Below are 57,671 nucleotides of genomic sequence, written 5' to 3'. Positions count from 1 at the left end.
TTTTCTCTGCTTTGTCGCATTCTTTCTTTTCTTTTTTGCAACATTCTTTTTTCTCTTTCTTAGTACATTCTTTCTTTTCAGGGTCCTGATTCATAGCGTCTGACATGACAGGAGTTGAAAGAGCAAGTGTGAAAACAAAAAGAAATGATAAAGCTAGTTTACGTTTCATAGTACTATTGTTTTTTAATTAAAAAATCCATCTTTTGGTTTCTACAAGTTTAGATTGAATCTTAATAAATGTATGTTATTGCGATGTTATACCGTGTTAATACAATGTTAAAAAAATGATTTATTTGTTTTGTAAAATAGTAGAATAATGGCCATTTGTAGAGGATTTTACAGGGTTGGATGAAAAAAGTTCAGAAAGGTGTACAGATGGGTTTATTTTCCTCCTACAAGCAATATATGAATGATGGTAACAATGTATAAATTGAGAAAAACATCCATGCTGATCCTTTTTTCTGTGGCATGCTATTCCGGTCTCCTGGGACAGACCGGAGATTCAGAAAAGATGGAAGCCTGGACACTGGAAAGGTGTATTGAATATGCCCGCGAAAAAAATATCCCTGTAAAAAAGATCCGTTTACAGGAAGATGCAGGAAAAGTAAACTTAATGGAGGCAAAAAGTCGTCGCTTGCCTTCGGTTAGTGCCTCTGCTTCTTTATCAGGAAATAACAGCAGAGCCTATGATAATACCGGCGGTGTATTTTCCAAAGGTGCTCAGGTGGGCGTTAACTCTGATATGCCACTTTACCAGGGGGGGATAATTTCCAATGATATTAAGGCCTCTCGCATAGAACTTGAAAAAGCCGGACTAAATACCAGGGAGGCCGAAAATGACATTATTCTTTCTGTTACTCAGGCCTGGATGAACATCCTTTTTGCCAGAGAGAACTTTATTTATTTTAAGGAAATCGAGGCCACTTCTAAAGCAACACTTGAGCGCACCCAGGCACTGTTTGAAGCCGGCACGGTATCTCGTCAGGATCTTGCCGAAATGGAAGCACAATATGCATCAGAACAGTACTCAATGGTAACTGCTCAGAATGAACTTAACGTAAGAATTACCGATCTGAAAACCATTTTGGACTTGCCATATGACAAAGACTTTAGTCCAGCATGGCCTGCTTCTATTCAGGAGCCTGGCGGTGAGCTTCCCGCTTTTTCATTGATTGCGGTGGAAGTATTGGAAAAAAGGCCGGAAATAAAAAACAGCCTTTTGTCGGAAAAAATAGCCGAACTTGACCTGGCCAATGCCAGGGCCGGCTATCTGCCGCGCGTTAGCTTAAGTGCTTCGGCTTCCTCTTTATATTCTGATATTTACGAGAACTCTTTCAGCAACCAGATGAGTGACCGGTTTTCTCAAAATATAGGTTTTTCTGTAAGCATACCAATATTTAGCCGGAATGAGAATAAAGCCAATGTGGCGCGCTCCAAAATTGATTTACAACAAACCGGACTGGAAAGTAGAAATGTAAAAAATCAACTTTTACAAACGGTTGAGCAATTGTATGTGGATGCGCTTGCCCAGCAGGCTCGCTATGAAGCGGCTATTGAGCAGGCAGACGCAGCCCGGATAAGTCACGATTTAAGACAAGAGCAGTTTAATTTGGGAATGCTCAATGCCATAGATCTCAGGCAATCTAAAGGTGAGTTGTTAAATGCAAAAGCTGAATTGATTCAGTCTCGTTATTCAGCTTTGCTGTATCAGAAAATGCTGGATTTTTACAGGGGGATACCCATTACTCTCAACAACTAAGAAATACGTCAAAACATTACTGCTATGAAGCGAAAATCTTTAATAATCATTGCCGGTCTTGCTATACTTGGATTAGGGCTGGCTTTTATCTTCCGCCCCGGAACTTCTGAAGATTCTTTCATGCCACGCATAAAAGTGGTTGAAGAGGGTAACATTGTAAATACAGTAACAGCAACCGGAACCGTGGAACCTATTGACCAGGTTGAAGTGGGCACACAGGTATCCGGTGTTATTGAGGAAATTTTTACAGATTATAATGAAAGGGTGGAAAAGGGACAGCTTATCGCCAGAATTGATGAAAGTACTTTAAGCACGCGTCTTTTACAGGCACGTTCAAGTCTGGCCTCGGCTGAAAATGAACTGGACTACCAGCAAAAAAACTTCAACCGCACGCAAAAGTTGTATGAAAAACAAATGGTAAGTGAAACGGTGTATGATGAGGTGCTTTACAAATACAGGAATGCCCAAACTTCGGTTGAGTCTCTAAAGTCTGAAGTGGAACAGGCTGAAGTGAACCTTTCTTATGCTCGGATTTATTCTCCCATAGAGGGCGTGGTGTTAAGTAAAAGTGTGGAGGTTGGACAAACAGTTGCCGCCAGCTTTAACACTCCAACATTGTTCCTGATAGCTAAAGATTTGACTCGCATGCAGGTGGAGGCCGATGTGGATGAGGCCGATATTGGTCAGGTAGAAGTTGGGCAAGAGGTCGCTTTTACCGTTGATGCTTTCCCTGACACCGAATTTAAAGGTGAAGTTATTCAAATTCGGCTCGAACCGGCAGTAGAGAGCAATGTGGTTACCTATACCGTTATTATTGATGCCCCCAATTCAGAGTTGAAATTGAAACCGGGCTTAACAGCCAGTGTCACCATTGTTACACGTCAGGTAAAGAATGTTCCTGTGGTTCCTGTTGCAGCATTGCGTTTTGAACCGGATCAGGGCATGTTGGGAGAAATGCCTCCTTTCCCTGGAAAACCGGGGCGTTTTGCCGGGAGACCTGATGGCGAAGAGAATAAAAGAACCGACGGTGACAACGATAAAATATGGGTTATGGAAGACGGTAAAATACATCAGATACCAGTTCAGGCAGGTTTGGAAGATGGTGTGATGGCCGAAATTTCACGAGGGATTAATGTGGGAGATTCTATAGTTACGGGACTGCAGTCAAATCAGGAACCCTCAGCGATGTCTGCAAGAAGTCCTTTTATGCCAAGTCGTCCGGGTGGAGGCGAGGGTGGAAGAAAATAATACGGGAATGGATAACGATAGGCAAAGAATATGAAAAACGAGATAATAGAAATACTTGATCTAAAAAGAAACTTCTCAGTGGGGATTGAGACAGTACAGGCTTTAAAAGGGGTTTCCTTTACGGTGTCGGAGGGTGAATTTATCACCATAATGGGAGCCAGTGGTTCAGGAAAGTCTACGTTGCTCAATATTTTGGGAGCCCTGGATCGACCTACGGAAGGGAATTATGTGCTTGATGGCACAAATGTGGGTACACTGTCGAAGGATCAGCTGGCCGGAATCAGAAATCAAAAAATCGGATTTGTTTTTCAGTCCTTTAACCTCCTGGCACGTACTTCAGCTCTTGAAAATGTGGAACTACCCTTAATGTATAACTCTTCGGTATCACCCCGCAAGCGTAAGAATCTTGCTGAAAAAGCTCTTGAAACTGTTGGATTGGCCGATCGGATGGATCATGCCCCTAATCAGCTGTCGGGGGGACAACAACAGCGCGTTGCCATTGCCAGGGCACTGGTCAACGATCCGGTGATGGTATTGGCCGATGAGGCCACCGGGAACCTGGATAGTAAAACAACTATGGATATTATGGCCCTTTTTCAGGATCTTAACCGACAGGGAAAAACCATTGTTTTTGTAACACACGAACATGAAATCGCCGAATACAGCAACCGGACCATTGTCCTCAGGGACGGTGAAATTGTTAAAGACCATGCAAATCTTGGTCGACGGGCTGTATTGGACTGATTAAAACTGATGCAATCAAATTTGTATTTTCTGGTTTGACGCCCAATTATGCGCCTCTTTATTACATGAAACACGCAAGGTTAATGGTAAAGACGCGCGGCCTTGCGTCTCTACAAAAGAAAAATCCCACAACGCATAGACACATGACTGTATTAAATCTTTCAAAAATTGCCGTAAAGGCAATGGGCCGCAATAAGATGCGGACTTTTCTTACAATGCTGGGGATTATCATAGGGGTAACCTCGGTAATTACCATGCTCGCCATTGGCGAAGGCTCCAAAGAGAGTATCCAGGAGCAAATATCATCAATGGGAGCCAATATGCTCATGGTCCATCCCGGAAGCGATGAGCGTGGCGGTGTTCGAATGGATCGCTCTTCTATGCAATCGCTAACACTGGATGACATTGAGGCTATTTCGAGATATGCCACCCATGTTTCTGCTTTATCCCCCATGGTCAGTTCGGGAGGGCAGGTGATTGCAGGGGCTAACAACTGGCCAACAACCATTCAGGGTGTGGGGAAAGATTTTCTTGAAATACGTAAAATGGAGGTTTCAGAAGGAGTAATGTTTACCGATTATGAGGTTAAGAGAGCCGGAAAGGTTTGTCTTTTGGGGCAAACGGTTGTTGAAAACCTTTTTCCTGACATTGAGAGTGCAGTTGGTCAGACCGTCAGGTTTAAGAACATACCCTTTAAGGTAATCGGAGTATTAGCCTCTAAAGGCCAGAACACTTTTGGACAGGATCAGGATGATGTGATTCTGGCCCCTTATACGACCATTCAAAAAAGAATCATGGCCATCACTCATATTCAGTCTGTTTTTGCCAGTGCCGAAAATGAGATGGTTTCTGAACAGGCAGAAGAAGAAATTACTTTAGCTCTCAGGGCTTCGCATGATTTGGATGATGATGAAGAAGATGATTTTAATGTTCGTTCGCAGCAGGAACTCATAAAAACATTCAGTTCCACCAGTGAAATGCTGACCCTTTTGTTGGGGGCAATAGCCGGCATCTCATTATTGGTGGGGGGGATTGGAATCATGAACATCATGTTTGTATCCGTAACAGAGCGAACCCGGGAAATAGGCTTAAGAATGGCAGTTGGCGGTCGTGGACGGGACATCCTCTCGCAGTTTTTGATGGAAGCCGTAATTGTAAGTGTGGGTGGTGGTTTGATCGGTATTTCTCTTGGACTTATCCTTGCTTATGGAATGGGAAACTTGCTTGTCTGGCCTGTAGTTGTAACAAATCAATCAATCATGCTTTCCTTTTTGGTTTGTGCGGTCGTCGGAATATTTTTTGGATGGTATCCGGCCCGCAAGGCTGCAGGGCTTGATCCAATTGAAGCCCTTCGTTACGAATAAAACGGCCTAAAAATTGTAACAAATAAGGAAACAACTCCATAAAAGGAAATATTGATTTTTTATGGACGTCAAACCTTATTTGCTATGACTCGCTATACTCTTATATTGATTTTGGCCCTTATGGCTGGTTTACCGTTTTTGAGTTTTGCCTCTTCTTATAATGGAACAACCAAGTCGGGTGAGACTTATTTCCAGCAACGTGTATACGGTCCCGGAGAGGAATTACGTTATTCTCTGAATTATGGTTTTATAAAAGGTGGAGAAGCTAGTCTTATGGTGAAAGATACCACTCTCCATGGAGAAAAGCTGCATCACGTAATTGCCCGGGGTAAAACGGTGGGTCTTGCAGATGCCATCTATAAAGTGCGTGACCGCTACGAGAGTTTCATTGATCCACAAACAGATCTTCCGGTTAAATCGGTGCGCAGCATACGGGAAGGCAGTTACCGTTATTACAATGAAGTTTCGTATGAACATCAGCATTTGGATTCTGCAAAAATAGAAAGTAAGAAATCGGGAGAGAAATGGGTGCCTGAGAATATTCAGGATATTCTTTCCGCATTTTATTATGCCAGGAAGCATAAGTTTAATGAAGATCTGAAGGAAGGGGAATTGATTGAAATTATGACTTATTTTTCTGATGAACTCTTTCCCCTGAGGATTAGATATAAAGGCGTTGAAGTTATTGATACCCCGCTGGGCGATTTGGAATGCTACAAGTTTGTGCCGGTAACTGAAGTTGGTCGGGCCTTCAAAAACGAAGACGATATGCAGGTGTGGATTTCACGCGACAAAAACCGGGTGCCCGTTCGAATCAGGTTTCAACTCAGAGTGGGGGCATTTACCTGCAACCTGGAGCAATTTCGCGGGTTGCATAATCCCTTTTCCAGTTTTCATGTGGATTGAGTATTTCTGGTCGCTGGTTGACGGTTCAATAGTGGGATGAAATGTTTTTTCTTTTTCTTAGACCCGGCAACGGAAGTTAACCTGCTATTGTGCCGCCATCTTTTTCATCAAAACAGTCACAAAATATCATTCAACCATCAATTTCTGCCTTCTGTATCACTGCAGAGGGCTTTTCCCCGGGCACTAATATCTGTTGTCTTTCCACTATTGTCTGAAATCTTCAGGCGTTTTCATTGATTTACACTATTTTTGCACCGCAAAAAAAGTTATACACCTTTATTAATTACAGATAAAATGGCAACAACTGCAGATTTCAGAAACGGGATGTGCATTGAATTCAACGGACAGTTGTTTTTCATTATCCAGTTTCAGCATGTTAAACCCGGGAAAGGACCTGCCTTTGTACGTACAAAGTTGAAGAATGTATCTACCGGAAAGGTAATAGACAATACATTTTCTTCGGGCCACAAGGTAACCGAAGCCCGCGTTGAGAGAAGACCGCACCAGTATCTTTATAAGGACGATATGGGCTATCACTTTATGAATAGTGAAACTTTTGAGCAGGTAAATATAGGTGAAGAATTGGTGGAAAGTCCTCATCTTCTCAAAGAAGGGTTGGAAGTAGAAGTAGTATATCATGCCGATACAGAAACCCCTTTGATGGTTAATCTGCCTCAGTTTATTAATTATGAGGTGACATATACCGAGCCGGGTGTGCGTGGAGATACATCTTCAACCAACTCATTGAAACCTGCTACCGTTGATACCGGCGCAACCATTATGGTTCCTCTTTTTGTCAACACAGGAGATAAAATAAAAGTGGATACACGCGATCAGTCGTATGTAGAGCGTGTGAAAGAATAATTTTTTCGTTAAAATATTTTACCCGTACAGGAGTCTTAGAAAAGAATCTTGTGCGGGTTTTTTCATTTTTTTGATAATAAAACAACTAATACTGTGTCATTCTTAAGTAAAATATATTCCTGGAAGGGAGGTGTCTGTTTTGAACAACAGCTATGCTGACGCAAGGGAAATATTCCGGGCATGGCAGAGAATGAAAGAAGGTGAAATATAAAAACCGAAAAGGTTTGAATCCTCTGTTTTTTTAGGTTGTTTATAAAAAAGATAATAATTCGCGAAAAAAATTTTTATTTCGTACATTTAGCGAGAACGTAAGACTGTCGTAATCCATGATAACGCAAGTAAAAAAGAAAAGACTTCGTCTGTACAAAGACCGGCTTAATATTTTGCTGGATATAGCACAGACCATTAACCAGGACCATACGGTTGATGATTTGCTTGCTGAGTTTGAAATTTTACTTCGTGAAGAGTTGGAAGTTGGTAAAATATTGGTGTTTACAAATTCCGACGGAACCTGGAAGAATCTTTTGATATCAGGTGTTTCAGCTTCCGAAGTTGAGAAAATTGATGTCGAACGCGACCTTCTTCAATTCAAATCCATTGAAAATATTACTCTCGCACCCCCCGTTCCTCTTCAGGGATTTGATGCTGTAATTCCTCTTTTTCACCGTTACCGGGCCATAGGGTATGTGCTCATTGGCGACGTGGAGGAGGAGCAGCAGGGTATTAGTCCCACCATTAAGCATTTAAAACTGATACAGATAATCTCCAATCTGATAATTGTGTTTATTGAGAATAAGCGCATGCAGGAGACCATACTTGAGCAGGAGGCCCTGAAGAAAGAGATGGAGGTAGCATCCCGGATTCAGAATCAGCTAATTCCCAGTTCGGAGGATTTGCCGCGCCATAAAAAACTTTCTTTACAATCTTTTTATCATCCCCATTGGGGGGTTGGAGGAGATTATTACGACATTATACAGTTGTCAAGGTCTTCCATTGGTTTTTGTGTTGCTGATGTTTCCGGAAAAGGGATTGCTGCAGCTCTGCTGATGTCTAATTTTCAGGCTATTATCCGTACGCTTTTTACTTCCAATATTAATCTCAAGAACCTTATTCATCAATTGAATGTAAGGGTAAACAGCAGTGCCAATAATGAGAAGTTTATTACCATGTTTATCGGTAAGTATAATCTTCGTACACGGCGGCTTACTTATGTCAATGCCGGGCACCTGCCACCCCTGGTGTTCGATCCTAAGAAGTCAAATCTTTCATCACTTGATCAGGGGTGTATTGGTTTGGGGATGTTGGATGTGATCCCTTCTGTTGAAGTTGGGAAAGTGACCATTCCCAGAAATGCCAAGCTGATGGCTTTTACTGATGGGCTGATTGAGTTGGAACGCGGCAATGAAGTAGAGTCAGGATTGATGAATATTGAGAAAATCATTACCAACAAGCACTCCATCGAAAAGAACATGGAAGAGGCTAAGGATTTAGTTGCCAGGCATATTGAATCCGGGGCCGTTTTTGATGATATTTCGTTGATTGGAATGGAATTTAAATAATTCAACCGGTTATTGGTTGAGATTCTTCCATATCTCCTTGGTTTTTATACAGTAAACACGAGCCATCCTTAAATTAGTCTTCCCTACGAAATCACATAGCTGCTCTCTGGAGTGCCCCAGTTCTTTATTCAGCATACGGATGTTAATACGTTTCTGTTCGTCGGTGATATATGGATTTTCAGTGATCTGTTCTTCAGTAGTGGATAGAATTTTTTGACGCTGAGGATTCAGTTTTTCGTAGTTTAAGCAAAACCAGGTTTTGCAAAAAACTTCAAGGGCATTTAACCTGAGAGCATCGTATTCAAATTTATCCAGAATGATTTCACCTTTTTCATGTAAGGCAGCATCCCGTGGCCAGTTGTAATAGGCCTGCGATACATTAATGCCTGCTTCCCTGAGTTGCGGCACCATCCGGGGAAGGGTGTTCAGAATGTGACAAATGTTTTTATCGGTCAGATTGTTGGTAGAGTGCTGCGGGACAGACAATAAAGAGAAATAGAACAGCAATATGCCAATTAAAGAAAATTTACTAAACATGGTCTTGAAAAATTATGGGAAAACCCGATGTTCAAAACCAAGTTAGTAAATTATCTGATATTTAGAGTTAAGTGAGGCAGAAAACATTTGCTGTCTGACCAGATCTGTTTTCGCAACAGCATATTAATTTATTTCTTCTGCTTTGTCAACAAGCTCATCAATGTCTTCTATTTTGAAATCCCCGTAAAAGGACAGCAGGATCAGCCCTTCTCCTTTATCCCCTACAATATGGCATTCTTTAATTTTCCGGCCTTTGCGGATAATAAAAACACGTTCATCATTATCCTCATCTTCAACTTCGGCAAAAGGTCTTTTTTCAAAAGTATTGATCACGGCATTAATGGCCTCTTTTCCTTCGTCCTCATTGCAGATCATCATTTTTATCTTTTCGAGGGGGCCGGTAACTTGTTTGGATTCATTATCATCCACAACCATGTCAACCATATCAATTATGTCCTTGGACAGAGACATGATGGTGACTCCGTCAGCGCCTTCGAGTTGAAGGTATAGCTTGTCTGAAGCACTGGCCTGTCCCGATGCTGCAATTGCAGAGAACCAGGCAATGATGGAAACTAAAAATATTGTTCTCATCCTTCTTTGGTTTAATGTTTATTTATTAATCAATATCAATGAGGTATTTGAACTCATCCGCTATTTTTACCTCTTTGTCTTCAGGAACCTGGATAGTGACATCCACTTCCTGCTTTCTCATCATAGCAAGGTTCTGAACACTAAAATAGCGGTCAAGAAGCAGTACCGAATCGTTTTGCAGGAAGAAATATTCAATCATGTTGGCATTTTTCATGGCTCTTTCTCCATCTTTTCCTCTTGCTTCTTTCCGGATGGTAATCCTGAAATCACCCTCAGAACGAATAACGTCAATATCGGGGGTACCTACCAGAACTAATTCATTATTCCTTCTCTTTATTGAAACCCCGTCATTGCTGAATACATGGTGGCCGTCGCCTAACTTCAAAGACGCTTTGTTCGGTTCTATGTAGATGGTGTCAGAAGCAGGTATTTCCAGTGTTTTTCTTTCTTCTACATCCACTTTGTTGGCAAAACCACTTGCTACGCTAACGCCTGTATAGGCAATAAGACCGATTCCGGCAAGCCATAAAATTAGAGAGGTAATAAGGAATGCCGGACCGCCTTTCTTAAATTGAAAAACCAGGTGCATGCCAAGGTAAAAGATAACAAGCATGGGTATACCCAGAGTGAGTGCGAGGCCGATGAAGGCTCCCCATTGCTGGTCAGGTAAAAGGAAGAGACTTCCCAGTTCGGGAATCCAGGTGCTATGATTCAGTATGGTCCCAAACAGCAGGTCTGTTAGGGAGAATGTGAAAATAAGCCCCATGAGCGATACAAAGGATGTTATAATAAGGATAACCCCGAACACCACTGCAAGAACTCTGAGTATGCCATTCATTACTTCTGTTCCATTGTTTCGTGTGGTCTGTCGCCTTCTCCAGTTTTCGCTTCCGGGTGCTCCGCCCATCATCATTATGCGCTGTTGAACTGTTACCGCTTTTGGAATGGCTATCCACAGAATAACGTATGCCAGCAGGGATGTTCCGTAAAACAAAGTTGCCAGGATGAAAAGCAAACGAAACAGAAGGGGATCTGTGCCAAAGTAATTGCCGAGTCCTCCGCAAACTCCGCCAAGAAACCGATTGTCAGGATCTCTGAACAGTTGCTTGCGAACGGGAGGTTCGAACGTTTCTTTTTTCTCCTTTTGCTCGTCCGGATCATCCGGTGCTTCATAGTCACCGGGGTCTCCCAGGGTTTTTATGATCTCTTCCACATCTGAGAGAGTGATGGCTGATCCGGCATCAGGGTGAACACCCCTGAATAATTCTGCAATGCGAAGATTGATGTCTTCAAGCGTTTCATTCGCTTCATCGCTTTCTCCGAGAGTTGCTTTTACAGCCTTCAGGTATGCATCAAGTCGGTCGAATGCATCTTCCTCAATGCTGAAGGCATGTCCTGCAAGGTTGATATGTATTGTTTTCTTCATTTCTTTTTTTTGTTTTTCAAGGGTTCTTCAACTCATTAGCTTTCTGATTACATTACCGCATGCATAACATGTGGCCAGGCGAAGAAACCGAACAGCTTAAAAATGAACGCCAGAGCTAAAAGGATACCGATGAGAATAAGAAATCCCTTAAGAGCAGACCGGAATGCCAGTCCGAGGATAAGTAAAATCAGCACCAGCGGAAAAATGCCGGGAAAACCGAAGTGCCCAAACGGCATTTCAAAATGGAAGGCCGGCATAAAACCCAGGTGGAAAGGGACGCTTACCAAATTGGCCAGTACAATGATGCCCAACACCACTGCTGTCACAATCAGGGCAGTTCGATCACGCTTTCGGAATCGACCCAGGTAGTCTTCGCCTTTTTTATAGGCCGAAGATTGCTGAAATTTTCTTTTTACTTCGTCGTACTCATTTTTGATATTCTTCTCAATGTTGGAAATATTAACATCATGACCTCTCATCTCTAGTCTTTGGGTTGCCGTCAGAGCAGGAGGGATGGCTATCCACAGAATGATGTAAATGGGGATGATAGCCCCGAAACTGAGAAATGGGAGAATCGCGAACAGAACTCTGACAATCACTCTGTCGATGTTGAAATAGGCAGCAATACCTGAGCAAACACCTCCCAATACACGGTCTTCTATATCGCGATACAAGCGCCTGCGGGGAGGAACCTGAGTATAGGTGGATTCTTCACCGGCCGGTTCCCGGGAGCTTTCACTTCCCTCTTCTTCTGCGAAATCTTCGGGCTGCCCCATGGTATTGATGATTTCCTTTACCAGATCAATTGAGATGACGCCGGTTGAGGGGTCAATTTTATCTTCGAAGAGTTCTCTTATTCGACTTTCGATGTCACTTAGCATTTCCCGGCCACCTTCTTTCTCACGCGACCAGGTCTCCAGTTTTTTCAGGTACTGGTCAAGTCGTGCAAAAGCATCTTCATCTATATAGAATGAGCGGCCTGCTATGTTAATGGTCACTACTTTCTTCATGATTGTTGTTTTTAGAATGGATGAAATGAACAGAATCTACTAGTTCTTTCCAGGATGTGTCAAGCTCCTGAAGAAATTCCTGACCCCGATCGGTCAATTCGTAATACTTTCGTGGTGGCCCCTGGGTTGATTCTTCCCAACGGTAGGAAAGAAGCCCGGCATTTTTGAGCCGGGTAAGAAGGGGGTACAATGTGCCTTCCACCACGATGATTCGCGCCTCTTTCATTTCGTTGATGATGTCTGACGCATAAGCATCGCCCCTTGATAGAACGGAAAGGATGCAATACTCGAGCACTCCCTTTCGCATCTGGGCTTTGGCGTTTTCAATCTTCATACTCTTTAGTTTTTAAATGGTAAACCAATCATTACTGCCGAAGCACCAATGGCTGATTTTTCCCTCCCCGAATCTGGTTCGGAGAATTGTTTGACATCTCGTTCAAAACTCTCTTCGGGTGGTATGGGTAATCTAGTGTCGCGCGACAAGGGTCTTTGTTGCTTCCCCGGGATAAGCAGAACTAAAAAGATTATCCCGATGAAGAGTACCACGGGAGTATATCTCTTAACTCTGCGTTCAGGGTTTTGCTTTTCTTTTCCTGTTAAGACCATTTTGACATTGTTTATAATACCCGATTATACAATGAATAAGGTATTACAAATATATGTATAAAAATTAGTACTATGCAATACAAAGTATCATATTCTTTGAAAAAAGTTGAACTTTTTTTCGTGAGCTTTTATTTAGTGATTGATAGTGAGTTTTTTGTGTTATTGAAGGACGTTGTTTGTGAATGAAATGATTTTTGTTGGCACTGGTGTAAAACCAACTCTAAACGAAGACCATTTGAGACAGGGTACTGGTAAAGAACTATTATTGCTATAGTCGCTGACGGGGATATTCACAAGCTGTAACTATTGCCTGATTGACTTGATATGCCATAACTTTGAATACAAACCAAAGAATATTTTCAAGCCTTTAATGTTTTTGTTATCAGTAACTAGCAATAAAAAATCAGAACTGCTTACCGACCCGTTTTTCTTGTTAAATAAATTTAACACCAGATAAAGGTCAGGTTGCATGCTCATTGTATATAAAAAGCGTACTTTTGCACGCTATTTTAAGAAAGAATTATGCAGACAATCAGAAATGTAGCGATCATTGCCCACGTAGACCATGGTAAAACCACGCTGGTTGATGAGATGTTGAAAGCCGGGAAGCTTTTCAGGGAACATCAGCAAGTGGGAGAGTTGATTATGGACAGCAATGATCTCGAAAAGGAGCGAGGCATTACCATCCTTTCCAAGAATGCCTCTATGGTTTGGAACGATCACAAAATAAATATCATAGATACTCCGGGTCACTCCGACTTTGGAGGTGAAGTGGAACGGGTACTTAATATGGCCGATGGTGTTTTGTTGCTGGTAGATGCCTTTGAAGGCCCTATGCCACAGACCCGGTTTGTCCTCCAGAAAGCTTTGGCACTAGGATTGAAACCCATTGTTGTTATCAATAAAGTGGATAAGCCCAACTGTCGGCCTGAAGAGGTTCAGGAGATGGTCTTCGACCTGATGTTCAGCTTAAATGCCAACGAAGACCAGCTGGATTTCCCTACTGTTTACGGATCGGCACGTGATGGCTGGATGTCAACCGACTGGAAGGAACAAACCAACGATATTTCTGCGGTGATGGATGCCATTGTGGAGCATATTCCGGTACCCGAGGAAAGAAAAGGAACTCCCCAGATGTTGATCACTTCTTTGGAGTATTCACCATATGTGGGACGAATTGCCATCGGACGTATGCACCGTGGCTCTTTAAAGACCGGACAAAATGTAGCGGTGGTTAGCCGTGATGGTTCTGTTAAGAAAACCAGAATCAAAGAATTGAACGTGTTTGACGGACTTGGGCGCACCGCGACAGATGTGATTCCTAATGGTGAACTGGGCGCTATTATTGGTTTGGAAGAGTTCGATATTGGTGACAGTATTTGTGATTCTGAAAATCCCGAGCCATTGGATCCCATTGCCATTGATGAGCCTACTATGAGTATGTTGTTTACCATCAACAACTCACCTTTCTTTGGTAAAGATGGTAAATATGTGACTTCACGCCACATCAAAGATCGTCTGGATAAAGAGCTGGAGCGGAATCTGGCATTAAGGGTTGAAGATACCAACTCTGCTGATGCCTGGAATGTTTACGGACGGGGTGTATTGCACTTGTCGGTTTTGATTGAAACCATGCGTCGCGAAGGTTATGAATTGCAGGTTGGACAGCCACGGGTTATTATCAAAGAAATAGCCGGTGAAAAGCATGAACCTGTAGAGGAGTTGACCATCGACCTGCCTGATGAATACAGCGGTCGCGCAATAGAAATGGTGACTCAGCGTAAAGGCGAACTTTTGTCGATGGAGCGCAAAGGCGAAAGAGTTGTTCTGGAATTTAACATTCCTTCCAGAGGTATCATCGGAATGCGTAACAATCTACTGACTGCCACTGCCGGGGAAGCCATTATGGCCCACCGTTTTGTTGAGTTTCAGCCCTGGAAAGGAGAAATCAACAAGCGTCAGAATGGTTCTCTGATTGCGATGGAATCAGGAAAAGCCATTGCCTATGCCTTGGATAAACTTCAGGACCGAGGTAAATTCTTTGTTCATCCCATGGAAGAGATTTACCTGGGACAGGTGATTGGTGAAAACAGCCGTGATGGCGACCTGACGGTGAATGTAACGAAGGAGAAAAAACTCACCAACATGCGTACTTCCGGCTCTGATGAAAAAACCAAGCTGGTACCACCTATCATTTTCAGTCTGGAAGAGGCGTTGGAGTATATTCAGGGAGATGAGTATGTAGAGGTAACCCCTAAGCACATTCGCCTGCGTAAAATTCTCCTTCAGGAGCATGAGCGGAAGAGACTGGCCAAGAATGGTTAATTAGATTGTCTTTAAAGATATAATCAAAAGCCGCTTAGCTAACATGGATTAGTTGGGCGGCTTTTTTTGATAATGGCTGTAGTTTATATTTGCGATGATGTTATCAATTAGGCTCTTTCTATAAATTACGTACCTTGTGAATGACACAAGTAGGGCTAATCCATCAAGTCCCTGATAAGGGGCGAACTTAAATAACCCCGGGGCAACTGTCCCGGGGTTAAACATGCTCCCGGCACTGGGTCCCTGAAAGGGGCCAACTAATTCGGAAAGCGAGAGCTATCTGGATGAATACCGTAGGTTGATCGAAGAGAGTTGAATTAAGATCGAGGATACCTTTTTCCTGATTGATTAAGTTAACTAACAGGGATCAAGATGCAAAGAGCTCGACCTGCAAAAGAGCTGGAGGATGTTGACCCCTTATCAGGGATCTTAGGGGAGATAGTGCATCCAATCCCCGGGACTTTCGCCAGAGCCTGTCCCGACAAATTCGGGAGGGTTATTCGGATTCGCCGCTTTCAGCGACAGGGAGGTTCTTCTGTATGAGGGGGGCTTTTCAAGTGTTCGATGTTTCTTGTACGTTCCTGATAAGAGGCCAACTGTTCCGGGTACTGTAGTGGTTTATAGGATGTTGGCCTCATCCAAAAACTAATCATATCCATATATTCACCCCTGGCAGGTGTGCCCGGGGTTATTTAAATTTGCCCCCATGTCTGCCCTGCTTACCGCCAGGAAGGCATTGGTGGAATTCAATAAAATCGCCATTTTAAACTACAGCCTTTACAATCTATAAATATCTGTAGGTTAAAGCGTAAAGGTTTTTTGTCGCGGATCCCGGATAGAAAAATCCTCATTCTGTACCTACGGCACTCATTTATAACTTCCATTTTATTTCTACCGATATTTCGTCCCTCCGGGACTTTTGAAGACAGCGGGTAATCTGGCTCCTTCCTTCATTTTCTTTCAACTATAAAGCGTCGTCACATCTTATTGCCATTAAACCAATCTACCATCTCACCTTCCACCCATATTTATCCCCAAAAGCATGAATGACAACCAAAGCACTTTGTTGTTTGTTTATTAAAGAAATACATTTGAATAAACAAAAAACCATCGCCATGAAAAAGAACGTTGGCCCGTTGGATCGGGTGATCCGAATTGTAATCGCAGCCATTTTGGCTATTCTTTATTTCTCCGGTGTTGTTACGGGAACTACCGGCACCATTTTCCTGATTTTGGCAATTGTTTTATTGTTGACAGCAGCCTTCAGAATCTGTGGCCTTTATTCTCTGGTGGGAATGAACACTTGTAAAAAGGAACCAGAGGAGTGAGGGGTAGGACCACCTTCGGGGTTTGGCATTACCGGTAAGGCTGGGTTTCTATAAATATGTGACCACCTCCAGGGTCAAGGTTGGGGCTTAACTCCTTAAATATCCGGAGGCCGAAGGTCTCTCATGTTTATAGAAGGCAAATTGCAGAATGTTGACCGACTCCGAAGGTGGCGAATGTCATTGGTTTACTCCGAAAGAGGACCATGAAAGCTCCATATTTCCAACAAAAAATCTCTCCGCGTCTCCCTGCGTCCTCTGTTGTAAAAATTTCAATGACCTGAAATACCTTAAAATAGGTTCACCTACCCATCCAACAATTTTTCCGCTTCCTCAACCGAATGTACCGGCAATTGACATGCTCCTTCAGAGCAAACATAAATCGTGGTTTCACCGTCTGACCTACGTCCATTTGTAATGCTCAATTTTCCGGAACCTTCTGGTTTGAAAGGTGCCCAGAGAACATTGGGAAGATATTTTTTCTGTAGCTCGCTGAGGGTGGCTTCAGGCTTGTTGGCTGAGACCACCACTTCAAAAGAAGTTTTGTGAACCGTTAGCATCAGACTGCCCCAGTGTGCAAAGCCCCACGGGTATTTTTCAAATTTGGGAAGCATGGTATTCAGCATATTTTCAGCAACCTGATGGTCGGTGTTATTGTCGGTCAGAGCAGCCAGTTTGAAAAGCGCATGTCCCATCATTGCATTGGCAGAAGGAATGACATTATCCTGAGTTTCGTAATGGATGGATGGCAACTCTTCCTGATCTTGTTCCATAAAAGTATAATGCCCGCTTTCTTCATCCAGGAAGTGATCATTGGCATATTTAACTATGGATTCCGCTTTTTCTATCCAGCCTTCGTTTCCCGAGATTTCATACAAGGCAATAAAAGCCGATGTTACCGAAGCATAGTCCTCCATAAAACCATTAATTGAAGGTCTTCCATCCTTCCAGATGTGCTTTAAGCTTCCATCGTCTGACAATAATTCACGCTCAACAAACTCTCCGTTTTTCTCTGCCAAATCTTTATAGAGATGCTCACCAAGAGCTTTGTAAGCCTTGCATAGTCCTGAAATCATCAGTGCATTCCATGAGGTGACTGTTTTATCATCCAATCCGGGGCGCAAACGCTCTTCTCTTTTATTGAACAACAACTCTTTCCACTCTTGTAGCTTCTTGTGAAGTTCTTCCAAAGACAGGTTGTGTTTTTGGGCAAATTCGGGATCACTCTCTGCACGCATCAGAATGTATTGGCAGTTTTCCCAGTAACCTTTTTCATTGATGTTGAAATAATCTGCAAAAAGCGGAAAGTCTTTCCCGAGCATGTTGAGAAGCGTCGGTTCTGTCCAGGTGTAATATTTGCCTTCTTCGCCATCGCTGTCGGCATCCAGAGCAGAGAAAAAAGCCCCTGAAGGATGCATTAATTCCCGTTTAACAAAGGCAACTGTCTCTTCAACCACTGTTTTGTATTCCTCTTTTTGAAATGCTGCATAGGCATCAGCATATAATCCAATCAACTGAGCGTTGTCGTAAAGCATTTTTTCGAAATGGGGGACTTTCCAAAACTCATCAACAGAATATCGTGCAAACCCTCCGCCAATCTGGTCATATATGCCACCGCGTGCCATTTTTTGAAGCGTAGTTTCCAGAAAACCGCGGTATGAATCGTCCGGGGTATGGTAGTTGAGGTGAAGCAGGAAGTTAAGATTCACCGGCATGGGGAATTTGGGCTTTCCTTTCGATCCGCCCCATTCATTGTCCCATTGCGGACTCCAGGCTTCTGTCGCATTATTTAGGATGTCCGATACGTTAATGTCATCCGACTTTTCAGACTGTATAAGCGAAGCCTGCTGTATGCCAGTTGTTAGATTATGGGCATGGTGGGTTAGCTTCTCCCTGTCCTGAATGAATATCTGCTCGATTTTTTGGAGCACTTCCATCCATTGAGGTTTGGGGAAGTAGGTGCCGCCCCAGAATGGTTGTCCATCAGGCAATGTGACCACATTAAGCGGCCATCCACCCTGAATGCCCATTAGCTGAACCGCGGTCATGAAAAAGTGGTCCACATCAGGTCGCTCCTCCCGGTCCACTTTGATGCAGACGAAATGCTGATTCATAAGACCTGCCACTTCAGGGGCTTCAAAGCATTCATGAGCCATAACATGGCACCAGTGGCAAGCAGAGTAACCAATGCTCACCAAAATTAGTTTGTCCTCTTTGCGTGCTTTGTCCAGCACCGTTTGGTTCCAGGGATGCCACTCCACCGGATTGTGAGCGTGCTGTAAAAGATATGGAGACGACTCGTGAATAAGCGGATTGGTATGTGATTGATTGCTCATATCTGCAGGGTGTTAAAATGAAATTTAATATTAAAACTCTTTGACGGAACTCAGTTAAACTTTTGAAAAAGGCTATAAATTAACTTTTAATAATTACGTGTATGGTTGCTTTAAGGTGTTGTTTATTAGTGCTATATGGTTTGTATTAAATCTTACCCGACTGCCGTCAGGCAGGTATCTAAAAATCTAACGATCTATTCCTATGAGGTACAACAGATTTAACCGCTTAAGTGTTTCCCTGTAGATTGATGGAAAGCCGGGGAGGAGTATGGCAGGGAGTTCACTGATTAATGATCTTGGACATTACGAGAATTCTATATATATTCATGTTTGTTTTTTTGTTCGATATAATGGCGTGTCGGTTTTTTAAAAACTCAATAAACCAATAGAATATGTCAAGTGATATAGAAATTGCCCGGAGGGCGGAGATTAATCCCATTCAGAAGATAGCTCATAAACTGGGAATCTCAGATGACAATCTGGAACTTTATGGAAAGTACAAAGCTAAATTACCACTTTCTTTGATTGATTCAGAAAAGATAAAGAATCGAAAGCTGATATTGGTTTCAGCTATTTCCCCAACTCCGGCAGGAGAGGGGAAGACCACCATTTCCATAGGATTGAGTGAAGGTTTAAACCGAATTGGAAAACAAGCCACTGTGGTGCTTCGGGAGCCCAGTCTGGGGCCGGTACTTGGCATAAAAGGCGGTGCTACAGGCGGAGGTCATTCTCAGGTCATCCCCATGGAGGATATCAACCTTCATTTTACGGGTGACTTCGCCGCCATAGAAAAGGCCAACAATCTTTTGGCTGCATTGATCGACAATAATATCCAAAACAATGGAAGCTCACTCAATATTGATCCCCGTACCGTTCATTGGAAACGCGTGATGGATATGAACGACCGCTCTTTGAGGAATACTATTGTGGGCCTTGGAGGCACAACTTCAGGAATTCCCCGTGAAACCGGTTTTAACATTACGGCAGCCTCCGAAATTATGGCCATTCTTTGTCTGGCCGAAGATTTCCATGACTTGAAAGAACGGATTGGAAATATTTTTGTAGGATATACCTTCGATAAAAAACCGGTATTTGCAAGGGATCTGAATGCTCAGGGAGCCATGGCTGCTTTGCTGAAAGATGCCATCAAACCCAATCTGGTACAGACCCTGGAAGGAAATCCGGCCATCATACATGGAGGCCCTTTTGCCAATATTGCTCAGGGGACCAACTCGGTACTGGCTACAAAAATGGGACTTTCATTGTCAGACTATGTGGTGACTGAAGCAGGATTCGGTTTTGATCTGGGTGCCGAAAAATTCCTTGATATTAAATGTGCTTCAGCAGGTATTGAGCCTCAGGCAGCAGTTCTGGTAGCTACCGTACGAGCTTTGAAATACCATGGAGAGGTGTCTGTAGCTGAGTTGAATTCACCAAATGTGGATGCAGTCCGTCAGGGTTTGGAAAACCTCGAAAAGCATGTGGAAAACATGCAGAAATTCAACATCTGTCCGGTGGTGGCTATTAACCGTTTTGTTTCCGACACTGAGGAGGAAATTCAGGTTATCGTGAAGAAGTGTAAGGAGCTGGGGATTAAAGTTGCTGTGGCAGATGTTTGGGCAAAAGGTGGTGAAGGAGCGGAAGAATTGGCCACGATGGTAGCTGAAGCGGCTGAAAGTTGCACTTCTTCCATGCAACCATTGTACGATTGGGAATGGTCGGTTGAGAAAAAGATTGAAACCATTGCCAAGGAAATATATGGCGCTAAAGCAATTGATTATACCGCTAAAGCCAAAAAAGACTTGAAAGTAGTGGCTGAGCTGGGACTCGATAACAAAGCAGTTTGCATTGCCAAAACCCAGAAATCTTTGTCTGATAATCCCAAATTACTGGGACGTCCCGAAAATTTTGTGGTAACGGTACGTGAAATAGAAATTGCCGCAGGGGCCGGATTTATTGTTCCCATTACGGGTAACATCATGCGCATGCCCGGGCTTCCAGGGAAACCGGCCGCCGAGAATATCGACATTGATGATGATGGTGTTATCTCAGGACTATTTTAGGAAAAAGGGTAGAAGGGTGGAATGGTAAAAGGGCAGAATGGTGAGATGAGCGTTTTTTATTAGTTTTAAACAATCAATGAATAATGAGCCCAACTGCCTTCTGCCTGAACCTACTTCTGGCTGTTTTCAATCCTGGCCTTCATTAATGCCATGGTCAAAGCATACCGCATTCGATAAAGGGAGTAGGTGGCTCCTGAAACAGCATCTATCTTCATTATATCCTGTTCTTCCAGCAGTTGATCTTCCATTAATGGGTACGCAATAGCCGGAGTTGTTCCCGCAGGTTCCATCTCCTTGCAATAGATTGAATCTTCCTGCTTTCCTGTGCCTTTATGCTTGATTTCGTTGTAATCCACCGAAGTGATTTTTTCATCCTTAACAGTGATGGAGACCACATGTTGGTAATCAAATGCATCTGCCGGAGAGGCAGCACTGTAACTGCCATCAGGAACACCCCTTGCAGAAGAAGGAAGCTGGTACGCATCCATAATTTGATTAAAAGTGGAATCGATCCTCTCAATGGAGGAGGTTTCTATGATGAAGTGTAAACTCATCAGTGAAGACTTGAAGTATTTGTCTTCGGGCTTGAATTTTTTTATGATATCAATGTCCGCTTTCTGGGCCGTTTGACATGCCGGAATAATAAATGCTGACAAGGCAAGAATAAAAATGATAGATGTTTTTTTCATGGATGAGTGTTTTGTAAATGGATGTGAGAAGAAAATGTTTCTTCGCTAATATAGGGAGCGTTGAAAAACGCATATTTAACTTGCTATTAAAACCTTAAACCCTCTCAACAAATACTTAAGTGCAAGCTTATTTCACAATATACTCGAATTTCTTTGCACTTGATTATATGAAATTGGCTAATCAAAAGAACAAAATTTACTTCACCGCCTCAATCTCGAAGTATTTCAATACTCTTTCGATTGGGCGGCTTGTAAATTCTGCCCTTTTGACTTTTTCAGCAGCTCCTAATATAGACAAAGGAATTGTAAAAAACCCTTATTGTTTTACTCTGTTAAATTGCAAATACAAAGACGCGATGGCGCAAAGTATCTTTTGTTAGAAAGATTGCGTTTGTTGTTCTGAAAGTAATTGCAGAACCATTTTTCACACAACCTGGGCGATGCGAATTTGTCCAAAAAAGATGCAGTTCCCCGGGTATTAAAAAGTGCAGTAGGTACGACATTTTGCTGGAAGGGGGAGATGGAAAAGTGGTTGACGATGCTCTATAGCTGACAAGGCAAGGAGCCAGGTTAACCCCTATCATCAAAAGTCCCGGAGGGACGGAATATCGGTAGAAAAACTCAGGCAATAACAACCTGAGTGAAGCAGGTACGAAGTATTGGTAGAAACCAATGTTTCTTAATTGGTTCATTAACAAAATTCAGTCTTCTGCCTGTTAATATGATCATCTGTCAAAATACTCCTTCACATTTTTTTATAGCTTTTGTGACAGGGAATTATTCTTAAGGGGGCATTATTGGTAACTTTGCCGGATTATGGGAAAGAAAAAGGTACAAAACTTGCATCCGGCCAGGTGGCCGTTTTTTTACGGGTATGTGGTGGCTTTTATGGGAACCATCGGGATTTGGGCCAGTGTTCCGGGCCAAACCATCGGGGTGTCTGCGTTTACTGATCCTGTAAAAGATGCTCTTGGACTGACCCGTGATCAGTTTAGTGCTGCCTATATGGTAGGGACTTTTGTGAGCTCACTTCTGTTGGGAAAAGCCGGTCGGTGGTTCGATCGCCGGGGAGCTCGTGAGGTTGGGGTTATCTCAGCCTTTTTGCTAGCCACCACACTTATTTTAAGCTCTTTTTCAAATGTAATAAGTTCAGGCATTGTCACGGTTACTGGTTTTCACCATTGGCTGGTTCCTTTTGCTGTGATGGTGGTGCTTTTCTTCATGCTGCGATTCAGCGGTCAGGGTGTTTTAACCATGGCTTCGCGCAACATGATAATGAAATGGTTTGATCATTACAGGGGGCGCATCAATGCCTTTGTAAGTATCAGTATTTCCCTTGGATTTTCCAGTTCTCCGCTGGTGTTTGACATGCTTATTCGTCAATGGGACTGGGCCGGAGCCTGGCGTTTTCTTGCTTTGGCGATCGTGGTGATTGCCGTTTTTATGTGGATTACTTACCGCGATAACCCGGAACAATATGGTTTAGTTCCTGATGGAAAATCGGGCAGTAAAAAAGCAGCCCGCAAACCGCGTCCGGAAATGAAGCAGTTTGAGCCTAAAGAGGCATTCTCCACAAGGGCTTTCTGGATGTATTCCATGATGTTATCTTTCAATTCCTTCTTTATTACAGGATTGTCGTTTCATATGGTTGATATCTTCACTTCAGCAGGCCTGGATCGGGAAGAGGCCGTAGCCGTTTTTCTTCCAATTTCTATCATCAATGTAGGGGTGTCGCTTCTTTTTAACTTCCTGAGCGATATGATGCCTTTGAAGAAGCTACTATTTGTAATGATTGGAGGAGCATTCATTTGGGTAATTGGCATGGTTGGGCTTTTTGATGGCTGGGGCTTGTGGCTGGTAATAGCCGGAGCCGGAATAAGCGGCGGTTTATTTGCTGTGCTCAACTCCGTTACATGGCCTAATCTTTATGGCAGAAAGCATTTGGGAGCCATATCAGGTCGTGCCATGGCAATGTTGGTATTTGCCAGTGCATTGGCCCCGTTTCTGTTCAGTTTATCCAAGAGCTTTTTCAACTCCTACACTTCCATGGGATGGCTTGGTATAGGTTTTGTAATAATTGTATTTATCGGATCGCTGAAAGCCAATAATCCCCAGAAGAGTTGATGGGATCAAAGACTTTTAATGAATATCCGCATTTATTCCTGAATCTTTCTCGGGCTGAAAGGACAGCTAATCTTAGCCCAATGGTAACGCCTTAGGGTTGGACGGGGGCTTTTCTTCGGGATTATTAAACTTTAAAAATGCAATTATGAAGAATCTTGTTTTTGCCATACTGCTTATAATGACAGTCACTTTTGTTTCTGCGCAAGGTCCGGAGGAATCAACAGTTGAGTTCGATCAACAGGAAATGCTGGAACTGGTCAATGAGGCCCGTCTGGAAAAGAGACGCTGTGGGGGCACCAGGCATGATGCTGTTGAACCACTTGAGTGGAATGAGAAACTTGCCAAAGCGGCCCAAAAGCACGCCGATGATATGGCTACTAATGACTTTTTTGCTCATACCGGATCGGATAAATCCTCGGTGGTTGACCGGGTTGAGCGGGAAGATTTTCTGTGGCGCACTGTTGGAGAAAACGTAGCCATGGGGCCCCCTTCTGTGAGTGAAGTGGTTAAAGGGTGGCTCGATAGCCCTGGGCACTGTAGTAATATTATGAATGGGGAATTCACGGAAATGGGTGCGGCTCTGTCACACGACGGCAAATATTGGGTGCAGGTTTTTGGGGCACCAAGAGAGTGAGAGGTGGATGGTGGAAAGGTGAAATGGTTGGATGGTACTGCAACGTGAGTAAAAAGAAGAACTCATAGGAAAGGATGAAACCAGAATAAGTGTGCATCCCAATGTTCATATAAAAGGAGGCCCTCTAAGCCTTACAATAGATCGTTAGATTTTTAGACATAAGATGAATCGTATGATATTGAAAATCTGCACCTTAGTACAAATAGTCGTTTAGATATAAATAACTGACTACAAGTGCCTTATAAAAGTTTAACGGAGTATTGAGCCTTAAAAACAAAGAAAAGACGCCCGGCCGTGCCTCCCTGCCTCTTGTTTATATTCTTCCGGGTTAAAGGCTGAGTATGTTACATTATTAAAGCTTTGCCTGCCTTTGCAATCCAAATCTTAACCCTTGGTACCCTTCAACCTTTCCACCATCCTACCTTCAAATATTCGAAATCACCTCCAAAGTCAACAAGCTCCAAACCACATAGCGCAAAGCCTTTCCCACAAGCATTCCGGTTGCAGATAACCAAAAATTACTTTTCAGAAGTCCCAGCATTACCGCAAGAATATCTCCTATCCCCGGCAGCCAGCAAAACAGGGCAATCCACCACTCTCGCCCGGAAACTTTATCATGCCACTTCTCAAGTTTTGATTTTGGGATTCGCAGGTATTTCTCGATCCATTCGTATTTACCCAGCCAGCCAATGTAGTAGGAAGTAAGTCCGCCCAACCAGTTGCCCGTGGTTGCAGTAATGAGACTCAATACAGGATCGCCACCGGCTGCCAGCATACCACTGAGGACAAACTCCGAGCTAAAAGGTATTACTGTAGCTGCTAAAAAACTGGCCAGAAAAAGGCCAAGGTATCCGAGGTCTGTCCACATAAACTTATTTGAACCTTTTATCTGGCTTTTTCCAGTTATTTATTACACCTACAATAATGATTTCTAATTCACCTTCTCTAACAAGATAGTGAATGAGCTATGGGAATTTTTTAACTGGCTTGCATCTTATGGTCTTGTAGCGAATTTGAAACCAGGGAAATTTCTGAAGGTTTTTGAACTCTTTATCTATGGTTCTGATAAATCTGTTTCCCAAACCGGGCTGCTGTTTATTGTAAAACTCAGATGCCTCCTGCAATTCAGCAAAAACCTGTGGTTGGATTTTAAGAGAATAGGGCATTTTAAAGGTTGAAATTTTTCTTTGCTTCCTCCCAGTTAATTAGATTATCGGGATCTTTTTCAAGCATTTTAAGTCTTTCGTCAAGAATGTTTTTATGCCAATCCGGAATTTCAAATGAGGATGATTCTTCCTTTTCCAGTTCTTTATATTTAGACTTTAGTTTTTCCCAGTCCTTAATGGGGATGAAAACCCCCGCTGTTTTACCCTCTTTGTCCGGAATGTATTGGAGATGCATAATAGCCTTTGTGTTGATTTCTTTTTCAAAGATAGCAACTTTCTATGCCTGCAGCAATTTTTTTCTCCTTCTGCTTGTTCAACTTCTTACTTTGTTGGTCATCCCCAATTGTTGGTATTTTAAACCATCCGGAGCGAAAATTGGTTCTCTTTTAATGTTTTGTTTCTAATTTTGGCCACATGAAGAAATTATGCTATAAAATACCAGGAATGGATTGTCCTTCAGAAGAGCGGATTATTCGTATGAAAATGGAGGAAGTTCCCGGAGTTAAGCATTTAGAGTTTGATTTAGATGGTCGTCAGCTAGACGTTATACATGAAGGTGATGGAGAAGAAATAACCCCACTGATCGAGTCTCTGAATATGGGAGGAAAGCTTAAGTCGGTGTCTGATGTGGAAGTGGATGCCTTTGAAATAGAAGATCTTTCTCGCGAACGTAAAATGCTTTGGGCTGTTCTAATCATCAATGCGGCATTTTTTGTTGGTGAAATGATTGCCGGCCTTCTTTCAGGTTCGATGGGGTTGGTTGCGGATTCCCTGGACATGTTGGCGGATGCGTTTGTTTATGGTTTAAGCTTGTGGGCGGTTGGAGCTCTGGTGGTTCGCAAGAAGCGGGTGGCAGCCGTAAGTGGTTATCTTCAGCTGGCTTTGGCTACGATGGGTTTGATAGAGGTCATCAGACGCGTTACCGGAGCCGATATTTTTCCCGATTTCCGTGCCATGATTGTGGTTTCCATTTTTGCCTTGGCTGCCAATGCAACCAGTCTATACTTGTTGCAAAAGTCGAAAAGTAAAGGGGAGCATGTTAAAGCGAGCATGATTTGTACTTCCAATGATGTTATAATTAACACAGGCATCATTATTTCAGCCGGTTTGGTTTACTGGACAGAATCGGCTATCCCTGACCTGGTAACCGGAAGTATTGTATTTTGTCTGGTGGTTTGGGGAGCCATCCGGATAATAAAATTATCGAAGTAGAATATTAGATGTTTAGATGGAAGATTTTTAGATCAAGGAGGAGTTTAATTGTCTAATATCCAGCTTCCAATCTCTAACGTCTAGCCTCTAATCATCTAACATCTAAAAATCTAAATAGAATGTCTCATTCACACCATCATCATATTACCAGCGGAAGAGCTTTTGCGATCGGCATCGGATTAAATCTGGCTTTTGTAGGCGTTGAAGTGTTTTACGGTTTGATGGCCAATTCATCAGCCCTTTTGGCTGATGCAGGGCACAATGCCAGCGATGTGTTGGGGCTCTTTTTTGCATGGGGCGCATTCCGCCTGGCCGGGAAAAAGCCCAATGGAAAATTCACTTACGGATTGCAGCGAAGTACCATTCTGTCTTCTATCCTAAACGCCGTATTGCTGTTTATTGCAGTCTTTTTTATTGCTAAGGATGCCATCGTTAAACTGGAGAATCCTGAGCCGGTTGCCGGAAGTAGTGTTATGATAGTAGCTGGTATAGGTGTAGTGATCAATACCATTACCGCATTGTTATTTATGAAAGGGCAGAAGCACGACCTCAATATTAAAGGTGCATTTCTGCACATGGCTGCTGATGCAGCAGTTTCGCTTGGAGTCGTTGTTGCCGGCTGGCTGATCAATACCACCGGCCTTCAGTGGATTGACCCCGCCGTGAGTTTTGTTATCATTGCTGTTGTGTTATATGGTACCTGGGGGTTGTTTGTTGATTCCATTAATCTGGCACTTGACGCAGTACCCAAAAAAATTGACATCGATGAGGTTCGCAACTCGTTGAATAAGTATCCTGGTGTTGAAGATGCACACGACCTTCATGTTTGGGCATTGAGTACCAATAAAACAGCTATTTCGGTCCATCTGGTAGTTCCTGAGGGAGGTGGTGATCAATTTTTGGCCGGTGTTCAGGGCATGTTAGAGAAAAAATTTGATATCTCACATGCCACAATTCAGGTAGAACAGCATACAGAGAATGACATTGAGTGTAATCACATTTGATTCAGACAAACTTTTTTCCTGTTTTGCAGTATAAAGGGGGGACGAACAAATTTGGGTTTGAAATTATATTCTTTTCAGGGTTATGACGCGATTCTTTCTGAAATATCTGGTGGGTGTTTTATTACTCCTTGGGAGTGAGGTTACCAGCGCTCAACTCACAAATGAATTTCGTCACTACTATCCGGAGTTTGAAAAACATCGTGCCAATCAGCTGCTTCTCCAGGTTTCCAATTTCAACTTTGTAAAAGATAACGAATACAAAAACAAGTTTGCCTGGGGACATACACTTATTGGTTATGGTATTCAGCCCTCTTTGATGTATTACGCCGGAGATAAGCTTCGACTGCGTGCCGGACTTTTTGTCCAGCAATACAGTGGCCTGGATTATTACAGTAAAGTACGGCCTGTTCTCTCGGCCCACCTCAAAATGTCACCCTCCTTTGAGGTTATCATGGGATCTCTGAGAGGTCACCTTCATCACGAAGTGATTGAGCCACTTTTCGATACCGAACGTCAGTTTACACGACCTGTAGAGAACGGGGTTCAATTCCTGGTTAATCGCCCCTGGTTGAAAATGGATGTTTGGGTGGATTGGGAACAGTATGTTCAGGAGGGCGATGATTTTCCCGAGTGGTTTACAGCCGGGATGAGCGCTGCTCCAACGCTTCTGAATGACTCTGTGCAGCCCTGGCAAATAACACTTCCTGTAAATATGATGGCTGTACATCGCGGAGGAGAAGTGAGCAACTATGTGGAGAAAGTGCAAACATCCATGAACCTGGCTGCAGGAATAAAAGTAAATCGAAAGCTAAATGGGGTTTTCAATGATGTGGGAGTGTTTGGCTATGCCATGAACTACCGCAACATAAACGAAGTCGGACCCATGGATGTGAACTCAGGAAATGCTTTTTATGTTGGGGCTACTGCCGATACCCGCAGCTTTAACCTGTTGGCCGGTTATTATCGCGGTCATGATTTTATAGCCTTACGCGGAGGTGGCAACTTCCAGTCGGTTTCATTGATTCGCGACAATATTTACATCCCCACCCGCGAACTCGCAACCATGAAAGTGGCCTACAACCGTATTTTTCTCAAAAAAATCAAGTTCTCTTTTCTTTTCGAAGGGTATTACGACATTCCGGATGCCCGGTTTGACTTTGCCCCGGGACTTCAGTTGACATTTTCTCCCAGCTTTTTTGTTACTGAGGCGGAGTTTTTTTAAGTCCTGAACCGCCAATGCCTCCCAACCTTAGATTGGTCAACTTCACTGGAAAGGGAGGGAGACAGAACAGAGCGGCAAGATACTTGTTTGGCACTTGTAGTTTTTAATTACTCTTTGCTTGAGAAGGTGAAATGATTAGTGACATTATTAATCATAGGCTGAATAATCCAAATTCCTAATGGGAAAAGAGCTATAAGTAAAAACAACCAGAATATATTTGGAAATCCTACTTTTAGTTTAGCCCGTTTTATTGTCTTTGCACAAATATAGGAAGTGTATACAAGTAATATTATTCTTGCCATTCCCCATGTGAGAATTCCCCATACAGAACGAGTTGATACAAAAAAAGCGTTAACTCCATTTTTACCTCCCATAATAGAGAAAGAAGTAATGACCAATGGAAAAATCCACAATGCAAAAATTGAAATCAACGTGATATAAAACCTTGATAAATTTGAGCGGTTTATTTTGAGGCTTTTTATTACCGACCATTCCCATGTAAGGAAAAACAGGAATAAAAATTCTATACTTATTGGGATGATAAAGAACCTGATACTCGGGTTTTTTTCAAAAGGAATTGAATTGTAAATAATGGAAGCTGTAATTATTGGAAACAATATTAAAGCTCCGAAGATTTGCCAATGTTTTGCTGTTAGTAATACTTTCATAGCGTGGTAAATATAAGTGGTTTAATCCTTAGCTTTAAAATGCCCCTGTTTGTTAGAGAAATAGGAACTTCCATCATTTCGTATGTTGGAGTGAATAACATTTTTTACAGAAAGATTTGAGTTTTTCCTGATATCGGCATTAAGGTTTTCGATGCTCGTATTGAAATGGGCACTTGAATTCGTCATGTCGATATTGGCTGTTTTTAAATACTTGGCTTCTACTTTCAATCGAGATTCCTGGGAAAGCGAAATGTTGAGGTTTTGCAGAGAATCCTTTTTGCGGATTCTTATTTCACCGGCTCTGCTTTTTATTACTGTGTTCTTGTCCGGGTTATTCAAAAGGTTTATGTGTGAATTATTGGCGGTTATGCTGTTTAGTTTCTTGTATTTAAGGGTGATGGCCTTACTTTTTCCTTTTAGATGGGGATTCTTTACAAAAAGGGTGTCATTTCTGACAAAAAAGAATGAAGTGTCGGGTTGTGTGTTTTTTAAATAGTGGTATTTTAATTGATTTTGGGTAGTGTCTTTTTCAATCATCAATACTGCATCGTCGTTTATCATTAAATGAGAAAAGGGTTTGGGCCTAAATTCTTTGGCCGAATGTGTTTCATAAAAATCGGGTTTATCTACCTCAAAAAGCAGAGAAAGGTGAAACAGGGCAATGATTGAGAAAAATACAATTAAAATTTTTTGACTTGATTTCATGATTTTTGGTTTAGATAATCTAACAAGGGTTTTAAGTCTTCACGGTCTAAATTCAGAAGTTTTACTTTTTCTATAAAGCCTGGAAGTATTTCGTTGAAAAAATTTTCTTTTCGGTGTTCCAAAATATTCTTCCGGGCTCCCGGAGCAACAAAATAACCTATTCCCCTGCGATTGGTGATAATTTCATCTCGTTGAAGTTCCATATAGGTTCTCATGATGGTGTTTTGGTTAACGCCCGTTATTGCTGCTTGTTGTCTGACGGAGGGTATCTTTTCGTTTTCTTTGAATTCACCTTGTAATATTTTGTCACAAATATTATCGGCAATTTGTTGGAATATTCCTCTGGTTTCGGCAAAATCCATTATTTCACCTCCTTTTCCTTAATACGGAAATAACCGTACAAGAGGGCTATTAAGGCCACTATCAGCATCGTTGCAGAATAAACCAAGCGTCTTGTGTTTAATTCCATGTTTTGGATATAAACAGAATACCATGAATGCTCCGCGGCAATATATTCTGCATACACGCTTGATAATACTATGTAGGCCCCCAAAATGAAAGCTATTTTAATTCCCGGGTATTTTCGAAACATGCAGGTGCCGGCAAATATGAGTGAAAGTATCAGAATTATACCTGACATTATTTGGCTGAGAGCTCCTGGTGAAAATATTTCGAAAGAATAGTTGATTGATAATGGTTCGAGTTCTGAATGAAGACCTAAATAATTCCGTATTAGATTTGTCACTTCGATGGTCAGCATTCCTGTCCCGAACAATAGAACCGGGAAAAACAATATGAGGAGGCCCATTCTTTCGAAAAGCTCGTAAATGAATTTTTCAAATGTAGATGCAGGTGCCAGGTAAAAAAGGAGCATTTTTTCTTTTTTTCTTAGCATTGGAAAGGCTTGCCCAATATATTGCACCCCCCCTATAAGGAATGAAACTACCAGGAAGATCTCCCAGTGCCCCCCATGCCAGTTTCCTTGATTATAGATGATCAGTACAGATAAAACAAAGAACGCGATTAAAGATGCTGTTGCAGCAGTTATCAATAAATTTTTGTAATTCATTTCGAGCCTGCTTATGGCATATTTTCCGAAACGCTTTATGCTAATTGTTTGATTTCGATTTTGCATTGTTTTGTTTTTTTAAGTCTGGTGCTGGTTTGTTGGGGCTTGTGGGTTTTACAAAGAAACTTGTCAAAATTGCTAATTCAGGTCAATACCGTGGATTACCGCGTTGAAGAGCAGTTCAATATCCACGGTTGATGGTGCCCCGTTACCCGGTTTTATTATTTTTTCGCCACCTGCCGAAGGTTCCTGGTATATGGCATTTTCTTTTTCAGGTTTTGTGGAAGTTGTGAAAGCATATTTTTCCGAAACGTCCCAAAGGCTTTGGTTGAATACTATCTTTCCCTGATTAATTATAAGTATTTTATCAATGAGGTTTTCAACGTCTTTTACCTGGTGAGTTGAAATAAGTACCAATTGGTTTTCGTTTACCGAGCTGGCCAAAACCTGGCGGAATATGGTTTTTGAGGGGATATCAAGCCCGTTGGTGGGTTCATCGAAAAGAAGTAGCTTGCAATTTGTGGAGAGGGCAAAGGCAATAAGAAATTTCTTTTTTTGTCCGTGAGAAAAATTTGTGAGTTTGTGCCTGGTGTTTATTCCGAACTGGAATATTATCTCTTCAAGTTTTTCCTGACTAAAGTTTGGGTAAAATTTCGCATTTATTTTGATGTATTTTCTTATGGTAATTTCCGGGAGAATGAAGTCTTCGGGAACCAAAAACAATTCTTCCAGAAATGAAGGGTATCGCCTGAAAGGAGCTTTGTTCATTACTTTAATTGATGCCTGGGGGGCATCAATTAGTCCGGCGATAATTTTCAATAGAGTGGATTTCCCACTTCCATTTACGCCCAGGAGTCCTGTTATGCTTCCCGGTTCTTGTGTAATTGATAAATTATTAAAAAGTTGGAAAGTCGGTCTATAGCCGAAGTTTAAATTTGAGATTTGGATCATGATTAATTCTTTTTACTGTTATAGTGTAATAGAACACCACAAAGGTAGACATGAATTTATATTTAGCAAGTGTTTTGCTAAAATGTTTTCAAAAAATTCCTATGCTCGCAGAGTGAAGAATAAAAAATGCCAGCCTATTTAGTGGGGAATCGTTCTGTGAATTTGTATTTGCCAGAATCACATGGCTGTTAGGCTCGTGAAGACGCTAAAAATTAATGGATTTAAGTTAAGTTTTCTTTTGAGCCAAAAGATTATTTTTGCAGGTCTATAGTATTTCTTCTAGTCTGATCACCGAAGCCTGCAACGTAGTCGTTTTGCAATAAGAGTCCGCCGACGACTTCTTTCGCTTGTAATTGCAAACTACCGATTTAATTCAACGTAGCAGCTGCTCGACTATGCCCCGCTATTGAGGGATTGTCTCGCGTTCTTACTCCATGTTGAGAAACAATAGTTCGTTAAATAAAACTAAACGCAGAGACGCAATGACGCAAAGATCTTATTATGAGAGAGTTAGTCTTGGTTTCTCGTGTTTTTCAACCAATTGATTTTCATGCAGATGAAAAAGTTTAACTAAGTATTGGAGAAATCGAATAAAGATATAAAAGCTGCATTAGCAATATTGCAGCTTTTGTTTTTCGGTTTGAGTTTATGTCCCCGGCTGGTGCGGATTTGTAATCCGCTCCTTCATATTTGGGGATTTTCAATCCACTTTTAATGAAAAATAACTTTTGGCAGGAATACCCTTTGCTAAGCGAATTATCGTTGGCAGCACAATGGTACAAGCCACAAATTTATCCCCAGCCTGGAGGAAGTTGGCAAAAAGAAGGTCGCATCACCTTCCTTTTATGCTAATATCCTAAAAATCATATTCCTAAAAACAAGCCTGTGTTTTTTGGTATGCATCCTACGGTAGAATGGAAAAAAATGCAACACCGAAAAAGTGAAGTGTAATGAGGGAAAAAAGAAGTGTAATAAAGAAAAACAGAAATGTAACAGTGAATTGTACGAATGTAATAATGGAAAATGCAATTGTAAAAGAAAGCAAGTGAGTTAAACCCGTTTTGAGACTAAAAGCGTAAGCAATAAATTTTTGTGGCAAACTATTGAGACCCAATTACGATTGCATTAAATTAAAAATGGTAAAAAAAGAGGGCAATTTTCCGGATGAACCACTTGAACCGGGCTAACGTAAGGTTAAAGAAAGTTACCCCCTAAACCGCCAGTGCCTTCCTGCCCAATACTTCCCGGCATAATCAATACCAACCCGGGGAGAAGTTGTAATTTCGGGTTTGATGGTAATATTTGTATTTTCCTCTACCCACAACCTTTCAGAAGAAATCAAATCCTCACCGTAAAACGACTTGTCAAGCATCAAAGCCTGACCAATGCGTCCCGGGCCTTCAATCTCTGCCGAGCCTCTTATCAAAACGGCCTGCGGATGGCCTTCCGCTCCGCTGGTGAAGTTGAGAAGCCAGTACATTCCGTAGATGAGATACACATAAACCAAACCTCCCTGGTGGTACATAACCTCTGTTCGTGGCGTTCTTCCTTTGCTGGCATGGCAGCCCAGATCTTCTTCTCCGCGGTAAGCCTCTGTCTCGTTAATCGTGAGCCTGAGTTCTTCTCCGGTTTCAAATTTGCGCACCAATGTCTTGCCCAGTAAATCGGGGGCTACGCTCAGAGCATCACGGGAAAAGAAGTCACGTGTTAATCGCATAAATCTAGTATTCTTTTCGTTCGGGGAATTCAGACCACATTTCTAATGGCTTCCACTTCCGCATGCGCTGTTGGGGCGTGCTTGTCGGTAACCCGGTTGCATCCGGTAGCTATTACTTTCCCTTCGTTTACAACAACCGCAGAGAAGGGACCTCCGCCATTTACAATGTTCTCCTCGGCAAGCCTGGCCGCCATTTCCATATATTTTTCGTGGCTATTCATTTTTAGTTAAGTTTCGAACTTACAAATATGTACAAAAGTGGCGGTTTTAAGAAATGGATGTTAAGCTGTTTCCGGCTTCCAATTCAGGGTTGACCGTGAGCCAAGATAATCAGGGGTTGAGGGAGGAACGGCGAACCTCCGGAATCTAACTTCTATCCTCTACTCTCTGTTATTTGTCTTCCCTCTTCGCCATTGCGTCTCAGCGTTTAGTTTTTTACTGTTTAGGACTTCTGAATTTTCTTTGTAAAAGATTGGTATTTAATAAAAATAGCCGTACTTTTGCGGCCGATTATTATCCGTGCTAAACGACACAAGTGGTTGTATCGCAGATGATTTGTTGCTGTTGCTGTTTGCCCGACGTCAATGGTAGCAAGGGATACACATGTGTCGTGTGATTATTTTTTAAATGTAGGTCTAATTTTCAAAAGAGGAAGACTGTGGATACTTTAAGTTACAAAACAAAATCGGCCTCACAAGCTACTATTAACAAAGAGTGGGTTGTGGTAGATGCCAGTGATATGGTGATTGGTCGTTTGAGTACTCGCGTGGCAAAATTGCTACGTGGAAAGTACAAACCGAATTATACGCCCCATTTAGATTGTGGCGATAATGTCATTGTTATCAATGCCGACAAGGTGAAGCTCACCGGAAAGAAATGGAGCGACCGTGTGTTTTATTCGCACAGTGGATTCCCAGGAGGACAGCGTGAGACTACCCCTGCTGAAATGTTTGCCAAAAATCCTGCAAAATTGGTTCAGCATGCAGTGAAAGGTATGTTGCCCAAAAACAAGCTGGGAAATAAGCTGTTCAAAAACCTGTATGTATATGCAGGAAGTGAGCACAACCAGGAAGCTCAGAAACCAAAGGTAATTGATATTAATACCATTAAATAAGCAGTATGGAAGTGATTAATGCAATTGGACGTAGGAAAGAGGCCATTGCCCGTATCTATGTTAGCGAGGGTAAAGGTCAGATTACCGTCAACAAAAGAGAATTGGCCACCTATTTTCCCACCCCTACACTTCAGTATATCGTTAAGCAACCATTGAATACTTTGAGTGTTGCAGGAGAATACGATATCAAAGTGACCCTTACCGGTGGTGGTATTAAAGGTCAGGCCGAGGCCACCCGCCTGGCGATCGCCAGAGCGTTGGTGAAAATCAATGAAGAAAACAAACCCGCTTTGCGTGCCGAAGGATTTCTTACCCGCGACTCTCGTGTTGTGGAACGTAAGAAACCAGGTCAACCAAAAGCGAGAAAACAATTCCAGTTTAGCAAGCGTTAATAATCGTCTGGTACGTTTAGTATCTAAACTATTAAGATTCCGCATCAGGGACTACTTGATGGTTGCTTTACACAGAATGTAAACGTTAAAAAAAAAGAAAATGCCCAGAACTAATTTTGATCAACTATTAGAGGCCGGTGTACATTTCGGCCACCTCAAAAGAAAGTGGAACCCCGCTATGGCTCCTTACGTGTTTATGGAGCGCAACGGTATTCACATTATAGACCTGCACAAAACTGCAGCTAAAATTGATGAAGCTGCGGATGCTTTGAAACAAATCGCCAAATCGGGCCGCAAAATTCTTTTCGTTGCTACCAAAAAGCAGGCAAAAGATATTATTGCTGATAAAGTTGGCGCTATTAATATGCCTTACGTTACCGAGCGTTGGTCGGGTGGTATGCTTACCAACTTCCCTACTGTTCGCAAGGCCGTGAAAAAAATGGGATCCATCGACAAGTTGATGGGTGACGATGCCTGGAATCGCCTCTCTAAACGTGAGAAGTTGCAGATTACCCGTCAGCGTGCCAAGCTTGAAAAAACTTTGGGTAGTATCAAAGATCTAAATCGTCTTCCTGCTGCTATGTTCGTGGTTGATGTGATGAAAGAACACATCGCCGTAAGAGAGGCCCAAAAGTTGAATATCCCTGTTTTTGCAATGGTGGATACCAATTCTGATCCCCGGAATGTTGACTTTGTAATTCCTGCCAATGACGATGCTTCAAACTCTATTGAGTTGATCGTTGACATTATGTCACAGTCAATCAAAGAAGGTTTGGCTGAGCGTAAAGCAGAAAAAGACAAAGAGCCTCAGGGGGATAAAAAAGGTGGTAAAAAAACTGAAGGTCGCCGCACTCGTGCCCGCAAAGAAGACACTGCTGCAAAACAGCCAGAAGCTTCTTCTGCAGACGAAAAAAAGGCGTCTGAAGAAAACACCAAAAAAGAAGAGTAGTATTGTTTGAGAAAGACTGCCTTTATTGCAGATCTTCTCTTATTAATAACCTTTTAAATTATATATCATGGCTATTACTGCTGCTGATGTAAGTAAACTCAGAAAAATGACCGGCGCCGGCATGATGGACTGTAAAAAAGCCCTTAAGGAAGCCGACGGCGACTTTGATAAAGCTGTAGAAGAGATCCGTAAAAAAGGTATGGCTGTTGCCAGCAAGCGTGCTGATCGTGAGGCTACTGAAGGTGCTGTGCTTTCGAAGGCTACTGATGATGCCAAAAAAGGTGCTTTGTTGGTTCTGAATTGCGAGACTGACTTTGTTGCCAAAAACGAAAGCTTTGTTGCTTTGGCTCAGTCGATCCTTGATCTTGGTCTTCAGAAGGGCGCAACAAGTTTGGAAGAGCTTAATGAGCTTGAACTTGACGGCGTTGCTGTTAAAGACGTGATCACCGAGCAGATTGGTGTGATTGGTGAAAAGCTGGAGTTGGCCTCTTTCGATGTTATCGAAGCTGAAAAAGTAGTGGCTTACATCCACCCAGGTAACAAACTGGCTACCATCGTTGGTTTCAACAAAGCCGATATCGATGATCAAATGGCTAAGGATGTTGCCATGCAAGCTGCCGCTATGGCACCTGTGGCTATCGATCGTGACTCTGTTCCTCAGGATGTTATTGAGAAAGAGTTGGAGATTGGTAAAGATATGGCCCGTAACGAAGGTAAACCTGAAGCTATGCTTGACAAAATTGCTCAGGGACGCCTTGGTAAATTCTTTAAAGAGAGCACGCTGCTAGAGCAGGCTTTTGTTAAAGACAACAAAGTGTCTATCAAGCAATACCTGCAGGGAGCTGACAAAGAGTTAACCGTTACTGCTTTCAGTCGTTACTCTTTGAGCTAATATTTTTGCAGATAATTTTTCGCAATAAATTCAGGCCCGGTCAAAAATTGACCGGGCTTTTTTGGTGCTTAATCCTGAATATCCGAAGGTCAAATTCTAACGAACCAGTGTGACGGAAAATAATTTTGTATTTTTGCATTCCGGATAGAAACAGAACTTTTGATCAATTTAAAACAAACCTTTTCAGGACTATTAAAGGCAAATTATGCAATACAAACGAATTCTTTTAAAACTGTCCGGGGAGTCGCTAATGGGCGCTCAGGGACATGGCATTGACTCCGGTCGGTTGAATGATTATGCTGAGCAGATTACTGATCTTGTTAAAAATGGTGTTCAGGTGGCCATAGTTATTGGTGGTGGAAATATTTTTCGGGGCTTAAGTGGTGCTGCTGCCGGTTTTGATCGTTACAAAGGTGATCAGATGGGGATGTTGGCAACTGTGATAAACAGCCTTGCGTTGGCTTCTGCTCTGGATGGTATGGGCACTCGTGCAAGAGTGATGACAGCTATTCGTATGGAGCCGGTGGGGGAGCTTTATGCACAGCCTAAGGCTATTGATGCGCTCAATAATGGGGAGGTTGTAATTGTATCCGGAGGAACCGGAAACCCTTATTTTACAACTGATACTGCTTCTGCACTCAGGGGGATAGAATTAAAGGCAGATGTAATGCTAAAAGGGACCCGTGTTGATGGGGTTTATACTGCTGATCCGGAAAAGGATCCTTCTGCAACAAAATTTGACACCATTACCTTTGATGAAATATACAACAAAGGGCTTAAAGTGATGGATCTTACCGCCACCACTATGTGCAAAGAGAATAATTTGCCTGTAATGGTATTCAATATGGATGAAAAGGGTAATTTATTGAAGGTGATGAGTGGAGATAATATTGGTACTTTGGTTAAGTAAAAAGAAAGCCGGCAAAATAATATCGTGCCGGCATATTTTTTGTTCTTCGGGTACTTGGCGATGGAGTTTGGGAGGTTATGCTCTTTGCTTTCTGATGATGGAGAGAGCTTCCTCTCTTACATCCAGGGGTAGTTTGATGCCTCTTGCCATGAGGCTTCTAAGCCAATCGCTCACCTCGTGGGGATGCATAGTGGTTAAAACTTCCCTGAATTGTTTCGTTTCTTGTTGGGAGTACTGGTCAGGCAGTTTGCCTTTGAAAACATCCAGTTCCTCATCGTTGAAGTAAATGACATCACCGTGAGTGTGTGCAATAAGGCTTTCCTTATCGCAGACTTCATGGGCACCACAACAATCGGCGGGAGGGGCCTGAATTTCCTGGGTATGGTCAGTCTTTCGGACTGAAAAACCACTGATAGTCAGTGCTAAAATCAAAGCAATTGCTATGCTAATAAGTAAAATCCACATGCTGCAAAAATAATAAAAAAACAATAGAATATTATGGGGCAGAAGAAGGTTATGAATGCTGAAGAGTTGCACTTCTTAGGCATAAAAGTTGTTTACAAGGATTTGGTTGATAAAGGGTATGAGGTTTTGAATGTTCGCAGAGAGATGGACGTAGATCCGCAAATTCTTGCCCGTAAAGATGGGCTGATGCTTTTTATCGTTGTTCGTACAGAAGCTTTTCCTGATATGGGTGTTTTAAAGCCGGGAGTGGCAGCCAGAGTGGGGATGCATGCCAATAAACATCAGGCTGTATGTTATTTTGCCAGCGTGGGAATTGCCAATGCCAATGGCGATAATGATGAAGAGATGGCACAGCCTGAAGTTGATGGTGAGTACTATATCAACTACAAAGGGCTTCAGCCTTTCCCCCAATAAAATTTCCTGAATTCATATTCGTACTGTGATGTTTTTATTTTAAGTCACGGGACGATGAAGTGATCCTGAAAAGAAGATAATGAACGGAATGAATCAATTTGACTTTAAACGATTCTGGAGAAAGTACGGCAACTTTGTTCTCGCAGGTTTGTTTTTCTTATTTATAATAAACAACTGCCAGCAGCAAGCTCGTTATTCGGAGCGTGAGAAAACGGTGGAGCAGCAAACTGAGGCTCCCTCACAGATGGAAAAAGACAGCTCTAAGCTGAAAACTTTTGAGGAGCTGATGCGCCAACGTCAGCCAAATCAACCTGAGGGGCCCGGCAGTTTTTTTATCATGTTGCTGCTTTTGGGCCTTGGTGTCGGTATTGTTTGGGTCACCAGACAGCCTTGGATGATTGCCCTTTGGCAGAACTGGTTTCCCGGCAAAGTCCACCTTAAAGTGTTTAAAAGTAAAGATAAGATTACAGGAAAGAACCTTGTAAAAGTTTCCATTGAGAATAATACACGTGATGGACTAACCTTTCTGCCTCCTCAGCTGGTTTTTAAAAGCTGGGGCAATGAGCGGCGTTTTCGGTTAAAAGGCAGTAATCAGGAAGATATGTTTCCATTAACATTGACTCCTGGAACCGGGCATCGGTTGGTTCTGGATCTTGATCAGTTTTATGAAAAAATTCCTGATCTTAGAAAAGCAAATCGGGTAGGGGCAATGGTTGAAACTACAGATGGAAAGATTTATAAAAAGTTTCTTTTGCCTGGTTGGGTGAATTTGTTGTTTAAATAGCGTTTGCTGAAAAGTGCTTATATTTTTTATATGAGGCCAACTGACAACTAATATTTGAGTATATGAAAAAACTGTGGGAGCGATATAGCAGAAAAAAGCGATGGTGGTCCATCGCTCTTGATTTTATTTTTGTGTTGCTGTTGATAGGAATGCTTATTCCTTCAACCAGAAAGCCACTTTCTGCATTTATGATACGTCAAACGCTTTTTTCTCCTTCCGAAGTCGATGAAGTGGTGTTTCTTAAAAAGAAGGACTGGGAGATGCAAATTGTTCCGGAGAAGGGGGGTGATGTTGTTGATTTGGGGGATTTTGAGGGTAAGCCTGTGTTTTTGAATTTTTGGGCCACGTGGTGTCCACCATGTATTGCCGAGATGCCCTCCATTCAGGATTTGTATGATGAGTATAAGGACGAAGTGGCTTTCGTTCTCATAAGCAGGGAGTCATCGAATGTAATAAATAATTTTATGCAGAAAAACGAATATACCCTCCCTTCCTTTTCTTTAAAAAGTCGAGTTCCTGCTATTTTTGAAACTTCTACCATCCCTGCTACATACCTCATAAGCCCTGCCGGCAGATTGATGATCAGAAAAACCGGAGCTGCCAAATGGGATTCTGATAGAATAAAAAGAATGTTGGATGATATGATTGAGTGACTTATTTATAGAGCAATGGGAATGGATTAAGTAAAATTATGGAAAATTGTGCCATAAAAAAAAGCGGTGTTTTTCACCGCTTTTTTTATGTATGTTTAATTTTAATACTCTGCAAATTAATTATTTGTACTAAAAAAATGATTATTTGTTAACGTACAGAATATCAATATGCTAAGAATCATTTTACATCTTTCCTGACTGCTGTCAGGCAGGTATCTAAAAATCTACCGATCTATTGTAAGTTAGAATCTGTAACGTAATCCAAGTGCTAACCCAAATCCAAAAGGATCACTCGGCGTATCGCTCAATGATAGTTCCGGTCTCGTGTCAATAGAAATTTGCAAGGGTACTTCTTCAAAGTTGTACTCAATACCAGCATTCAGAGCGGCAGCGATATAAACACCGCTGTCATCCAGATCATGTTCATTGTAAGACCAGCTTCCCAATGCAGGACCTAATCCCAAATACCAGTAAAAGCCGCTTTCGATAGGCATAACCCACTGGTAAATTCCTGTCAGTTTCCAATAGTCAAAATCGCCACGGCCTCCAAACCCAAGATCCAATTCAGCGCGATTTCCGCTGAAGGGTGTTTGAAAACTAATCTCGGCATCATGCCCCACTCCACCTCCAAAACGAAGACCAATGGCATTGCTTCCGCGTTGAGCCTGAGTTGTAAAAGGTAAGGTTAGTAAAACAGCGACAATTACAAATAACAGTTTCTTCATATCCATAAGAGTTTATTGTTTCAAAAATTTCACGGGTTCATTTTATAGCAAATGTTATACCAATCAAAGAAACGCTCTGAAGGGCGTTTTGTTGTTTTAAGATGTTAAAAAGGGGAAGTTGCATAAATAAAAAAGCCCCGACGATTATCATCGGGGCTTTCAGTGTTGTCCCGCCAGGATTCGAACCCGGACTAGATGGACCAAAACCACCTGTGCTACCTTTACACAACGGGACAAACATTCAGTTGCTTTTTCCTTTAAAAGCGATGCAAATATAGGAGCTTTTTAGTGAACTCACAAAAAATATTTCTCAAAAAAATAAACTTTATTCCTTCTGTATTTGTGTTTGCTTTTACCATCCTTTTGCAATAGTTTAGCACCCAAAAGATTATTTTGATGGATAGGGTACCGGTTTTTTTGAAAAAAAATCTCTCAGGGTTGTTGGTTTTTTTCTTCAGCCTGGCAATTTATGCCATTACCATGTCGCCAACAACCAATTTTTGGGACAGCGGTGAGTTTATTGCTTCAGCGAACGGTCTTCAGGTTCCTCACCCTCCCGGCGCGCCTCTTTATTTGTTGTTGGCCCGTGTATTGGCTTCTTTTGCTCCCACTCCGGTATTAGTGGCTCCATTTGTTAACTTCTTATCAGTGGTCGCCTCTGCTTTTGCGGTATTTTTCATCTATAAGATATTGCTGATATTAATAAGCTTGTCCGATGCACGGGAGGGAGGACAGCACTATTGTATTGGTCAAATAGCTGCTTCAGGTGGTGCTCTCTTGTTCGCATTTACTGATTCTTTTTGGTATTCAGCCGTTGAAGCCGAAGTTTATGCTCTGTCGTTATTTTTTTCAGTACTTACACTTTGGGTCTTTCTATTATGGTATACAAGGGAGAATAATGAATCCCGCCTGTTTTTTCTGGGTGTCTATTTTTTAGGTCTTTCAATTGCCGTTCATTTACTGAATTTGTTACTGGTTCCGGTTTTTGTTCTGATATTTTTCTGGAAGAAATCAGGCCATCTGCCTATAATCACAGTTAAAGCTTTGCTGGTTGGGGTATTGTTACTCGGGCTTTTGTTTTTCGGGTTTGTGACTTATGGGTTGTGGCCTGCCATGAAGCTTGAATTATTTCTGGTTAATGGTGTCGGAATGCCGCAGCATTCCGGATTGTGGCTGTGGGTCATTATATTAATGGGTATTCATGTGGCAGGAATACATTTTACTTTTAGGAAGCAGCAGGTTCTTCATCTTATTTTTGTGACCTCAGCCTTGATCTTCATGGGCTGGTTTTCTTATGCATTGGTGCCTGTGAGGGCATCGGCCGGGCCTGCCATCAATATGAATGATCCGGACAATGTGTTTTCGCTAAACAATTATATTAACAGAACTCAATATGGCAGCCGTCCTTTGCTGTATGGACCTCATGCCGGTGCAACTGTAAAAAACTGGGAAGAATATCAGGCCTTTTATTTCGATGAAAAGGACCGCAAATACCAAAAGAAACCAGCAGGGGCCCGGTTAAATTTTAAGGCAGATGATTATGTATGGTTTCCCCGGATGTACAGTCGCCAGGCCTATCACCTTGAGGGGTATGAATGGTGGACAGGACTCAATGCTAAAGAGAAAGAGCCTTCTTTTGCCCATCAATTGGATTTCTTTCTGAAGTATCAGATGGGACATAATTTTCTGAGGTATCTTATGTGGAATTTAGTGGGCCGACAAAATGACCATCAGGGACATGGTGATATTCTATCGGGGAATTGGGCCTCAGGTATCGATTTTATTGACAGGTATTTTCTCGGGAACCGGGAATATCTTTCTTCGCAGGATCAATATAGCCCCGCAGCCAATTTCTATTTTGGAATTCCTCTTTTGCTAGTGCTGCTGGGGGGCGTGTTTCTTCTTAGATCCGGAAATGGGAAGAGAATGAATGTTCTGACCTTGCTTATTTTAATGTTTGTGATGATGGGGCCTGCCATTGTGCTCTACCTGAATCAACCTCCCTATGAACCACGGGAGCGCGACTATGTTTTTGTAGGAGCTTTTATGACAATGTCGCTGTTTGCAGGTATGGGAATTTACGGAATACTGAAGAAAGTTCTGCAATTTTCCGGATCATTGTTAACTCTCAGTTTATCAGGGCTGTTGTTGATCATGGCAGGTCCCGGGTTAATGTTTTCGGTTAATCTGAATGATCATGACCGGTCTGAAAGATATCTGGCAAGGGATCTGGCTGCTTCTCAGCTTAGAAGTTGTCCTCCCAATGCCATTTTGTTTACTTACGGTGATAATGATACCTATCCGTTATGGTACGCACAGCAGGTGGAGAAAGTGCGGCCCGATGTTCACCTTGTAAATATAGGACTTTTGGGAACCGACTGGTATGTTGAGCAAATGACAAATGAAACAAGTGGAGGATCTAACCTGCAATTGACCCTTCCAATTTCATTTTACCGGCAGCATGCACTTGAGTTTTTCCGGGTTTCAAGAATGCATTCAAGTGGACTGGCAGGCAAGAAGATCCTTTCGGAGTTAGCCTCGTCGGAAACAGAAAGAAAAGAACCTGATGGCTTTTTTGGGCACGACTTGAATCCCATATGGACACTACGAACACAGCAGGGGAAGACCTTGCAATGGAATGTTCAGGCCAATTTCCTTTCCTCCGGAACTTTAGCCCTTATGGATTTTATTTTCACCAATGCTTCCGTGCACCCCGTTTGTTTTACACGAAATGTGGAATACTCTTCCCTGTATGGTTTGGAAAACCGTTTTGTGAGCCATGGTTTGATATGGAAGCTTGGTGGAGAAGAGAATTCTCAAAAGGGTCGAAATTCAGTAATGAAGGAATTGGCGCTTTTTTCAGACAGCATTCAGATTTCAAGAGAGGATACCTGGTATGATTATTCCTGCCGACAAGCATTGTCATTATCGGGCTATCGCCAGATGTCGCTTGATCTTGCGAGAGATCTCCTGGAATATGGAGAGGAAAAAAAGGCTTCTGAGGTCCTTCGGAAAAGTCTGGATGAATGGCCGTATTCACCTTATCAGGAACAGGCCGGTATGCTTGATGCTGCCCGGTTGCTGATGCTGAGTGGTGAGAGAGAGCAGGCTGAGCAGCTGGTTAGAAATATATCGTACATCAATTTGCAGGATGTTTACTTTTATTTTTATTCAGGTTTCGATACCGAACATATCCGCCGGAAATATTGCGGGTTTTTCAAGGAGTTGAAGTCTCTTGCTAAGGAGTTGGAATTGAAAGATGTTACCATAGAAATTGATATGGAATTGCACTCAATGTGTGATTTTTGAACTTTCAAACATATTCGTCTTTATGATAAAAGTCATAAAAATGAATCGTGGAATTATGCAGGATCAAATAAATCCTTTAACTTGCACCCTCAAAACAAAAGAGTAAGCGGAGTGAAGTTGTTGGAGAATATTTGCCTTCCTGACCGGGACTAAAATGATCATTCTTCTTTATCTGCCCGTCTTTTCAAACAGATTAAAATGCACAATTACAATCCACACACCTTTCATGTGCCGGTAATGGGTATTGGTTATACTATTGATAGCCCTTTAAAGCTGGCCCATTTGGGAATTTCTTCAGTCGTGTCTTTAGTTGATGACATGCTGATGGAAAAAATGCGAGAATTTCACAGCAAAAAAGCCAATCTTCCCTTTCAGGGAATTACAATGAAAATGGAAGATTTCAGGGCTAAGAGAATAACGGCCTTTCTTGATTTGATGGACGGGATGGTTAAATCCCGAATCGATAATATGAAAAGCTCTTTTAATAAAAAGAGCGAAGAAGTGGACAGGTATTTCGATCTGTTGCCTGACTTTTCCATGGTTAAACAGACCTATCTGCATTTGAAAGCGAATGCCGGGATTAAGGAACTTAAGAACTGGGTAGCTGCCAATTTGCATCCTGGACAGATTGATGTTAATATCATGACCAAGCTCGATCGTACTAACTATTCGGGTTCTGAGCCACTTCCGGTAGAATACAATGATGCCCATGCAGCTCTTCGCGGATTCGCTAAGAGTACGCTGGAATCTTCAGTTGTTTTATCCGCAGGAATGAACCCCCGGTTGTTTAGCTACATTGAAAAATGGGACGACTTTTATCCTGATGAAAGCGGATACATTAAAAAGAGAGTAATTATCAAAGTAAGTGATTTCCGCTCTGCTATGGTTCAGGGAAAAATGTTGGCCAAAAAAGGAATCTGGGTTTCAGAATTCCGTATCGAATCCGGGCTGAATTGTGGCGGACACGCCTTTGCTTCGCAAGGAAATCTTATTGGACCTGTTCTTGAGGAATTTAAAAGCAAACGAAAACAACTTGTGGATGGCCAGTTTGAGGCACTCCAAAGTGCATTGGCTGCAAAAAATAAGCCTTGTCCGGCCATCAATCCCGAACTTCGGATTACCGCTCAGGGAGGTGTGGGAACGGCTGAAGAACATTCTTTTCTTTTAAATCACTACCAACTTGATTCAGTGGGATGGGGTACACCCTTTATGCTGGTGCCTGAAGCCGTAAGTATTGATCAGGAAACGCTTGATAAACTGGCTTCAGCCCGTGAGAAGGATTTGTATCTTAGCAATATATCTCCTCTTGGAGTGCCTTTCAATAACCTGAGGGGCAATACAAAAGACGAGGAGAAATTCAGGAACGTCAGAAATCAAACCCCGGGAAGCCATTGTATAAAGCAGTATTGCACCATTAACAGTGAATTCCCCGGAAAGCCTGTTTGTACTGCTTCACGCCAGTATCAGCGCGATAAAATTCTTGATATTGAGACTACTTATACTGAGCAGGCTGCCATTGACAAAGCCACAAAAGAGGTAACTGAGAAGGCTTGTATTTGTGTTGGGCTGGGTACTTCGGCTTTGAAAGCCAATGGGATTTCCACGAAATTTGAAGGCAAGGGTGTTTCAGTTTGCCCGGGGCCTAATATGGCTTATTTCACTCGTGAGGCATCTTTGAAAGAGATGGTCGGGCACATTTATGGAGCAAACGATTTGCTTGAGCGTAAAGACCGCCCTAATGTATTTGTGAAAGAGCTGGGAATCTATGTGGATTATTTCAATAATCAGCTTAAAAAGCTGGAGGAAAATGATGATAAGGCTAAATTGAATAATAAGAAGTTCCTCCGCTCTCTTAAAGAGGGCATTCAGTATTACCGCGAATTGTTTGCTCAAAACAAAGATTCTTTCTCGAATTCATGCCATGAAGCATTGCAGATGATCGAAACTCTGGAAGAGAAGCTAACCATGGCAGAAGTTTCTTATGCCTGATAAGAGTTCGGTGAATACTTAAGTAGAGATTAAGCAGGGATTTTTCTAACTTTTGTGTATTTTTGGCAAACTTGTAATCAATCAATTTGATCTGTGTAGATTTTGACTCTTATGAGATAAGATGAATACAGGTCCTGAGATTGGTTGTGAGTTTTTTATTGCGTTTGTTCGACTTTCATTCAGAAACGAAGGAAAACATTATACAATGAGACAATACAAAAAGTTCAACCTTGCTTTTGGCTGGCTTACCTTCTTAATTTCAGCCATTGTTTATCTTCTGACCATAGAACCTACGACCAGCTTCTGGGATTGTGGTGAGTTTATTTCTGCATCCTATAAATTATTGGTAGGTCACCCTCCGGGGGCGCCATTCTTTATGTTGATGGGACGTTTCTTTACATTGTTTGCCCCCGATGAAACGTATGTAGCCGCAACTATCAACGCCATGTCTGGTCTGGCAAGTGCTATGACAATTGCCTTCTTGTTCTGGACCATTACACATTTGGCCCGGAAAATATTTGTTGACAATCAGGAGAATCCTGAGAGCTGGCGCTACTGGGCTGTACTAGGCAGCGGACTAGTAGGAGCCTTGACTTACACTTTTTCCGATACATTTTGGTTTTCCGCTGTTGAAGGCGAAGTGTACGGTATGTCCAGTCTGTTTACAGCTATGGTTTTCTGGGCTATTCTCAAATGGGAAAACGTCGCAGATCAACCTCATTCCAACCGGTGGTTAATATTGATTGCATACTTAATGGGGCTCTCCATAGGTGTTCACTTACTTAACCTTTTGGCCATTCCCGCCATAGCAATGGTATATTATTTCAAAAAGTTTGAAATCAACCGTAAGAATACCATCCGTGCACTGGTTCTTTCTGCTGTTGCTTTACTTTTTATTCTATACGGAATTATTCCGGGAGTACCCAAAATTGCCGGTGCTTTTGAGTTGGCATTTGTCAATGGCATGGGGCTTCCTTTTAATTCAGGATTGCTGGTTTACGGAATTCTTTTAATTGGAGGATTGATTTATGGAATTTATTTTTCCTTCAAAAAGAAGAAGGTGGTTCTCAATACCATCCTTACGGCCATTACCGTTATCATTTTTGGCTATTCATCCTTTGCATTGATAGTGATCCGTTCATCTGCAGAACCAACTATGGATCAGAACTCTCCTGATAACTTGTTTTCGCTCATTTCTTATTTAAATCGTGAGCAATACGGTGACCGTCCGCTTATAGTGGGGGAATATTTCAACTCACAAATCGACCGTAAAGCTTCCCAGGAAGAAAAAGGTGCGCCTGTCCGAATTAAAAAGGATGGAGAATATGTGACCGTTCAGCATCGACCTAAATATGTTTTTAACGATAAGACGACCACCATATTTCCAAGGATGTACAGCCGGCAGCCTAACCATATTCAAGAATATAAAAGATGGGCTAATATTGAGGGGCAGTCGGTAAGGGTAACCGATGAGACAGGAAGTCCGAAAACCATCCAGTTGCCCACATTCGGAGAGAACCTAAGCTTTTTCTTCAATTATCAGGTGCGGCATATGTATTGGCGTTACTTCATGTGGAATTTTGCGGGCCGCCAAAATGATATTCAATCCCATGGGGAGGTTCACCATGGAAACTGGATCTCCGGAATTCCCTTTATTGATAACGCCATGTATGGTGATCAGAGTAAATTGCCTGAACACCTTAAAAATAATCCCGCACGTAATACCTACTTTTTCCTGCCACTTCTGTTAGGATTGATAGGGCTTTTATTTCAGTATGGTTCCGGAAGGCAAGGTAAACAAAGCTTTTGGATTGTTATGTTGCTCTTTTTCCTCACCGGATTGGCCATCGTATTATATTTGAACCAAACGCCCCTTCAACCACGTGAGCGTGACTATGCTTATGCCGGATCTTTCTATGCTTTTTCCATCTGGATTGGTTTAGGTGTCCTGGCATTGGTCGATGGCTTGAGAAAACTAATGGGAGGTAAAGGAGCAGCAGTGGTTTCCACTCTTGTGGCTCTGGGGCTTGTCCCGGGCGTTTTAGCTTCCGAAAACTGGGATGATCATGACCGTTCGCATCGTACCATTGCCCGGGATTTGGCGATAAATTATCTGAATACAATTGACGAGGACGGAGTGATATACACCAATGGGGATAATGATACTTTCCCCTTGTGGTACGCTCAGGAAGTTGAAGGTGTGAGAACAGATGTAAGAGTTTGTAATCTGAGTTATCTTCAAACCGACTGGTACATCGACCAGATGAAGCGTAAATCATATGAGTCAGATCCATTGCCAATTTCATTGAACCATGATGAATATGTTACCGGAACCCGGGATATGGTTTATTTAATAGACCGCGTTACCGGAGAAGCCGATCTGAAAGATGCTATGGGATTTCTGAAAAGTGAAAATGAACGTACAAAGCGAGTTCCCGGATATAGCGGGCGGGTAGAATATCTGCCATCTAAAACATTTTCTTTAAAAGCCGATAGTCTTAAACTGTTGCAGAAAGGTTATGTGAGTGAGCAATATTCGCATATGATTGATTCGGCTATTCATATCAATCTTCAGGATCGTGATTATCTTCTCAAAAATGAGATGATTGTTTTGGATATGCTGTCTCATAACAACTGGGACAGACCAATTTTCTATGCCGTTACTGTTGGTAGTGACAATTATGTTGGTTTGGAGGATTATTTCCAGTTGGAAGGATTTGGTTATCGGATTGTTCCCATTAAGGCCGGAAGCAATGAAGGGATGACTGGTCGTGTGGATACCGAAAAGGCTTATCATAATTTCATGGAGGTTTACAATCTGGATAACTTTAAAGATCCCCGTGTGTATCTCGACGAGAATCACCAGAGAATGGCAATTAATATTCGAAATAACATGGCGCGTCTGGCTACAGCACTTCTTGACGAAGGTAAGCGGGAGAAAGCTGTTGGTGTATTGAATAAGGCGATGGATGTGTTGCCTGCTAAAAAGGTTCCGCATAATTACTTCTCAATTTTCCTGGCAGAAGGCTACTATCGTGCCGACATGGCTGAAAAAGGTGATGAAATATTGGAAGGGCTTGCTTCATTAAACTTTCAGGAGTTGGATTATTTCCTTTCTCTGCCACCGTCAAAACGTAACACAGTTATGACTGAAATACGGAGAAATATGGCGATCTATGGAGAGATTGTCAGAACTGCCGAGACTTTTGAGCGGGATGATTTACTGGAGCGTTTGAACAAACAATATGACAACAGTTTGCAACGAATGGGCTTTTTTGAATAAAAGCCAGTTTGTCGCATTTAGGAATTAGGTTAAATATTTTGGAGGCATTTTACTTTCTTGTAAAACATGAACTGGATAACTAAACCGCCATTGTTGCTGAGGCTTTTTTACCCCTCTGTCTTGTGGCGGTGCAAAACCAGTAAAAAAGAAGTTTTTCTGACGTTTGACGATGGTCCTGTTCCCGGGGTAACTCCCTGGGTGTTGGATATTTTGACCAACTATGGAGCTTGTGGGACTTTTTTTTGTGTTGGCGATAACATCAGAAAATATCCTGGAGTTTTCAGTCAACTCGTTAATTCCGGGAATGAAGCGGCAACTCATGGGTTTTCTCATAAACCCGGTAACAGGCTTGGTATTGAGTCCTATCTTAAAGATATTGATTTAGGGCTCCAATATAATGCTAAAGCCAGGTGGTTCAGGCCGCCTCATGGTTTCATATATCCCTGGTGGGTCTCCCATATACGTGCTAAAGGGGTTGGGATTGCTATGTGGGATGTTTTATCAGGTGATTATGACCGAAATCTGTCTCCCGATAAAGTGATCCAAAATGTTATCAAGCATATACGCCCCGGCTCATTGATCGTTTTCCACGATTCGTTGAAGGCCTGGCCAAACCTTAAAATAGCCCTCCCTGCCGTACTTGATTGGATGTCAAAGAACGGATATACAACCAATTTTTTGAGTTCTATTAACCAAAACAAGAGAATATTATGAACATTTTGCTTCTAGGATCAGGTGGCAGGGAGCATGCCCTTGCCTGGAAAATGAGGGTCAGTCCTTTACTTGAGAATCTTTACATTGCACCGGGAAATGCCGGAACATCATTGTTGGGACATAATCTCGACATAGATCCAGAGGATTTTAATGGAATCAAAAAAGCCGTTTTGGAGCACAATATCAATATGGTTGTTGTTGGTCCGGAGGTGCCATTGGTGAAGGGAGTAAGTGACTTTTTCCTGAATGACAGTGATCTGTCCAAAATTCCCGTAATAGGCCCTACATCAAGAGGAGCCCAACTGGAAGGGAGCAAGGAGTTTGCCAAGCAATTCATGTTGCAACATAAGATACCAACAGCAAAATATCTTGCAGTTACTGCCGATACGATGGATGAAGGAGCGCGATTCCTGAAAACACTTAAGGCACCTTATGTGCTGAAAGCAGATGGTCTTGCTGCCGGCAAAGGGGTTTTGATCCTGGAGGACCTGGATGAAGCCCTCAATGAGTTAAAAATGATGCTGAGCGGAAAGTTTGGTAAAGCCAGCGATACCGTTGTTATTGAAGAATTTCTTTCAGGAATTGAACTATCGGTTTTTGTTATTACCGATGGGCATGGTTATATGGTACTTCCCGAAGCAAAAGACTATAAACGTATTGGAGAAGGAGACACGGGGCTCAATACGGGAGGAATGGGGGCTGTTTCACCGGTGCCTTTTGCTGATGAGGAATTCATGAAGAAGGTAAATGATCGTATTATACGTCCAACAATTGACGGACTTCGAAGTGATGGAATTGAGTACAAAGGTTTCATTTTTTTCGGTCTCATTAGTGTTAACGGGGATCCTTATGTTATTGAATACAATGTTCGCATGGGAGATCCGGAAACGGAAGTGGTTATCCCACGTTTGCAATCGGACATAGTAGAAATATTTAAAGCTGTGGCTGCAGGGGCCCTGAAAAGTATAACTCCTCAAATAGATTCTCGTACAGCGGTTACCGTCATGATGGTTTCTGGAGGTTACCCGGGAAGTTATGAAAAAGGTAAAAACATTTTGGGGCTCGACCACGTAGAGAACAGTGTTGTTTTCCATGCCGGAACCACCAGCAGTAATGGAATCCTTACCTCTGGTGGCCGCGTGTTGGCTGTCAGCTCACTTGGGGATTCAATGGATGAAGCATTGGAGAAATCGTACAAGAATGCTGAAAACATAAAGTTTGATAAGAAATATTACCGAAAAGACATCGGTTTTGACTTAAAGTAGTTTAATGATGCTCTACAGGACACTTCACAACAATAATTTAACCGCTTTTATTCTGGTTCCTTTTATAGTTCTCTTGTTTTGGGTAAGGGTTTTTTTATTTGAAGGAGTCCAGCCAATAAGTTTTGACGGAATTTCCATGCCCCTGTGGGAGTGGTTGGTGCGTCCTGTATTTGGGCAAAGTGTTTTCTGGTCAGCCGCTTTTTCCTATTTGCTGGCCATGATGATAGCATTTTCTGTCAACCGTGTGGTTGGCCGTTATGGTTTGCTGGGAAAGCAATCCGTGCTCCCCGTTTTGCTTTACGCTTTACTGGTTAGTGGTTTTTTAGCTGTTCAGCGCTTGCATGTAGTTTGGGTTTTTGCACTGTTTTTTATTTTGGCTGTTGAGCGGATTATGGGTGCCAACCAATCCACTAAAAAAGAAATTCGATCTCTTGATGCGGCTGTTTTGGTTGGTGTAGGATCATTAATGTATGCCAAGGGCTTGTATCTTTATCCCTTGCTGTTGGTAGTGATGGGCGTCCTGCGGTTGTTAACAATCAGAACCTTTATTGCCAGCTTGATTGGGCTTCTTTTGCCTTTTCTTATCAGTGCCGGATATTTCTTTATCATTGGAACTACCCAGGAGTTTCTGTTGTTTATTGTGCTAAATCTGTTGTCCAATACAGGTCAGTTTAGTCACAATTTAGCCTCACAGATATATCTGCCTCTTGTCGGAGTCCTGACACTCATGGGGATCATAAATGTTTTCAGGTATTTACCCATGCAGAAGATCATTACCCGGAAGCATTTTCGGGTCATTATCTGGGTTATTTTCCTTACTTCTGCAGTATGCCTTACGCCTTTCTTCTCATTGGAGTTAGCACCGGTTGTGGCAATTGGCCCTTCTGTCGTTCTTACTTTTTGGTTTGATAAAATGAGCCATCGGGTCTGGCGGGAAGTAATGCTTTGGTTTTTGGTCGGGATTACAGTTGCTGCGCAATTTCTCCTTTAGTATAAAACATCACTCCGTTTATTTTTTGCAGGACATCCAATTTTCCTGTTTTTTCCTGGTACTCTGCTAAAGGCGAAACTTGCATTCATGCGATGTTATACAGGCAGCGTTTTGGTTTGGATGTTTTATGGTTTCTTAATCTGAGTGTTATGAATGCAAGAAGAATGTTGTTTTAAGTCTCTTAAATTGAGTGTGTAACGTCTTTGAAACTAACGCACCTTTTGTCTTTGATCCGGGCGGTTGAATAACTTTAATTCAGGAGCTGCTGAAAAAGTCAAAAAGGCAGAATTTACAAGCCGCCCAATTGAAGGAATATTGAGATACTTCGAGATTGTGGCGGTGAAGTAAACTTTGTTCTTTTGATTAGCCATTTTCATAAATTCAAGTGCAAAGAAATTTGAGTAATTGTGAAATAACCTTGCACTTATGCTCTTGTTGATATGATTTAAAGTTTTAATAGTTAATAAAATATGCGTTCTTCACCGCTCCCTGATTTAAGTCCATTTTTGGAGAATGTGCTGAAGATCATTTAGTTTTACAGGCTTACCGATGTAATCATTCATTCCGGCCTCAAGGCACAACTCCCTGTCACCTTTCAGAACATTAGCAGTCATGGCAATGATAGGGGTAATTACACCTTCTTTTCGTAATTTCCTTGTAGCATCCAGTCCGTTTAATACAGGCATCTGAACATCCATCAATATGGCATCAAAGCTATCCTGATCATCAATTATCATAGATAGGGCTTCCTGGCCGTTGTTGGCAATGGTTGTAGCCAACCCAATTCTGCTCAGCATTTTTTCAGTAATCTTTTGGTTAATAGGGTTGTCCTCAACTAATAGGATATGCTTGTTTTTATTGGGATTTGAGATAGTTGTGGAAGCCTGGTCTTCTTCCTTTTCTCCAAGTACAAGTTGACTAATGGTCTTATAGAGCTCTGTATGTTTTATGGGTTTTTCAAGAACTGTGTCAAATCCGGCGAAGTTATGCTTTCCCTGAGATGTGAAAAGCATGGTTTTGATACCCGGCGCTGCTTTCTTGAATTCTTCAATCTGACTTTCATTGGTTTTGCTAAAAATGTGAGAGTCAATAATGATAAAGTCAAATTTTTCTTCACCAATGAGCTTTTCAAGGGCCGACTTTTCATCGCTGACTGCAGTGGGGTTTATACCCCAGTTATGCATGGTTTTCTTGAGTAATAATAAATTCGTTTTGTGGTTGTCAACGATTAAAGCCCTGAGCGATTTCATCTTTTCATTGTCAAATTCTTCGTTTACCTGTTTGCGGTCTATAGTGAAAGGCAAAACAAAATGAAATACCGATCCGGGGTTTTCTTCCGACCATGCAAAGTTGGGGTTGGGGCTTTCCACCCAGATTTTTCCGCCCATCAATTCAACCAGCATTTTTGAAATACTGGTTCCAAGGCCGGTACCACCATATTTTCTGGTGGTTGAGCCATCAGCCTGGGTGAAAGACTCAAAAATTTTCTCAATTTTGTCAGGAGGAATGCCAATGCCTGAGTCCTCAATCGCAAAATGCAAGCGTAATTCTTTGCCCTCCTGACGCTCAATGTCTACTTTAAGAACAACCTCGCCTTCCTGGGTGAACTTTACGGCATTGCCCATGAGGTTGATGATAACCTGTATTAAACGGCCCTCATCACCAATCAAAATGGAGGGAATAGTTTCTTCAACTGAGGCAAGCAATTCAATGTTCTTGTCATGGCTTCGGAAAGCCATCTGATCAAGCAAATAATCTACTGTGGAGCGAAGATTGAAAGGGTAATGCTCTATCTTCATTTTTCCCGCCTCTATCTTGGAGAAATCAAGAATGTCATTGATGATGTTTAGTAAGTTGTCGCAGGAACGGCTGATTATGGTAATGATATTTTGCTGATCCCGGTTCAGTCGGGTTTGTCCAAGTAGTTCAGTTGCGCCAATGATACCATTCATTGGGGTTCTGATTTCATGGCTCATGTTTGCCAGAAATTCAGACTTTGCTTTATTTGCCTCGGCTTCACGTTGCTGAACTTCTTTTTGAGCCGTGATATCCATGAAAGCTTCCAACCTGACTTCACGGTTGTTGATTTTAACCGGAATAATGTTTTTCAGAATGGTTCTGGAAATATTATTCTCCTCTATTGTGAGGCGTTCTTCTAAAGCTGAAATGGTAAGACCGGAAGCATCATCTTGATATTGTTCCCGCTTCAGGGTTTCAAACAGTTGATTGTAATTGTGTCCTTTCACATAGTCAGAGGCTTCATCAAGATTATCAAAACCCATCAGGGTAGCTGCGGTGAAGTTAACTTCTTTTATGCCCTGACCTTTGTCGGTGATCAGTATACCTACCGGAAGATTTTCAGTTATGGTTTTTAAGGTTTCAATAGATTCCTTAAGCGACTGGGTCAGCAATCTTTTTTCGGTAACATCTTCCTTGATGGCAATAAAGTTAGAAATTGTGTTTTCTTCGTTAAGAACAGGGGATATGTAAACTTTATCCCAGACTGTTTCTCCTTTATTGTTTTTGGACCTTATTTCGCCATTCCAGGTTTTTCCTTCCTGAATAGTCTCCAGAAGGACGCCTGCAAATTCATCTTCATTTTCCGATTGGAGTAGGTGCAAACTGGTTCCCTCAATCTCTTTTTTGGTCACCTCATTGCGCTGCTCAAATGATTTATTCACATATTCAATGACTCCGTTTGTGTTGGTGATAATAATGGAAACCGGACTTTGCTCAACAGCTTTAAGTAACTTCTTGTTGGTATCCTCTGCTTTACGGCGGTGCAGAATTACCAATCTTATTTGATTGATGATAATAAATGTGATGATGCCTACTACCAAAGAGAAAACCAGTAGGCTTAGATATTTTATCTTAAAATACCGATCGTAGAAGAAGAGGCTCTTTTCATTAAGTGCTGAAATGGTTTTGCTGATACGAAAAGATGCTTGATTCTCTATCTCATAGATCCTGTCAAAAATGCTTTCAGCCTGTTTTTGATAGAAGCTGATGGTTTCATTTTGTCCTTTCTCAATTGAATTTTCTGCGGCCAGTTGTCCTTTTATTGATCCTGTAATCTTGGCCGAGAGTGATTGCAGTTCATACATCAGCGGGATGATGTCCCTTATTTCCGGAATGGTACCGGTAAATTCATCATTCTTATATTCGATAACTTCGGTAATACGGTCAACATCTTCCATATTTACTGCCTCAACAACAGTAATGCTTCCACCTTTGTCCAGTTTTTCCAGAATGTTGATACTTTCTTTTATGTGTTGCCTTACTTCCTGCTGAATATTGCTTAGTTGCCGGGGATGATCAATGGTGGAATATGATTTAAAGCTGAGGTTTATGAACAGGAGATTCTCTTTTAATAAAGATTCCATTCTTTGCTTTTTCTCCTGATTTCGGATTGTGCTTTGAATGCGTATTGCGTGTGTTTTATCGAAGTAGTTATCGATGGTAAGAATGGCAGCAATAGTGAATAGGAATATGCCCAATAGCAGATATAACTTGTTGATCAGAGGTTCCCTGAAGAAGCCTCTGTCTTGCCCGAAAGGGATTTTTTTGAATATGTTTCTTCTTGTTTTATGTCCCAAAGCTGCCCATTTGTTTTTAGCCTGGTTTATTCATGAGTTTTCGTCATGAAATGTTCAATTACCAATAAATACTGGCAACCGCAAAGAAAATTGATGATGAAAATAGTGAACTATTTTCAAGTCAATTTTATTGAGGACGCCTGTATTTAGCAGGTAGTTGGACATTGTAATAGATAATTTATGAATAATCCAGGTTAGGTCTTTCCGATTAACAATAATCCGTTAAAATTTCAAAAAAGGCTATAAGTCAACTCTTAGAATTACATGCACAATTGCTAAAAAAACCTGATTATTAGCTTTACAGGGGTCGTCTTAAATCTTATATTTAAAAATCTAACGATCTATTGATTAATAAAGATACAACTAAAAGTGGGATATTCTAAAATCCTCGATCCCATATTTTTTTAATAATTTCTTACTCGTCCGGGATTTCAGTATGTTAAGGAATAATTTCGCATTTTGGCTATGAGGTGCATCTCTCAAAATAACGGCCATAGCTTCGAAGTACTTATCGTTTGAAGGGATTGAAAGTGTGTCAATTTTCATCCTTGCATGGTTGGAAAGGTAATCCGATCGCCATCCTATGGCCACTGACCCCTGGCCTGCAACCAGATTGCGTATGAGACCTCTGGAGTCGGTTGTCAAAAGAACTACTGAGTTCATTACCTGATAATATAATCCATGGCTTTGGAGGAGTCTGCCTGTAACCAAACCAAGTGTGCTGCTTTCAGGATTGGCCAGGATAATAGCCTGATCAGGACTTGGAAGCGTCGCCAACTGGCCATCGAAAAGTGAAGGATTATTTTTGGGAACCATGAAAACAAGGGTCTGGAAGCCCAAAAATGCTGAATCTGCTATCATTTTCGGATTTGCCAGAAGGATGTTGTCTATCGCCTGCCGGGAGTCCGGAATGAATACATCTGCTTCCTTCCTGTAATGAATGAGACTTGTAAGATTTCGGGCGCAGTCATTTTGGATGTCAATGTTGAGTCCGGATTGTTTTTCAAAGATATTGGTTATTTCTTTGATCGGTCCCAACATGCCGTTTTCACAATAGATGACAAGGTCAGGAGTTTCCGGTTCTCCTGAAGTAGTTGGTCCATTACAAGCTTCCAACCAAAGAAAAAGAAGCCCTGTTACCGTAAAAAATAAAACCCTGGAAGTAATCACGTGTTGGTCGTTTTTTGATATTCCGGAGCCTTTTACCCTCCGGATTAACAAAATTATCTCGTTTGTCGTTTTTGCAATTTACGGCGCAATGATAAGAACGTCATTCGCTTTGGTCACAAAAAGGCAGGAGTTAGTCAAAGAAAAAATCCGATTGTCCTAATTATAACGACCTGGAACCTGAATTTATTTTGCCTTACGACTGAGAAAATGTTTCCGAATCCACCGAGGAACC

At 42.0% G+C, this 57,671-nt stretch carries 54 protein-coding genes and 1 tRNA gene (2 of these 55 only partly in view); 31 read left to right on the top strand and 24 right to left on the bottom strand.

What is annotated here, in order from left to right; genetic code table 11:
• A protein-coding gene (locus DDZ16_RS05910) for a hypothetical protein (protein ID WP_109263505.1) crosses the window boundary here: on the bottom strand, positions 1-169 show its 5' portion. It extends 47 nt beyond the left edge of the window; only the first 169 of its 216 coding nucleotides appear in the window; it begins with the start codon at positions 167-169; its stop codon lies off the left edge, out of view.
• Positions 170-409: 240 nt separating this feature from the next.
• On the opposite strand from DDZ16_RS05910, the gene DDZ16_RS05905 reads away from it, so the two are divergent.
• The 7 genes from DDZ16_RS05905 (at position 410) to DDZ16_RS05875 (ending at position 8,444) form a co-directional block, all read left to right on the top strand.
• Positions 410-1,759, top strand: coding sequence for a TolC family protein (locus DDZ16_RS05905; protein ID WP_109263504.1), 1,350 nt, complete (start codon positions 410-412; stop codon positions 1,757-1,759).
• Between the two features lie 24 nt (positions 1,760-1,783).
• On the top strand, positions 1,784-3,007 hold the full coding sequence (locus DDZ16_RS05900; RefSeq protein WP_109263503.1) for an efflux RND transporter periplasmic adaptor subunit: 1,224 nt from the start codon (positions 1,784-1,786) through the stop codon (positions 3,005-3,007).
• 30 nt (positions 3,008-3,037) lie between these two features.
• Positions 3,038-3,751 carry an ABC transporter ATP-binding protein gene (locus DDZ16_RS05895; protein ID WP_109263502.1) on the top strand — a complete coding sequence of 238 codons (714 nt, stop codon included), beginning with the start codon at positions 3,038-3,040 and terminating at the stop codon, positions 3,749-3,751.
• 143 nt (positions 3,752-3,894) lie between these two features.
• Positions 3,895-5,115 (top strand): ABC transporter permease, encoded by a 1,221-nt coding sequence (locus DDZ16_RS05890; protein WP_109263501.1) that lies wholly within the window; start codon positions 3,895-3,897, stop codon positions 5,113-5,115.
• Between the two features lie 84 nt (positions 5,116-5,199).
• A complete protein-coding gene (locus DDZ16_RS05885) occupies positions 5,200-6,021 on the top strand; it encodes a DUF3108 domain-containing protein (RefSeq protein WP_109263500.1) in 822 nt (273 codons plus the stop codon).
• Between the two features lie 294 nt (positions 6,022-6,315).
• Positions 6,316-6,885 carry an elongation factor P gene (gene efp, locus DDZ16_RS05880; RefSeq protein ID WP_109263499.1) on the top strand — a complete coding sequence of 190 codons (570 nt, stop codon included), beginning with the start codon at positions 6,316-6,318 and terminating at the stop codon, positions 6,883-6,885.
• A 326-nt stretch (positions 6,886-7,211) separates the two neighbouring features.
• A complete protein-coding gene (locus DDZ16_RS05875; RefSeq protein WP_109263498.1) occupies positions 7,212-8,444 on the top strand; it encodes a PP2C family protein-serine/threonine phosphatase in 1,233 nt (410 codons plus the stop codon).
• A gap of 9 nt (positions 8,445-8,453) precedes the next feature.
• On the opposite strand, the gene DDZ16_RS05870 is transcribed toward DDZ16_RS05875, so the two are convergent.
• The 6 genes from DDZ16_RS05870 to DDZ16_RS05845 form a co-directional block, all read right to left on the bottom strand.
• Positions 8,454-8,981, bottom strand: a complete 528-nt coding sequence (locus tag DDZ16_RS05870) for a hypothetical protein (protein ID WP_109263497.1) — start codon at positions 8,979-8,981, stop codon at positions 8,454-8,456.
• A gap of 123 nt (positions 8,982-9,104) precedes the next feature.
• Entirely contained in the window at positions 9,105-9,572 is a 468-nt protein-coding gene (locus DDZ16_RS05865; protein ID WP_109263496.1) for a DUF4252 domain-containing protein, read from the bottom strand.
• 25 nt (positions 9,573-9,597) lie between these two features.
• Complete coding sequence (locus tag DDZ16_RS05860; RefSeq protein ID WP_109263495.1) at positions 9,598-10,998, bottom strand: PspC domain-containing protein; 1,401 nt, start codon at positions 10,996-10,998, stop codon at positions 9,598-9,600.
• Between the two features lie 47 nt (positions 10,999-11,045).
• The gene (locus DDZ16_RS05855; RefSeq protein ID WP_109263494.1) at positions 11,046-12,008 is read right to left on the bottom strand and encodes a PspC domain-containing protein; all 963 of its coding nucleotides are present in this window, start codon (positions 12,006-12,008) and stop codon (positions 11,046-11,048) included.
• Complete coding sequence (locus DDZ16_RS05850) at positions 11,986-12,342, bottom strand: PadR family transcriptional regulator (RefSeq protein ID WP_109263493.1); 357 nt, start codon at positions 12,340-12,342, stop codon at positions 11,986-11,988. The genes DDZ16_RS05855 and DDZ16_RS05850 overlap by 23 nt, the downstream gene beginning before the upstream one ends.
• Positions 12,343-12,347: 5 nt before the next feature.
• The gene (locus DDZ16_RS05845) at positions 12,348-12,614 is read right to left on the bottom strand and encodes a hypothetical protein (RefSeq protein ID WP_109263492.1); all 267 of its coding nucleotides are present in this window, start codon (positions 12,612-12,614) and stop codon (positions 12,348-12,350) included.
• A 522-nt stretch (positions 12,615-13,136) separates the two neighbouring features.
• Here DDZ16_RS05845 and typA point away from each other — a divergent pair.
• The 3 genes from typA to DDZ16_RS05835 all read left to right on the top strand — a co-directional run bounded on the left by typA (position 13,137) and on the right by DDZ16_RS05835 (position 16,267).
• Entirely contained in the window at positions 13,137-14,939 is a 1,803-nt protein-coding gene (typA, locus tag DDZ16_RS05840) for a translational GTPase TypA (RefSeq protein ID WP_109263491.1), read from the top strand.
• A 372-nt stretch (positions 14,940-15,311) separates the two neighbouring features.
• On the top strand, positions 15,312-15,482 hold the full coding sequence (locus DDZ16_RS20705; RefSeq protein WP_158275614.1) for a hypothetical protein: 171 nt from the start codon (positions 15,312-15,314) through the stop codon (positions 15,480-15,482).
• Positions 15,483-16,054: 572 nt separating this feature from the next.
• Positions 16,055-16,267: a YgaP family membrane protein gene (locus tag DDZ16_RS05835; RefSeq protein ID WP_109263591.1), complete on the top strand. Its 213-nt coding sequence runs from the start codon at positions 16,055-16,057 to the stop codon at positions 16,265-16,267.
• A 302-nt stretch (positions 16,268-16,569) separates the two neighbouring features.
• Here the strand turns inward: DDZ16_RS05835 and DDZ16_RS05830 are convergent, their stop codons facing one another.
• The gene (locus tag DDZ16_RS05830) at positions 16,570-18,600 is read right to left on the bottom strand and encodes a thioredoxin domain-containing protein (protein WP_109263490.1); all 2,031 of its coding nucleotides are present in this window, start codon (positions 18,598-18,600) and stop codon (positions 16,570-16,572) included.
• Positions 18,601-18,992: 392 nt separating this feature from the next.
• Between DDZ16_RS05830 and DDZ16_RS05825 the strand changes: the two genes are divergently transcribed.
• On the top strand, positions 18,993-20,663 hold the full coding sequence (locus DDZ16_RS05825; protein ID WP_109263489.1) for a formate--tetrahydrofolate ligase: 1,671 nt from the start codon (positions 18,993-18,995) through the stop codon (positions 20,661-20,663).
• 110 nt (positions 20,664-20,773) lie between these two features.
• Here DDZ16_RS05825 and DDZ16_RS05820 read toward each other — a convergent pair whose 3' ends face one another.
• Positions 20,774-21,352 carry an FMN-binding protein gene (locus DDZ16_RS05820; RefSeq protein WP_109263488.1) on the bottom strand — a complete coding sequence of 193 codons (579 nt, stop codon included), beginning with the start codon at positions 21,350-21,352 and terminating at the stop codon, positions 20,774-20,776.
• Positions 21,353-22,168: 816 nt separating this feature from the next.
• Here DDZ16_RS05820 and DDZ16_RS05810 point away from each other — a divergent pair.
• Both DDZ16_RS05810 and DDZ16_RS05805 read left to right on the top strand, forming a co-directional pair.
• Positions 22,169-23,476 carry an MFS transporter gene (locus tag DDZ16_RS05810; RefSeq protein ID WP_109263486.1) on the top strand — a complete coding sequence of 436 codons (1,308 nt, stop codon included), beginning with the start codon at positions 22,169-22,171 and terminating at the stop codon, positions 23,474-23,476.
• A gap of 145 nt (positions 23,477-23,621) precedes the next feature.
• Complete coding sequence (locus DDZ16_RS05805; RefSeq protein ID WP_109263485.1) at positions 23,622-24,110, top strand: CAP domain-containing protein; 489 nt, start codon at positions 23,622-23,624, stop codon at positions 24,108-24,110.
• Between the two features lie 424 nt (positions 24,111-24,534).
• On the opposite strand, the gene DDZ16_RS05800 is transcribed toward DDZ16_RS05805, so the two are convergent.
• Positions 24,535-24,978 (bottom strand): YqaA family protein, encoded by a 444-nt coding sequence (locus DDZ16_RS05800; protein ID WP_109263484.1) that lies wholly within the window; start codon positions 24,976-24,978, stop codon positions 24,535-24,537.
• 299 nt (positions 24,979-25,277) lie between these two features.
• Entirely contained in the window at positions 25,278-25,511 is a 234-nt protein-coding gene (locus DDZ16_RS05790; protein WP_109263482.1) for an addiction module protein, read from the bottom strand.
• A gap of 179 nt (positions 25,512-25,690) precedes the next feature.
• Between DDZ16_RS05790 and DDZ16_RS05785 the strand changes: the two genes are divergently transcribed.
• The 3 genes from DDZ16_RS05785 (at position 25,691) to DDZ16_RS05775 (ending at position 28,714) form a co-directional block, all read left to right on the top strand.
• Complete coding sequence (locus DDZ16_RS05785; RefSeq protein ID WP_198416678.1) at positions 25,691-26,488, top strand: cation transporter; 798 nt, start codon at positions 25,691-25,693, stop codon at positions 26,486-26,488.
• Positions 26,489-26,607: 119 nt separating this feature from the next.
• Positions 26,608-27,492 (top strand): cation diffusion facilitator family transporter, encoded by an 885-nt coding sequence (locus DDZ16_RS05780; RefSeq protein WP_109263480.1) that lies wholly within the window; start codon positions 26,608-26,610, stop codon positions 27,490-27,492.
• Positions 27,493-27,574: 82 nt separating this feature from the next.
• The gene (locus tag DDZ16_RS05775; RefSeq protein WP_109263479.1) at positions 27,575-28,714 is read left to right on the top strand and encodes a hypothetical protein; all 1,140 of its coding nucleotides are present in this window, start codon (positions 27,575-27,577) and stop codon (positions 28,712-28,714) included.
• Positions 28,715-28,821: 107 nt separating this feature from the next.
• Here the strand turns inward: DDZ16_RS05775 and DDZ16_RS05770 are convergent, their stop codons facing one another.
• The 5 genes from DDZ16_RS05770 to DDZ16_RS05750 form a co-directional block, all read right to left on the bottom strand.
• The gene (locus tag DDZ16_RS05770; protein ID WP_109263478.1) at positions 28,822-29,382 is read right to left on the bottom strand and encodes a hypothetical protein; all 561 of its coding nucleotides are present in this window, start codon (positions 29,380-29,382) and stop codon (positions 28,822-28,824) included.
• A 21-nt stretch (positions 29,383-29,403) separates the two neighbouring features.
• Positions 29,404-30,087 (bottom strand): hypothetical protein, encoded by a 684-nt coding sequence (locus tag DDZ16_RS05765; RefSeq protein WP_109263477.1) that lies wholly within the window; start codon positions 30,085-30,087, stop codon positions 29,404-29,406.
• Positions 30,084-30,449, bottom strand: coding sequence for a GntR family transcriptional regulator (locus DDZ16_RS05760; RefSeq protein WP_109263476.1), 366 nt, complete (start codon positions 30,447-30,449; stop codon positions 30,084-30,086). Before DDZ16_RS05760 ends, DDZ16_RS05765 begins: the two co-directional genes overlap by 4 nt.
• Positions 30,449-31,222, bottom strand: a complete 774-nt coding sequence (locus DDZ16_RS05755) for a hypothetical protein (RefSeq protein ID WP_109263475.1) — start codon at positions 31,220-31,222, stop codon at positions 30,449-30,451. Before DDZ16_RS05755 ends, DDZ16_RS05760 begins: the two co-directional genes overlap by 1 nt.
• 72 nt (positions 31,223-31,294) lie before the next feature.
• The gene (locus DDZ16_RS05750) at positions 31,295-32,107 is read right to left on the bottom strand and encodes an ABC transporter ATP-binding protein (RefSeq protein WP_109263474.1); all 813 of its coding nucleotides are present in this window, start codon (positions 32,105-32,107) and stop codon (positions 31,295-31,297) included.
• Between the two features lie 714 nt (positions 32,108-32,821).
• On the opposite strand from DDZ16_RS05750, the gene DDZ16_RS20700 reads away from it, so the two are divergent.
• Entirely contained in the window at positions 32,822-32,959 is a 138-nt protein-coding gene (locus tag DDZ16_RS20700; RefSeq protein ID WP_158275613.1) for a hypothetical protein, read from the top strand.
• A gap of 352 nt (positions 32,960-33,311) precedes the next feature.
• On the opposite strand, the gene DDZ16_RS05745 is transcribed toward DDZ16_RS20700, so the two are convergent.
• Positions 33,312-33,824: a DNA-3-methyladenine glycosylase gene (locus DDZ16_RS05745; protein ID WP_109263473.1), complete on the bottom strand. Its 513-nt coding sequence runs from the start codon at positions 33,822-33,824 to the stop codon at positions 33,312-33,314.
• 29 nt (positions 33,825-33,853) lie between these two features.
• The gene (locus tag DDZ16_RS05740) at positions 33,854-34,045 is read right to left on the bottom strand and encodes a deaminase (protein ID WP_109263472.1); all 192 of its coding nucleotides are present in this window, start codon (positions 34,043-34,045) and stop codon (positions 33,854-33,856) included.
• Between the two features lie 437 nt (positions 34,046-34,482).
• Here DDZ16_RS05740 and rplM point away from each other — a divergent pair, with 437 nt between their 5' ends.
• The 5 genes from rplM (at position 34,483) to pyrH (ending at position 38,081) form a co-directional block, all read left to right on the top strand.
• Positions 34,483-34,938 (top strand): 50S ribosomal protein L13, encoded by a 456-nt coding sequence (rplM, locus tag DDZ16_RS05735; RefSeq protein ID WP_109263471.1) that lies wholly within the window; start codon positions 34,483-34,485, stop codon positions 34,936-34,938.
• A 5-nt stretch (positions 34,939-34,943) separates the two neighbouring features.
• Complete coding sequence (gene rpsI, locus DDZ16_RS05730) at positions 34,944-35,330, top strand: 30S ribosomal protein S9 (protein WP_109263470.1); 387 nt, start codon at positions 34,944-34,946, stop codon at positions 35,328-35,330.
• Between the two features lie 100 nt (positions 35,331-35,430).
• The gene (rpsB, locus tag DDZ16_RS05725; protein WP_109263469.1) at positions 35,431-36,279 is read left to right on the top strand and encodes a 30S ribosomal protein S2; all 849 of its coding nucleotides are present in this window, start codon (positions 35,431-35,433) and stop codon (positions 36,277-36,279) included.
• Positions 36,280-36,346: 67 nt separating this feature from the next.
• Entirely contained in the window at positions 36,347-37,171 is an 825-nt protein-coding gene (gene tsf / locus DDZ16_RS05720) for a translation elongation factor Ts (protein WP_109263468.1), read from the top strand.
• 205 nt (positions 37,172-37,376) lie between these two features.
• The gene (gene pyrH, locus DDZ16_RS05715) at positions 37,377-38,081 is read left to right on the top strand and encodes a UMP kinase (RefSeq protein WP_198416677.1); all 705 of its coding nucleotides are present in this window, start codon (positions 37,377-37,379) and stop codon (positions 38,079-38,081) included.
• A gap of 75 nt (positions 38,082-38,156) precedes the next feature.
• Here pyrH and DDZ16_RS05710 read toward each other — a convergent pair whose 3' ends face one another.
• Positions 38,157-38,546, bottom strand: a complete 390-nt coding sequence (locus tag DDZ16_RS05710; RefSeq protein WP_109263466.1) for a hypothetical protein — start codon at positions 38,544-38,546, stop codon at positions 38,157-38,159.
• Positions 38,547-38,579: 33 nt separating this feature from the next.
• Between DDZ16_RS05710 and DDZ16_RS05705 the strand changes: the two genes are divergently transcribed.
• The 3 genes from DDZ16_RS05705 (at position 38,580) to DDZ16_RS05695 (ending at position 40,397) form a co-directional block, all read left to right on the top strand.
• Positions 38,580-38,960 carry a hypothetical protein gene (locus tag DDZ16_RS05705; protein ID WP_109263465.1) on the top strand — a complete coding sequence of 127 codons (381 nt, stop codon included), beginning with the start codon at positions 38,580-38,582 and terminating at the stop codon, positions 38,958-38,960.
• A 79-nt stretch (positions 38,961-39,039) separates the two neighbouring features.
• Positions 39,040-39,744, top strand: a complete 705-nt coding sequence (locus tag DDZ16_RS05700; RefSeq protein WP_232526563.1) for a hypothetical protein — start codon at positions 39,040-39,042, stop codon at positions 39,742-39,744.
• A gap of 62 nt (positions 39,745-39,806) precedes the next feature.
• Complete coding sequence (locus tag DDZ16_RS05695) at positions 39,807-40,397, top strand: TlpA disulfide reductase family protein (protein ID WP_109263464.1); 591 nt, start codon at positions 39,807-39,809, stop codon at positions 40,395-40,397.
• A gap of 242 nt (positions 40,398-40,639) precedes the next feature.
• Here the strand turns inward: DDZ16_RS05695 and DDZ16_RS05690 are convergent, their stop codons facing one another.
• Positions 40,640-41,122: a hypothetical protein gene (locus DDZ16_RS05690; protein ID WP_109263589.1), complete on the bottom strand. Its 483-nt coding sequence runs from the start codon at positions 41,120-41,122 to the stop codon at positions 40,640-40,642.
• A 165-nt stretch (positions 41,123-41,287) separates the two neighbouring features.
• Positions 41,288-41,358 (bottom strand) — tRNA-Gln (locus tag DDZ16_RS05685).
• Between the two features lie 160 nt (positions 41,359-41,518).
• On the opposite strand from DDZ16_RS05685, the gene DDZ16_RS05680 reads away from it, so the two are divergent.
• The 6 genes from DDZ16_RS05680 (at position 41,519) to DDZ16_RS05655 (ending at position 52,673) form a co-directional block, all read left to right on the top strand.
• Positions 41,519-44,431: a glycosyltransferase family 117 protein gene (locus tag DDZ16_RS05680; protein ID WP_109263463.1), complete on the top strand. Its 2,913-nt coding sequence runs from the start codon at positions 41,519-41,521 to the stop codon at positions 44,429-44,431.
• Between the two features lie 198 nt (positions 44,432-44,629).
• Entirely contained in the window at positions 44,630-46,420 is a 1,791-nt protein-coding gene (locus tag DDZ16_RS05675) for a hypothetical protein (RefSeq protein ID WP_232526562.1), read from the top strand.
• 205 nt (positions 46,421-46,625) lie between these two features.
• Positions 46,626-49,703 (top strand): glycosyltransferase family 117 protein, encoded by a 3,078-nt coding sequence (locus DDZ16_RS05670; protein WP_109263462.1) that lies wholly within the window; start codon positions 46,626-46,628, stop codon positions 49,701-49,703.
• 66 nt (positions 49,704-49,769) lie between these two features.
• Complete coding sequence (locus DDZ16_RS05665) at positions 49,770-50,417, top strand: polysaccharide deacetylase family protein (RefSeq protein ID WP_109263461.1); 648 nt, start codon at positions 49,770-49,772, stop codon at positions 50,415-50,417.
• Entirely contained in the window at positions 50,414-51,682 is a 1,269-nt protein-coding gene (gene purD / locus DDZ16_RS05660; protein ID WP_109263460.1) for a phosphoribosylamine--glycine ligase, read from the top strand. The genes DDZ16_RS05665 and purD overlap by 4 nt, the downstream gene beginning before the upstream one ends.
• A gap of 4 nt (positions 51,683-51,686) precedes the next feature.
• Positions 51,687-52,673, top strand: coding sequence for a hypothetical protein (locus DDZ16_RS05655; RefSeq protein WP_232526561.1), 987 nt, complete (start codon positions 51,687-51,689; stop codon positions 52,671-52,673).
• A gap of 494 nt (positions 52,674-53,167) precedes the next feature.
• Here the strand turns inward: DDZ16_RS05655 and DDZ16_RS05650 are convergent, their stop codons facing one another.
• From DDZ16_RS05650 to DDZ16_RS05640, 3 genes are all read right to left on the bottom strand, one after another.
• Positions 53,168-56,269, bottom strand: coding sequence for a PAS domain-containing hybrid sensor histidine kinase/response regulator (locus DDZ16_RS05650; RefSeq protein WP_109263459.1), 3,102 nt, complete (start codon positions 56,267-56,269; stop codon positions 53,168-53,170).
• A 363-nt stretch (positions 56,270-56,632) separates the two neighbouring features.
• Positions 56,633-57,439: a substrate-binding domain-containing protein gene (locus tag DDZ16_RS05645; protein WP_109263458.1), complete on the bottom strand. Its 807-nt coding sequence runs from the start codon at positions 57,437-57,439 to the stop codon at positions 56,633-56,635.
• Positions 57,440-57,622: 183 nt separating this feature from the next.
• On the bottom strand, positions 57,623-57,671 hold the 3' end of the coding sequence (locus DDZ16_RS05640; RefSeq protein WP_109263457.1) for a lysylphosphatidylglycerol synthase transmembrane domain-containing protein. Its footprint extends 1,028 nt past the window's final position; 49 of the gene's 1,077 nt are visible here — the last part of the coding sequence; its start codon lies off the right edge, out of view; it ends in the stop codon at positions 57,623-57,625.

It is taken from the genome of Marinilabilia rubra (assembly GCF_003121985.1).
GTDB lineage: Bacteria > Bacteroidota > Bacteroidia > Bacteroidales > Marinilabiliaceae > Marinilabilia > Marinilabilia rubra.
The sequence above is the reverse complement of the archived record's forward strand: the minus strand, read 5'-3'. Positions and strand labels throughout refer to the sequence as shown.

Bases quoted from the DNA above. Each gene is read 5' to 3' on its own strand.
- DDZ16_RS05905 (WP_109263504.1), top strand. From the start codon at position 410: ATGATGGTAACAATGTATAAATTGAGAAAAACATCCATGCTGATCCTT.
- DDZ16_RS05900 (WP_109263503.1), top strand. From the start codon at position 1,784: ATGAAGCGAAAATCTTTAATAATCATTGCCGGTCTTGCTATACTTGGA.
- DDZ16_RS05895 (WP_109263502.1), top strand. From the start codon at position 3,038: ATGAAAAACGAGATAATAGAAATACTTGATCTAAAAAGAAACTTCTCA.
- DDZ16_RS05890 (WP_109263501.1), top strand. From the start codon at position 3,895: ATGACTGTATTAAATCTTTCAAAAATTGCCGTAAAGGCAATGGGCCGC.
- DDZ16_RS05885 (WP_109263500.1), top strand. From the start codon at position 5,200: ATGACTCGCTATACTCTTATATTGATTTTGGCCCTTATGGCTGGTTTA.
- efp (WP_109263499.1), top strand. From the start codon at position 6,316: ATGGCAACAACTGCAGATTTCAGAAACGGGATGTGCATTGAATTCAAC.
- DDZ16_RS05875 (WP_109263498.1), top strand. From the start codon at position 7,212: ATGATAACGCAAGTAAAAAAGAAAAGACTTCGTCTGTACAAAGACCGG.
- DDZ16_RS05870 (WP_109263497.1), bottom strand. From the start codon at position 8,981: ATGTTTAGTAAATTTTCTTTAATTGGCATATTGCTGTTCTATTTCTCT.
- DDZ16_RS05865 (WP_109263496.1), bottom strand. From the start codon at position 9,572: ATGAGAACAATATTTTTAGTTTCCATCATTGCCTGGTTCTCTGCAATT.
- DDZ16_RS05860 (WP_109263495.1), bottom strand. From the start codon at position 10,998: ATGAAGAAAACAATACATATCAACCTTGCAGGACATGCCTTCAGCATT.
- DDZ16_RS05855 (WP_109263494.1), bottom strand. From the start codon at position 12,008: ATGAAGAAAGTAGTGACCATTAACATAGCAGGCCGCTCATTCTATATA.
- DDZ16_RS05850 (WP_109263493.1), bottom strand. From the start codon at position 12,342: ATGAAGATTGAAAACGCCAAAGCCCAGATGCGAAAGGGAGTGCTCGAG.
- DDZ16_RS05845 (WP_109263492.1), bottom strand. From the start codon at position 12,614: ATGGTCTTAACAGGAAAAGAAAAGCAAAACCCTGAACGCAGAGTTAAG.
- typA (WP_109263491.1), top strand. From the start codon at position 13,137: ATGCAGACAATCAGAAATGTAGCGATCATTGCCCACGTAGACCATGGT.
- DDZ16_RS20705 (WP_158275614.1), top strand. From the start codon at position 15,312: ATGCAAAGAGCTCGACCTGCAAAAGAGCTGGAGGATGTTGACCCCTTA.
- DDZ16_RS05835 (WP_109263591.1), top strand. From the start codon at position 16,055: ATGAAAAAGAACGTTGGCCCGTTGGATCGGGTGATCCGAATTGTAATC.
- DDZ16_RS05830 (WP_109263490.1), bottom strand. From the start codon at position 18,600: ATGAGCAATCAATCACATACCAATCCGCTTATTCACGAGTCGTCTCCA.
- DDZ16_RS05825 (WP_109263489.1), top strand. From the start codon at position 18,993: ATGTCAAGTGATATAGAAATTGCCCGGAGGGCGGAGATTAATCCCATT.
- DDZ16_RS05820 (WP_109263488.1), bottom strand. From the start codon at position 21,352: ATGAAAAAAACATCTATCATTTTTATTCTTGCCTTGTCAGCATTTATT.
- DDZ16_RS05810 (WP_109263486.1), top strand. From the start codon at position 22,169: ATGGGAAAGAAAAAGGTACAAAACTTGCATCCGGCCAGGTGGCCGTTT.
- DDZ16_RS05805 (WP_109263485.1), top strand. From the start codon at position 23,622: ATGAAGAATCTTGTTTTTGCCATACTGCTTATAATGACAGTCACTTTT.
- DDZ16_RS05800 (WP_109263484.1), bottom strand. From the start codon at position 24,978: ATGTGGACAGACCTCGGATACCTTGGCCTTTTTCTGGCCAGTTTTTTA.
- DDZ16_RS05790 (WP_109263482.1), bottom strand. From the start codon at position 25,511: ATGCATCTCCAATACATTCCGGACAAAGAGGGTAAAACAGCGGGGGTT.
- DDZ16_RS05785 (WP_198416678.1), top strand. From the start codon at position 25,691: ATGAAGAAATTATGCTATAAAATACCAGGAATGGATTGTCCTTCAGAA.
- DDZ16_RS05780 (WP_109263480.1), top strand. From the start codon at position 26,608: ATGTCTCATTCACACCATCATCATATTACCAGCGGAAGAGCTTTTGCG.
- DDZ16_RS05775 (WP_109263479.1), top strand. From the start codon at position 27,575: ATGACGCGATTCTTTCTGAAATATCTGGTGGGTGTTTTATTACTCCTT.
- DDZ16_RS05770 (WP_109263478.1), bottom strand. From the start codon at position 29,382: ATGAAAGTATTACTAACAGCAAAACATTGGCAAATCTTCGGAGCTTTA.
- DDZ16_RS05765 (WP_109263477.1), bottom strand. From the start codon at position 30,087: ATGAAATCAAGTCAAAAAATTTTAATTGTATTTTTCTCAATCATTGCC.
- DDZ16_RS05760 (WP_109263476.1), bottom strand. From the start codon at position 30,449: ATGGATTTTGCCGAAACCAGAGGAATATTCCAACAAATTGCCGATAAT.
- DDZ16_RS05755 (WP_109263475.1), bottom strand. From the start codon at position 31,222: ATGCAAAATCGAAATCAAACAATTAGCATAAAGCGTTTCGGAAAATAT.
- DDZ16_RS05750 (WP_109263474.1), bottom strand. From the start codon at position 32,107: ATGATCCAAATCTCAAATTTAAACTTCGGCTATAGACCGACTTTCCAA.
- DDZ16_RS20700 (WP_158275613.1), top strand. From the start codon at position 32,822: ATGAAAAATAACTTTTGGCAGGAATACCCTTTGCTAAGCGAATTATCG.
- DDZ16_RS05745 (WP_109263473.1), bottom strand. From the start codon at position 33,824: ATGCGATTAACACGTGACTTCTTTTCCCGTGATGCTCTGAGCGTAGCC.
- DDZ16_RS05740 (WP_109263472.1), bottom strand. From the start codon at position 34,045: ATGAATAGCCACGAAAAATATATGGAAATGGCGGCCAGGCTTGCCGAG.
- rpsI (WP_109263470.1), top strand. From the start codon at position 34,944: ATGGAAGTGATTAATGCAATTGGACGTAGGAAAGAGGCCATTGCCCGT.
- rpsB (WP_109263469.1), top strand. From the start codon at position 35,431: ATGCCCAGAACTAATTTTGATCAACTATTAGAGGCCGGTGTACATTTC.
- tsf (WP_109263468.1), top strand. From the start codon at position 36,347: ATGGCTATTACTGCTGCTGATGTAAGTAAACTCAGAAAAATGACCGGC.
- pyrH (WP_198416677.1), top strand. From the start codon at position 37,377: ATGCAATACAAACGAATTCTTTTAAAACTGTCCGGGGAGTCGCTAATG.
- DDZ16_RS05710 (WP_109263466.1), bottom strand. From the start codon at position 38,546: ATGTGGATTTTACTTATTAGCATAGCAATTGCTTTGATTTTAGCACTG.
- DDZ16_RS05705 (WP_109263465.1), top strand. From the start codon at position 38,580: ATGGGGCAGAAGAAGGTTATGAATGCTGAAGAGTTGCACTTCTTAGGC.
- DDZ16_RS05700 (WP_232526563.1), top strand. From the start codon at position 39,040: ATGAACGGAATGAATCAATTTGACTTTAAACGATTCTGGAGAAAGTAC.
- DDZ16_RS05695 (WP_109263464.1), top strand. From the start codon at position 39,807: ATGAAAAAACTGTGGGAGCGATATAGCAGAAAAAAGCGATGGTGGTCC.
- DDZ16_RS05690 (WP_109263589.1), bottom strand. From the start codon at position 41,122: ATGAAGAAACTGTTATTTGTAATTGTCGCTGTTTTACTAACCTTACCT.
- DDZ16_RS05680 (WP_109263463.1), top strand. From the start codon at position 41,519: ATGGATAGGGTACCGGTTTTTTTGAAAAAAAATCTCTCAGGGTTGTTG.
- DDZ16_RS05675 (WP_232526562.1), top strand. From the start codon at position 44,630: ATGCACAATTACAATCCACACACCTTTCATGTGCCGGTAATGGGTATT.
- DDZ16_RS05670 (WP_109263462.1), top strand. From the start codon at position 46,626: ATGAGACAATACAAAAAGTTCAACCTTGCTTTTGGCTGGCTTACCTTC.
- DDZ16_RS05665 (WP_109263461.1), top strand. From the start codon at position 49,770: ATGAACTGGATAACTAAACCGCCATTGTTGCTGAGGCTTTTTTACCCC.
- purD (WP_109263460.1), top strand. From the start codon at position 50,414: ATGAACATTTTGCTTCTAGGATCAGGTGGCAGGGAGCATGCCCTTGCC.
- DDZ16_RS05655 (WP_232526561.1), top strand. From the start codon at position 51,687: ATGATGCTCTACAGGACACTTCACAACAATAATTTAACCGCTTTTATT.